The sequence below is a fragment of the Mycobacterium sp. PSTR-4-N genome (assembly GCF_022348085.1).
GTDB lineage: Bacteria > Actinomycetota > Actinomycetes > Mycobacteriales > Mycobacteriaceae > Mycobacterium.
Genome location: NZ_JAKRFN010000001.1, coordinates 224483 through 282153, shown reverse-complemented (window position 1 = coordinate 282153; position 57671 = coordinate 224483). Strand labels below are relative to the sequence as shown.

At 68.3% G+C, this 57671-nt stretch carries 42 protein-coding genes and 1 tRNA gene (2 of these 43 running past the window's edge); 22 read left to right on the top strand and 21 right to left on the bottom strand.

Features of this window, described 5'->3' with window-relative positions:
* Window positions 1-487 carry the 5' portion of a hypothetical protein gene (locus MHN84_RS01440; protein ID WP_241202853.1) on the bottom strand. Its footprint begins 380 nt before the window's first position, so the window shows 487 of its 867 coding nt (coding positions 1-487); its start codon is at window positions 485-487; the stop codon falls past the left edge of the window.
* A 227-nt stretch (window positions 488-714) separates the two neighbouring features.
* Between MHN84_RS01440 and MHN84_RS01435 the strand changes: the two genes are divergently transcribed.
* Window positions 715-975 (top strand): DUF3107 domain-containing protein, encoded by a 261-nt coding sequence (locus tag MHN84_RS01435; protein WP_221355681.1) that lies wholly within the window; start codon window positions 715-717, stop codon window positions 973-975.
* Between the two features lie 13 nt (window positions 976-988).
* Here MHN84_RS01435 and MHN84_RS01430 read toward each other — a convergent pair whose 3' ends face one another.
* Window positions 989-1669, bottom strand: a complete 681-nt coding sequence (locus tag MHN84_RS01430; protein ID WP_241202852.1) for a TetR/AcrR family transcriptional regulator — start codon at window positions 1667-1669, stop codon at window positions 989-991.
* 152 nt (window positions 1670-1821) lie between these two features.
* Between MHN84_RS01430 and MHN84_RS01425 the strand changes: the two genes are divergently transcribed.
* The 3 genes from MHN84_RS01425 to MHN84_RS01415 all read left to right on the top strand — a co-directional run bounded on the left by MHN84_RS01425 (window position 1822) and on the right by MHN84_RS01415 (window position 5084).
* Window positions 1822-2856 (top strand): DUF3152 domain-containing protein, encoded by a 1035-nt coding sequence (locus MHN84_RS01425; RefSeq protein ID WP_241202851.1) that lies wholly within the window; start codon window positions 1822-1824, stop codon window positions 2854-2856.
* Window positions 2857-3014: 158 nt separating this feature from the next.
* On the top strand, window positions 3015-4193 hold the full coding sequence (gene moeZ, locus MHN84_RS01420) for an adenylyltransferase/sulfurtransferase MoeZ (protein WP_241202850.1): 1179 nt from the start codon (window positions 3015-3017) through the stop codon (window positions 4191-4193).
* A gap of 36 nt (window positions 4194-4229) precedes the next feature.
* Window positions 4230-5084, top strand: a complete 855-nt coding sequence (locus tag MHN84_RS01415; protein ID WP_241202849.1) for a TIGR02569 family protein — start codon at window positions 4230-4232, stop codon at window positions 5082-5084.
* Between the two features lie 73 nt (window positions 5085-5157).
* On the opposite strand, the gene MHN84_RS01410 is transcribed toward MHN84_RS01415, so the two are convergent.
* The gene (locus tag MHN84_RS01410; RefSeq protein ID WP_241202848.1) at window positions 5158-5454 is read right to left on the bottom strand and encodes an MGMT family protein; all 297 of its coding nucleotides are present in this window, start codon (window positions 5452-5454) and stop codon (window positions 5158-5160) included.
* 1 nt (window position 5455) lies between these two features.
* On the bottom strand, window positions 5456-6238 hold the full coding sequence (locus tag MHN84_RS01405) for an alpha/beta fold hydrolase (RefSeq protein ID WP_241202847.1): 783 nt from the start codon (window positions 6236-6238) through the stop codon (window positions 5456-5458).
* 76 nt (window positions 6239-6314) lie between these two features.
* On the opposite strand from MHN84_RS01405, the gene MHN84_RS01400 reads away from it, so the two are divergent.
* Complete coding sequence (locus MHN84_RS01400; RefSeq protein WP_241202846.1) at window positions 6315-9455, top strand: ATP-dependent DNA helicase; 3141 nt, start codon at window positions 6315-6317, stop codon at window positions 9453-9455.
* Window positions 9452-12718 (top strand): ATP-dependent DNA helicase, encoded by a 3267-nt coding sequence (locus MHN84_RS01395; protein ID WP_241202845.1) that lies wholly within the window; start codon window positions 9452-9454, stop codon window positions 12716-12718. Before MHN84_RS01400 ends, MHN84_RS01395 begins: the two co-directional genes overlap by 4 nt.
* 2 nt (window positions 12719-12720) lie before the next feature.
* On the opposite strand, the gene MHN84_RS01390 is transcribed toward MHN84_RS01395, so the two are convergent.
* Window positions 12721-13125 carry a hypothetical protein gene (locus MHN84_RS01390; RefSeq protein WP_241202844.1) on the bottom strand — a complete coding sequence of 135 codons (405 nt, stop codon included), beginning with the start codon at window positions 13123-13125 and terminating at the stop codon, window positions 12721-12723.
* A 46-nt stretch (window positions 13126-13171) separates the two neighbouring features.
* Here MHN84_RS01390 and MHN84_RS01385 point away from each other — a divergent pair, with 46 nt between their 5' ends.
* Both MHN84_RS01385 and nudC read left to right on the top strand, forming a co-directional pair.
* Window positions 13172-14251: an NAD-binding protein gene (locus MHN84_RS01385; protein WP_241202843.1), complete on the top strand. Its 1080-nt coding sequence runs from the start codon at window positions 13172-13174 to the stop codon at window positions 14249-14251.
* Between the two features lie 82 nt (window positions 14252-14333).
* Window positions 14334-15260, top strand: coding sequence for an NAD(+) diphosphatase (gene nudC / locus MHN84_RS01380; RefSeq protein ID WP_241202842.1), 927 nt, complete (start codon window positions 14334-14336; stop codon window positions 15258-15260).
* A gap of 9 nt (window positions 15261-15269) precedes the next feature.
* Here the strand turns inward: nudC and mrx1 are convergent, their stop codons facing one another.
* Window positions 15270-15524 carry a mycoredoxin Mrx1 gene (mrx1, locus tag MHN84_RS01375; RefSeq protein ID WP_241202841.1) on the bottom strand — a complete coding sequence of 85 codons (255 nt, stop codon included), beginning with the start codon at window positions 15522-15524 and terminating at the stop codon, window positions 15270-15272.
* Between the two features lie 81 nt (window positions 15525-15605).
* On the opposite strand from mrx1, the gene MHN84_RS01370 reads away from it, so the two are divergent.
* Together MHN84_RS01370 and MHN84_RS01365 are read left to right on the top strand one after the other, a co-directional pair.
* Window positions 15606-17708 (top strand): ATP-dependent DNA helicase UvrD2, encoded by a 2103-nt coding sequence (locus MHN84_RS01370; RefSeq protein WP_241202840.1) that lies wholly within the window; start codon window positions 15606-15608, stop codon window positions 17706-17708.
* 408 nt (window positions 17709-18116) lie between these two features.
* Window positions 18117-18392, top strand: coding sequence for a WhiB family transcriptional regulator (locus MHN84_RS01365; protein WP_241202839.1), 276 nt, complete (start codon window positions 18117-18119; stop codon window positions 18390-18392).
* A gap of 15 nt (window positions 18393-18407) precedes the next feature.
* On the opposite strand, the gene MHN84_RS01360 is transcribed toward MHN84_RS01365, so the two are convergent.
* Genes MHN84_RS01360 through MHN84_RS01350 form a run of 3 tightly spaced genes read right to left on the bottom strand, consistent with a single transcriptional unit; the run spans window position 18408 to window position 22017 of the window.
* Window positions 18408-19745, bottom strand: a complete 1338-nt coding sequence (locus MHN84_RS01360) for an AarF/ABC1/UbiB kinase family protein (protein WP_241202838.1) — start codon at window positions 19743-19745, stop codon at window positions 18408-18410.
* A 46-nt stretch (window positions 19746-19791) separates the two neighbouring features.
* A complete protein-coding gene (locus MHN84_RS01355) occupies window positions 19792-20622 on the bottom strand; it encodes a cyclodehydratase (RefSeq protein ID WP_241202837.1) in 831 nt (276 codons plus the stop codon).
* A 51-nt stretch (window positions 20623-20673) separates the two neighbouring features.
* Window positions 20674-22017, bottom strand: a complete 1344-nt coding sequence (locus MHN84_RS01350) for a zinc-dependent metalloprotease (protein WP_241202836.1) — start codon at window positions 22015-22017, stop codon at window positions 20674-20676.
* Between the two features lie 89 nt (window positions 22018-22106).
* Between MHN84_RS01350 and MHN84_RS01345 the strand changes: the two genes are divergently transcribed.
* From MHN84_RS01345 to MHN84_RS01325, 5 genes are all read left to right on the top strand, one after another.
* Window positions 22107-23129, top strand: coding sequence for a PDZ domain-containing protein (locus MHN84_RS01345; RefSeq protein ID WP_241202835.1), 1023 nt, complete (start codon window positions 22107-22109; stop codon window positions 23127-23129).
* A 71-nt stretch (window positions 23130-23200) separates the two neighbouring features.
* The gene (locus MHN84_RS01340; RefSeq protein ID WP_241202834.1) at window positions 23201-26215 is read left to right on the top strand and encodes a UPF0182 family protein; all 3015 of its coding nucleotides are present in this window, start codon (window positions 23201-23203) and stop codon (window positions 26213-26215) included.
* A gap of 13 nt (window positions 26216-26228) precedes the next feature.
* Window positions 26229-29669: a BTAD domain-containing putative transcriptional regulator gene (locus MHN84_RS01335; protein WP_241202833.1), complete on the top strand. Its 3441-nt coding sequence runs from the start codon at window positions 26229-26231 to the stop codon at window positions 29667-29669.
* 201 nt (window positions 29670-29870) lie between these two features.
* Window positions 29871-31262 carry an FAD-binding oxidoreductase gene (locus tag MHN84_RS01330; protein ID WP_241202832.1) on the top strand — a complete coding sequence of 464 codons (1392 nt, stop codon included), beginning with the start codon at window positions 29871-29873 and terminating at the stop codon, window positions 31260-31262.
* Between the two features lie 143 nt (window positions 31263-31405).
* A tRNA-Met gene (locus tag MHN84_RS01325) sits at window positions 31406-31479 on the top strand.
* 43 nt (window positions 31480-31522) lie between these two features.
* Here the strand turns inward: MHN84_RS01325 and MHN84_RS01320 are convergent.
* The 5 genes from MHN84_RS01320 to glnT all read right to left on the bottom strand — a co-directional run bounded on the left by MHN84_RS01320 (window position 31523) and on the right by glnT (window position 37434).
* Window positions 31523-32608 (bottom strand): integrase core domain-containing protein, encoded by a 1086-nt coding sequence (locus MHN84_RS01320; RefSeq protein ID WP_241203187.1) that lies wholly within the window; start codon window positions 32606-32608, stop codon window positions 31523-31525.
* Window positions 32609-33196: 588 nt separating this feature from the next.
* Window positions 33197-34231, bottom strand: coding sequence for an NAD(P)-dependent alcohol dehydrogenase (locus MHN84_RS01315; protein ID WP_241202831.1), 1035 nt, complete (start codon window positions 34229-34231; stop codon window positions 33197-33199).
* Between the two features lie 323 nt (window positions 34232-34554).
* Window positions 34555-35292: a helix-turn-helix domain-containing protein gene (locus MHN84_RS01310; protein WP_308192898.1), complete on the bottom strand. Its 738-nt coding sequence runs from the start codon at window positions 35290-35292 to the stop codon at window positions 34555-34557.
* A 19-nt stretch (window positions 35293-35311) separates the two neighbouring features.
* Window positions 35312-36055 carry a creatininase family protein gene (locus tag MHN84_RS01305; RefSeq protein WP_241202829.1) on the bottom strand — a complete coding sequence of 248 codons (744 nt, stop codon included), beginning with the start codon at window positions 36053-36055 and terminating at the stop codon, window positions 35312-35314.
* Window positions 36052-37434 (bottom strand): type III glutamate--ammonia ligase, encoded by a 1383-nt coding sequence (gene glnT / locus MHN84_RS01300; protein ID WP_241202828.1) that lies wholly within the window; start codon window positions 37432-37434, stop codon window positions 36052-36054. Before glnT ends, MHN84_RS01305 begins: the two co-directional genes overlap by 4 nt.
* Window positions 37435-38023: 589 nt before the next feature.
* Between glnT and MHN84_RS01295 the strand changes: the two genes are divergently transcribed.
* The 3 genes from MHN84_RS01295 to MHN84_RS01285 are packed head-to-tail and all read left to right on the top strand — an operon-like array spanning window position 38024 to window position 40249.
* The gene (locus tag MHN84_RS01295; RefSeq protein WP_241202827.1) at window positions 38024-38914 is read left to right on the top strand and encodes a universal stress protein; all 891 of its coding nucleotides are present in this window, start codon (window positions 38024-38026) and stop codon (window positions 38912-38914) included.
* Between the two features lie 22 nt (window positions 38915-38936).
* Window positions 38937-39509 carry a hypothetical protein gene (locus MHN84_RS01290; RefSeq protein ID WP_241202826.1) on the top strand — a complete coding sequence of 191 codons (573 nt, stop codon included), beginning with the start codon at window positions 38937-38939 and terminating at the stop codon, window positions 39507-39509.
* Window positions 39506-40249, top strand: coding sequence for a universal stress protein (locus MHN84_RS01285; RefSeq protein WP_241202825.1), 744 nt, complete (start codon window positions 39506-39508; stop codon window positions 40247-40249). The genes MHN84_RS01290 and MHN84_RS01285 overlap by 4 nt, the downstream gene beginning before the upstream one ends.
* Here the strand turns inward: MHN84_RS01285 and MHN84_RS01280 are convergent.
* Window positions 40213-41094, bottom strand: a complete 882-nt coding sequence (locus MHN84_RS01280) for a universal stress protein (RefSeq protein WP_241202824.1) — start codon at window positions 41092-41094, stop codon at window positions 40213-40215. The genes MHN84_RS01285 and MHN84_RS01280 overlap by 37 nt on opposite strands.
* A gap of 6 nt (window positions 41095-41100) precedes the next feature.
* A complete protein-coding gene (locus tag MHN84_RS01275; RefSeq protein ID WP_241202823.1) occupies window positions 41101-42093 on the bottom strand; it encodes an NAD(P)H nitroreductase in 993 nt (330 codons plus the stop codon).
* A 129-nt stretch (window positions 42094-42222) separates the two neighbouring features.
* Here MHN84_RS01275 and MHN84_RS01270 point away from each other — a divergent pair, with 129 nt between their 5' ends.
* Window positions 42223-43755: an AAA family ATPase gene (locus MHN84_RS01270; RefSeq protein WP_241202822.1), complete on the top strand. Its 1533-nt coding sequence runs from the start codon at window positions 42223-42225 to the stop codon at window positions 43753-43755.
* Here MHN84_RS01270 and MHN84_RS01265 read toward each other — a convergent pair.
* The 4 genes from MHN84_RS01265 to ppsA are packed head-to-tail and all read right to left on the bottom strand — an operon-like array spanning window position 43697 to window position 51866.
* Window positions 43697-46030: a heavy metal translocating P-type ATPase gene (locus tag MHN84_RS01265; RefSeq protein ID WP_241202821.1), complete on the bottom strand. Its 2334-nt coding sequence runs from the start codon at window positions 46028-46030 to the stop codon at window positions 43697-43699. The two genes, MHN84_RS01270 and MHN84_RS01265, sit on opposite strands and share 59 nt — an antisense overlap.
* Window positions 46023-46925: a universal stress protein gene (locus tag MHN84_RS01260; protein WP_241202820.1), complete on the bottom strand. Its 903-nt coding sequence runs from the start codon at window positions 46923-46925 to the stop codon at window positions 46023-46025. Before MHN84_RS01260 ends, MHN84_RS01265 begins: the two co-directional genes overlap by 8 nt.
* 13 nt (window positions 46926-46938) lie before the next feature.
* Complete coding sequence (mgtA, locus tag MHN84_RS01255) at window positions 46939-49596, bottom strand: magnesium-translocating P-type ATPase (protein ID WP_241202819.1); 2658 nt, start codon at window positions 49594-49596, stop codon at window positions 46939-46941.
* Entirely contained in the window at window positions 49593-51866 is a 2274-nt protein-coding gene (ppsA, locus tag MHN84_RS01250) for a phosphoenolpyruvate synthase (RefSeq protein ID WP_241202818.1), read from the bottom strand. Before ppsA ends, mgtA begins: the two co-directional genes overlap by 4 nt.
* 180 nt (window positions 51867-52046) lie before the next feature.
* On the opposite strand from ppsA, the gene otsB reads away from it, so the two are divergent.
* Entirely contained in the window at window positions 52047-55721 is a 3675-nt protein-coding gene (gene otsB, locus MHN84_RS01245; RefSeq protein WP_241203186.1) for a trehalose-phosphatase, read from the top strand.
* Between the two features lie 192 nt (window positions 55722-55913).
* Window positions 55914-56900, top strand: coding sequence for a 1-phosphofructokinase family hexose kinase (locus MHN84_RS01240; protein ID WP_241202817.1), 987 nt, complete (start codon window positions 55914-55916; stop codon window positions 56898-56900).
* Here the strand turns inward: MHN84_RS01240 and MHN84_RS01235 are convergent.
* Window positions 56836-57237 (bottom strand): heme-binding protein, encoded by a 402-nt coding sequence (locus tag MHN84_RS01235; protein WP_241202816.1) that lies wholly within the window; start codon window positions 57235-57237, stop codon window positions 56836-56838. The genes MHN84_RS01240 and MHN84_RS01235 overlap by 65 nt on opposite strands.
* 118 nt (window positions 57238-57355) lie before the next feature.
* Between MHN84_RS01235 and MHN84_RS01230 the strand changes: the two genes are divergently transcribed.
* Window positions 57356-57671, top strand: the beginning of a protein-coding gene (locus MHN84_RS01230; RefSeq protein ID WP_241202815.1) for a SpoIIE family protein phosphatase. The gene runs 2183 nt beyond the window's last position; the window shows 316 of its 2499 coding nt (coding positions 1-316); it begins with the start codon at window positions 57356-57358; the stop codon falls past the right edge of the window.

The window sequence follows — 57671 nt, the reverse complement described above, 5'->3', positions numbered from 1 at the left end:
CGGCCGGTAGCGAGGGCTGCAGGGGTCGTGCCGGTGCAGCGATACGTGGCGTGGTCGACGGAGCGGGGGCCGACGTGGTGGCGGTGGTGTCCTGAGGGCTGTCCGACGCGACGGTCGCCGACACCGACCCGCTGTCTCCGCCGCCGAGGATCATGCTGGCCATGATCACGGCGATGAACAGGACTGCTCCGGCCGTACCGGCGATCCACATCCAGCGCCGGTCGATGTGCGCTTCGTCGAGGTAGTCCTCGTAATCGGCGTCGTAGTCCTGGTCGTAGTCGGCGTCGTAGTCCTGGCCGAAGTCACCGTCGCGGTGGTCGCGCGGATACACATCGGTGTCGAGGTCGGCGCCGTAGCCGGCATGGTCGCCGTGGTCGGCGCTGTAGCGGCCGTGGTCCCGGTCGTAGCGGCTGCGCGTGCGCGGGCTACGGGTGCGCTCGGTCGGCGTCAGGGCGTACGGCGATGGTGCGGTGTATGGCCTGTTCATCCCAGCTGTCCCAGTCGTTGCTTGCGTTGCGGGGCCGATGCTACGAAGGCACGAGTGACGGATGGGGCTGACGCGCCTGCTGTGGCGGTCACGGTCGGGACTCGGTTCGGTCGCTGCACCGTTGTAGAACGGCCGCGTTCGCTGACCGCGTAGGTCCCGGGCACGCACACCGAACGCGTCGTCCACTAGCCTCCTGGGGAGAGATTCGACGACAGAAGGGTTCCACTGTGGAGGTCAAGATCGGTGTCACCGACAGCCCGCGCGAGCTGATCGTCAACAGCGCGCAGACGCCGGCCGAGGTGGAGAAACTGGTCACCGACGCGCTGGAGTCGGGATCGGGCGTGCTGGCCCTCACCGACGAGAAGGGGCGGCGCTACCTGGTGCAGGCAGCGCGCATCGCCTACGTCGAGATCGGTGCCGCGGACGCGCGCCGGGTCGGATTCGGTGTGGGCGCGGTCGGCGCAGAGGTGACGCGGACCGCCGGCTGACGCCGGGCGGCGGTCAGGAGCGCGTCAAAGGGACGTGCGACAGGCCGCCCCAGATGAACGCGACGGTGCCTTCGACGGCATCGTCCTTCGCGATCGGACGCTCGTTGTTGAGCCAGTAGCGCGCCGAATCGACGCTGATGCTCACGAGGCCGACGGCGATCATCCGCGCGCGGTGCGGCTCGAGCCCGGAATCGTGGCTGATCAGGTCGAACACCGCGTCGGTGCACGCCTCGGTGGCCACCTTCACCTGAGCCGCGACCTGCGGCTCGGTGACATAGTCGTTCTCGAAGATCAGCCGGTATCCCTGGCTGTCGTGCTCGATGAAGTCGAAGAACGCCTCCACTGCCGCGCGCACCCGCTGCCGGTTGTCGGTCGTGGTGCGCAGCGCCTGCCGCACCCCGGAGACGAGATTGTCGACGTGTCGCTGCAGCACCGCGAGGTACAGCTCCACCTTCGACGTGAAGTGCTGGTAGAGCACGGGTTTGCTGACGCCGGCCCGCTCGGCGATCTCGTCCATGCCCGCCGCGTGGTAGCCACGGTCGACGAAGACTTCGCTCGCCGCGATCAGCAGCTGGCCGCGACGCTCGTCGCGGGGCAGGCGGTTGCCGCGCCTGGCTGTGCCGGCGCTGGGTGGCCCCGTACCGCTGGCCGGCTGCCCACCGCGCCGTTGCGCCGTTCGGGCGAGTTCGCTCATCAGATCCTCGAGTTCTCCTGCCGACGGTGATGCCGTCGTGAGTGCGGTTCCGACGAACATTACTACCGTTAGCTGCTCGCAGACGGGAGGACGTCGACCGGCAGCAGGCGCGCCGACGGCGCCCCCCGCGCAACCTGTGTCATCCTGTTTCGGTGACCTACGACCCGGGGAATCGCGGGAACGGTCGCGTTCCCGTGCTCCGCGACGAGTGGCGCGAACCGCTGCGCGCGCAGCGTGATCCGCTGGCAGAGGACTCCGGACGGGCCCGGTCCAATCGCGACGACCACCAGCGCTGGCGCAAGCAGACGTGGCTGGGACGGTTCGTCTCCACCTACGGGTGGCGTGCCTACGCGTTACCGCTGCTCATCGCGCTGACGGCCGTCGTCGTCTATCAGACCATCACCGGTGCCAGCGTGGCCCCGCCGGTGGCCGAGGACGACGGCCCGGTGCAGGGGCCGCCGACGATCGGCATGGCCAGCACCGCGATCGTGGGCGCCCCGCCCAAGGGGCTGACGCAGTTCGACGCCAATCTGCCGACCGGCATCCTGCCCCAAGGCGGCCCGTTCACCGAGGCCGGTGCGCGCACCTGGCATGTCGTGCCCGGCACCACTCCGCAGGTCGGCGAGGGTACGAGCAAGGTGTTCAGCTACACCGTCGAGGTCGAAGACGGCGTCGACACCACGTCCTTCGGCGGCGACGACGGCTTCGCCCGGATGGTCAGCGAAACGCTGGCCAACCCGAAGAGTTGGACCCACAACCCCCAGTTCGGGTTCGTTCGGGTCGACGACACCTCCGGTGTGCAGCCGGACTTCCGGGTGTCGCTGACCTCGCCGATGACCGTGCGGGAAGGCTGCGGCTACGACATCCAGCTCGAGGCGTCCTGCTACAACCCGGCCTACGAGGGCCAGCCGCGCGTCTTCATCAACGAGGCGCGCTGGGTGCGCGGTGCGGTGCCGTTCCAGGGCGACATCGGCTCCTACCGGCAGTACGTCATCAACCACGAGGTCGGTCACGCGATCGGCTACCCGCGCCACGAGCAGTGCGCGGTCAGTGGCGAACTCGCGCCGGTGATGATGCAGCAGACCTTCTCGACCAGCAACGACGATGCCGCGCGCTTCGACCCCGGTACCGTCACCCCCGACGGGAAGACCTGCCGGTTCAACCCGTGGCCCTATCCGATCGCCTAGGCACCGCGAGCGCGCGCGTCTGCACGCCGACGCGCCGGGAAACCCGTCCCTGGGCGCGCGCTCATCGGCGCTGACCGCGCGGGAAGCGTCGGGGCCTCGTTGCTGTTGCACCCTCTACCTGTTTCGATGGGTCTTGAAAGCCAACCAAGGAGAGTCCGGTGTCCTCACCGCTGCCACCGCTGGTCGAGCCAGCCGCTGAACTGACCCGCGACGAGGTCGCTCGCTACAGCCGCCACCTGATCATTCCCGACCTCGGCCTGGACGGTCAGAAGAGGCTGAAGAACGCGCGGGTGCTGGTCATCGGCGCCGGTGGACTCGGCTCGCCGACGCTGCTCTACCTCGCCGCCGCCGGGGTCGGCACGATCGGCATCGTCGAGTTCGACGTCGTCGACGAATCCAACCTGCAGCGCCAGATCATCCACGGCCAGTCCGACATCGGCCGGTCCAAGGCGGAGAGCGCCAAGGACTCGATCCTCGAGGTGAACCCCCTGGTCGAGGTGATCCTTCACGAGGTGCGCCTCGAATCGGAGAACGCGGTCGAGATCTTCAGCGACTACGACCTCATCCTCGACGGCACCGACAACTTCGCGACCCGCTACCTGGTCAACGACGCCGCCGTGCTCGCCGGCAAGCCGTACGTGTGGGGATCGATCTACCGCTTCGAAGGCCAGGTGTCGGTGTTCTGGGAGGATGCCCCCGACGGTCTGGGCCTCAACTACCGCGATCTCTACCCCGAGCCCCCGCCACCGGGGATGGTCCCGTCGTGTGCCGAGGGTGGGGTGCTGGGCATCCTGTGCGCCTCGATCGCCTCGGTCATGGGCACCGAAGCCATCAAGTTGATCACCGGGATCGGTGAACCCCTGCTGGGCCGGCTGATGGTCTACGACGCGCTGGACATGACCTATCGGACGATCAAGATCCGCAAGGATCCCGCGACGCCGAAGATCACCGAGCTGATCGACTACGAGGAGTTCTGCGGCGTGGTCTCCGATGCGGCCGCCGAGGCTGCTGCTGAGTCGACGATCACCCCGCGCGAACTGGCCGAGCTGCTCGACTCCGGGAAGCCGTTGGCGCTGATCGACGTTCGCGAACCCGTCGAGTGGGAGATCAACCACATCGACGGCGCGCAGCTGATCCCCAAGGGCGCCTTCGAATCCGGTGAGGCGCTGTCGAAGCTGACCGTCGACCGCACACCGGTGTTCTACTGCAAGACCGGGGTGCGCTCGGCGGAGGTCCTGGCGATCGTCAAGAAGGCCGGTTTCTCGGATGCGATGCACGTCCAGGGCGGAATCGTGGCGTGGGGCAAGCAACTCGAACCCGACATGGTGATGTACTAACGCGGGGTTGGCGGCCGCGGCAATTACGCTGATGCGGTGACCTTCGAGCGCCCACCCGAGCATGTCCTCACGGCCTTCGGGCTGTCCGGAGTGCAGCCGGTGCCGCTCGGGTCCAGCTGGGAAGGCGGCTGGCGCTGCGGCGAAGTGGTGCTGTCGATGGTGGCCGACCATGCCCGCGCCGCCTGGTCGGCGAAAGTACGGGAGACCTTGTTCGTCGACGGCATCCGGCTCGCCCGGCCGGTGCGCTCCACCGATGGGCGCTACGTCGTCGCCGGGTGGCGCGCCGACACCTACGTCGCGGGCACGCCGGAACCGCGCCACGACGAGGTCGTGTCGGCCGCGGTCCGGCTGCACGAGGCCACCGCGACGCTGGAGCGGCCGCGCTTCCTGACGCAGCCGCCCGTGGCGCCCTGGGCGGATGTGGATGTCTTCATCGCCGCCGACCGTGCGGCGTGGGAGGAACGCCCCCTGCACTCGCTGCCGCCCGGTGCCCGCGTGGCGCCCGGGACGGCGGACGGGCAGAAGTCCGTCGACCTGATCAACCAGCTCGCCTCGCTGCGTAGGCCGACGAAGAGCCCGAGCCAGCTGGTGCACGGAGATCTCTACGGCACAGTGCTTTTCGCCGGTACCGCAGCGCCCGGCATCACCGACATCACCCCCTACTGGCGGCCGCCCGCCTGGGCCGCGGGCGTCGTGGTCGTCGACGCGCTGTCGTGGGGTGAGGCCGACGACGCGTTGATCGAACGCTGGGAGGCGCTACCGGAGTGGCCGCAGATGTTGTTGCGGGCCTTGATGTTCCGCCTCGCCGTGCATGCGCTGCATCCGCGGTCGACGGCGGCTGCCTTCCCGGGCTTGGCGCGTACCGCTGCGCTGGTTCGCCTCGCGGTGTGATTCTTCGTCTCGAAAGTGCTCTGGCGGTAGCTCCAGCGCGAGGATCACTACCGTTATTGCACTCTCGAGTTCGCTAGAACGTGTGGCGATGGTTCGCCAGGGCGATGCGACCGTCGACGGCGAGCACCCCTTCGGCGCGCAGCCGGGCGAGTTGACGCGTAGCCAGGTGTGCCGCGGGGCGGCCGGAGGCGCGAATCACCCGGTGCCACGGCAGATCCGACGAGTCGGTGCGCATGATCCAGGCGACGATGCGTGGACTGGACAGATCGGCGGCCACGGCGAGGTCACCGTAGGTGGTCACCGATCCGGCGGGCACCGATGCCACGAGCGCGCGGACGGCCTCCACCTGCGCGTCGGTGATCGCCGCCATGTCAGCCCAGCAGGTCTGCGATCAGCGCCGCCGTCTCCGCCGGCATGGCCAACGGCACCATGTGGTCGCAATCCCATTCCAGCACAGTCAGATTGGGACCCAGTCCCGCGTCGAGCGTGGCGATCAGCTCGTCGGTGGCGTACGGCGGTTCGGTACGGAGCGCACGCACCAGCGTCGTGGGGGTGCCGTCGCGCGGGATCGGCACCGGCCGGGTGAGCTCACTCCAGTAGGACAGCATCGCGGGAATGCTGATGCGCCAGCCGACGCGGCCGTTCGGCAGGTCCACCAGGTGCTCGTCGAGTTCGCGATCGAGTTCGGCCTGATCGACCTCCCCCCACGAGCCGCCGGTCTTCTCGTCCCGGGCCTCGGCGCGGTCGGTGTAGTCGGGCGAGGCGAACATGTCGTCGGCCACCTCGCGCATCCATCGGCCGTCGAGAGCCACTGCGGGGTCGAGCAGGACCAGGCCGGTCACCAGGTCCGGCCGCGTCGCAGCCAGATTCAACGCCACCGCACCGCCGAACGAATGACCGGCCACCACCACCGGTTCGCCGCCCTCGGCGTCGAGAAGCGCTGCCAGTGCGCTGACGTTCGCCTCGATGGACCACGGCGCATCCCACGACGAGCGGCCATGGCCGAGGAGATCGGGTGCCAGCACTGGAACCTCGGGAAGATGCCGCTCGAACAGGGTCTCCCACCGCTTACCGTGCCCAGTGAGGCCGTGGATCGCCAGAACCCGGGGACGTGACCCCGGTCCGAATCGATACGTGCACAACAGTTCGCTCACCCCTCGATGCTGCCATCGATGCCGGTCGGCGCACCAGCGAGGGCCGTTTGTCAGACCCTCGTGATGTAGTGCGTCCATGTCTGCGCCGCACACCGAGTTGACCCGCGAGGCACTGACCCGTCCCGGGGTGCGGGGCACGGTTCGGCTGCTCGGCGGCCCCGGCACCGGAAAGACGACGGCGCTGGTCGAGACCGCGGCGGCCCACCTGGCGGCAGGCCGCGACGCCGAATCGGTCCTGTTGCTCACCGGCTCGTCGCGATTGAGCGCCAATGCGCGCGCCACCATCACCGCCAAGGTCCTCGCCGCGGGGGAGCAGACCGTCATCCGGGAACCCCTGGTGCGCACCGTGCACTCCTATGCGTTCGCTGTGCTGCGGCTCGCCGCTGCGCGTTCCGGCGGTGCCCCGCCGCGGTTGATCACCGGTGCCGAGCAGGACGGCATCATCCGTGAATTGCTCGCCGGTGATCTCGAGGACGGCGACGCGTCGCCGGTACGCTGGCCCGAGCGGCTGCGGCCGGCACTGGGGACGGTAGGTTTCGCCGTCGAGCTGCGGGACCTGATGGCCCGCTGCAACGAACGCGGCGTCGATCCTGTTGCGCTGCAACGCCTCGGACGGCGGGCCCAACGCCCGGAGTGGCAGGCGGCCGGTCGGTTCGCTCAGGCCTACGAGCAGATCATGCTGTTGCGTGCCGCCGTCGGCATGGCGGCTCCGCAGGCCACGGTGCCGGCACTGGGGGCTGCCGAACTCGTGGGTGCCGCCCTCGAGGCGCTCGCAGCTGACGCCGAACTGCTGGCCGCCGAACGGGCGCGGGTGCGGCTTCTCCTGGTCGATGACGCACAACACCTCGACCCGCAGGCGGCGCAGCTGGTGCAGGTGCTGGCCGCCGGCACCGAGCTCTGCGTGATCGCCGGCGATCCGAATCAGACGGTGTTCGGTTACCGCGGCGCCGATCCCGAGTTGTTGCGCACAGATACCCCCGCGATCACGCTCACGAGGTCACATCGGTGTTCGGCGTCGGTTGCGCGCGCTGTCGAGGTGCTGACCCGTCGGTTGCCGGGCGTCGGCAGCTCTGCGGCACTGGCCGGGACGGACGAGGCGGGGTCGGTGTCGGTGCGCATCGCGGCGTCCCCCCACGCCGAATGCGCGCTGATCGCCGATGCGTTGCGCCGTGCCCACCTGGTCGACGGGGTGCCGTGGTCGGACATGGCGGTGATCGTGCGGTCGGTACCCCGAACGGGTCCCGCGCTGGCCCGCGCCCTGACTGCAGCCGGGGTACCGGTGGACGGCCTGCAGGGTGATGCGCCGCTGGCCGCGGTGCCTGCCGTTCGGGCGCTGATGATCGTCTTGGAGGCGGCGGTCGACGGACTGACCGCCGAGCGGGCACAGGCCTTGGTGACGGGGCCGATCGGACGGGTCGACCCGGTGTCGCTGCGTCAATTGCGTCGAGCATTGCGGCGACGGGCGGCCGACCCCGCCGCTGACTTCGGCGACCTTCTGGTCGCGGCGCTGGTCGGCGATGGCGGTGCCCGGTCGCTCGACGGTGTACCCGACGAGCTCGGCCGCGCGCTGCGACGGGTGCGTTCCGTGCTGTCCGCTGCTCGCGAGAGCACCCGACGCAGCGGCGATCCACGACATGCGTTGTGGCAGGCCTGGAATCGCAGCGGCCTACAGCGGCGCTGGCTGGCAGCGAGCGAGCGGGGTGGTCCGGTGGCTGAACAGGCCGACCGCGATCTGGATGCGGTGACTGCTCTGTTCGATGTCGCCGAGCAGTATGTCGAGCGTACCGCCGGAGCGTCTCTGCGCGGGCTCGTCGATCACGTCGGGGCGTTGACGCTGCCGCCGACCCGCCCCGATTCCCGACCGCCGACCGACACGGTCGCGGTGCTCAGCGCCCACGCAGCGCTGGGCCGCGAATGGGATGTCGTGGTCGTCGCCGGTCTTCAGGAAGGCTTGTGGCCGAACGTGGCTGCACGCGGCGGGATTCTGGGAACCCAGCAGCTCGTCGACGTCCTCGACGGTGTCGCCGATCCCGCCGACCGCACGCTGTCCGGGCGGGCACCTCTGCTGGCCGAGGAGCGGCGTCTGCTCATCGCCGCGGTGGGCCGCGCGCGCCGTCGGCTTCTGGTCACGGCCGTCGACAGTGACGCCGGTGATGCCGCTCTACTGCCGTCGCCGTTCTGTCACGAACTCGCCGCGGTGGCCACCGACGAGGACGCCGAGACGGGGGTGCCGGTGCGCGCCCCGCGGGTACTGGCCACCAATGCAGTGGTGGGCCGCTTGCGAGCAGTGGTGTGCGCCTCACCGGAGGACACCGCAGAGAAGCACCGGGCCTGTGCTGCAACCCAATTGGCACGCCTCGCCGAGGCAGGCGTGCACGGGGCGGCCCCGGAGTCCTGGTACGGTCTGCGGGAGATCTCCACCCGCGCGCCGCTCTGGGACGGTACCGACGACGCCGTCACGCTGTCGCCGTCGACGGTGCAGATGCTGCTGGACTGTCCGCTGCGGTGGCTGGTCGAACGGCACGGCGGCGGCTCGGTGCGCGACGTGCGTTCGGCGTTGGGTTCGCTGGTGCACGCGCTGGTGGCCGATCCCGCCGTCGCCGAGGCTCATCTGCACACCGAGCTCCGACGGATCTGGGCGGCGCTTCCGTTCGATGCGCAATGGCACGCGGACAACGAGTTCGAGCGTCACCAGGAGATGCTGAGCACGTTCACCCGCTGGCGCGCCGACACCCGCAACCGCTTCACCGAGGTCGGCACCGAGATCGCCGTCGACGGTGAGGTGGCGCCCGCCGGCGACGAACAACCCGCGGTCCGCATCCGTGGTCGCCTGGACCGACTGGAACGCGACAGCGAGGGTCGGCTCGTCGTGGTCGACATCAAGACCGGCAAGAGTCCCGCCACCAAAGACGATGCGCAGGCTCACGCCCAGCTGGCGATGTACCAGCTGGCCGTCGCCGAAGGGCTGCTGGCCGAGAGCGCCGAGCCCGGTGGTGGGCGGCTGGTGTATCTCGGCAAGACCAGCGGTGGCAGTGCCACCGAGCGGGAACAGGATGCGCTGACACCGGAAGGCCACGCGCAGTGGCGCGCTGAGGTGAGTGACGCCGCGGCCGCGACACAGGGACCGCAGTTCATCGCCCGGATCAACGACGGATGCGCGCATTGCCCGGTCGCGGCGATGTGCCCGGCCCGACAGACGACGAGTGAGGATCGATGAAGCCGCGCTACAGCCCTGCCGAATTGGCTGATGCCCTCGGTCTTTTCGCACCGACGGAGGAGCAGGCTGCCGTCATCTGCGCTCCGCCCGGCCCACTGGTCGTGATCGCCGGCGCCGGGGCGGGAAAGACCGAGACCATGGCCGCGCGGGTGGTGTGGTTGGTGGCCAACGGATTCGCCACCCCCGGCGAGGTCCTGGGACTCACCTTCACGCGCAAAGCCGCCGGGCAGCTGCTGCGTCGCGTGCGTACGCGATTGGCGCGCCTCGCAGGCGCCGGGCTGGCGCTTCCGGATGCCGCCGGCCTCGCCGACGACCCGGTCACCGTGAGCACCTACCATGCTTTCGCCGGCACGTTGCTCCGTGAGCACGGGCTGCTGCTGCCTGTTGAACCCGATGTGCGGCTGCTGGGCGAAACAGAGCTGTGGCAGTTGGCTTTTCGCGTCGTGTGCGAGTACCCGGGCCCTCTGGACACCGAGAAGTCGCCGGCGTCGATCACGGCGATGGTGTTGCGCCTGGCCGGTCAGCTCTCCGAACACCTGGTGGACACCGCCTCGCTGCGCGACACCCACGTCGAGCTCGAGCAGTTGGTGCACACGCTGCCTGCCGGCCCCTACCAACGCGATCGGGGGCCCAGCCAGTGGTTGCTGCGGATGCTCGCGACCCAGACCGAACGCAGCGCGCTGGTGCCACTGATCGACGCGCTGCACCAGCGGATGCGCGAGGAACGGGTGGTGGACTTCGGTACCCAGATGAGTGCGGCGGCCCGGTTGGCCTCACAGTTCCCCCAGGTCGGTGAGCAGCTGCGGCAGCGGTATCGCGTCGTGCTGCTCGACGAGTACCAGGACACCGGCCATGCGCAGCGGGTGGCGCTGACATCGTTGTTCGGCAACGGTGTCGACGACGGCTTGGCGCTGACCGCCGTCGGCGATCCCATCCAGTCGATCTACGGTTGGCGCGGCGCCTCGGCCACCAACCTGCCGCGATTCACCACCGATTTCCCGTTCGCCGACGGCACGCCGGCCCCGACGTTGGAGTTGCGCACGAGCTGGCGCAACCCCCCCGAGGTGCTGCACCTCGCCAATGACGTCTCCACCGAGGCGCGGCGGCGGTCGGTGTCGGTGCGCCCGTTGCTGCCCCGGCCCGATGCCGTGCCCGGACAGGTGCGGTGCGCGCTGCTCTCCGACGTGGAGGCCGAACGGGAATGGGTCGCGGGTCAGGTCGCCGAGGCGTACCGGGCAGCGACCACCGCGACGGGCGCCGCACCGACAGCGGCAGTGTTGGTGCGGCGCAACGCCGACGCGGCGCCGATGGCCGATGCGCTGGCACGACGCGGCATCGCCGCGGAGGTGGTCGGAGTGGCAGGCTTGCTCGCGGTGCCCGAGGTCGCCGACGTCGTGGCGATGCTGCGGCTGGCCGCCGACCCGACCGCAGGAGCGGCGGCGGTGCGCGTGCTGACCGGTCCGCGGTGGCGCCTCGGTGCGGCCGACCTGGTCGCCCTGTGGCGGCGCGCAGTGACGCTCGACGATGCGCCTGCGGCCGAGCGCGGCAGCGTCGACCACGTCCTGTCCCAGCTCGGACCCGACGCGGATGCGGCGTGTCTGGCCGACGCCGTGTGCGACCCGGGGCCTGCGGCGGCCTACTCGACCGACGGCTACGCCCGCATCATGGAGCTGGGCCGCGAACTCGCGGCGCTGCGGGCTCATCTCGACGGGGCGCTCACCGACCTCGTGGCCGAAGTGCGCCGGATGCTGGGCGTGGACGCCGAAGCCAGAGCCGCCCGGCCGGTGTCGGCAGGATGGTCGGGCACCGAGCATCTCGACGCTTTCGCCGATGTCGTCGCGGACTTCTCCAGTCGTTGTGGTGCAACGGTTTCCGGATTCCTGTCCTACTTGGATGCGGCCGAACAGGTCGAGAACGGGCTGGCGCCCGCCGACGTCACGGTCGCTGCAGACCGTGTGCAGATCCTCACCGTGCATGCGGCCAAGGGGCTCGAGTGGCAGATCGTGGCGGTGCCGCATCTGTCCGGTCGGGTCTTCCCGTCGACGTCGTCGCCGCGGACCTGGCTCACCGACGCCGCCGATCTGCCGCCGCTGCTGCGCGGTGATTGCGCCGCGGTGTCCGAGCTCGGCGTTCCGGTTCTCGACACGTCTCGGGTCAACGATCGGAAGTCGTTGTCGGACACGATCTCCGATCACAAGCGCAGCCTGGACCAACGGCGTGCCGATGAGGAGCGGCGGCTGCTGTACGTGGCGCTCACCCGCGCCGAACACACTCTTCTGGTGTCGGGCCACCACTGGGGCGCCACCGAGTCGAAGCCGCGCGGACCGTCGACGTTCCTCACCGAACTCAAGGCCGCGATCGACGCGGCGGCGGAAGCCGGGACACCGTGCGGAGAGGTCGACGTCTGGGCTGATGCGCCGGCCGATGGTGATCCCAATCCGCTGCGTGGCCGCGTGATCGAAGCGTCGTGGCCAGCCGATCCACTCGCGGGGCGGCGTACCCGCGTGCATCAGGGTGCCGCGTTGGTGAGCGCGGCGATGGCGGGCGAGGTGCACACGACGGCAGCAGAAGACGCGCATGGCTGGATCGCGGATGTCGATGCCCTGCTGGCTGAGCGGGAACGAGCAGCGCAGCCCGGGGTTCCGTCGTTGCCCGCACAGGTGTCGGTCAGCGCGATGGTCGATCTTGGCCGTGACCCCGAGGCGGCGGCGCGGCGGCTGCACCGGCGTCTGCCGCGGCCGCCTGCCGCGCACGCGTTGCTGGGCACCGTTTTTCACGAGTGGGTGCAGCGGTTCTATCAAGCCGAGAAGCTCTTCGATCTCGACGATCTGCCCGGCGCCGTGGATGCCGGTCGGCACGACCGCGGTGAGCTCGAGGATCTGCAATCGGCGTTCGCGGTGTCGGAATGGGCGGCCCGCACCCCGATCGACGTCGAGGTCCCGTTCGACATGATGCTAGGCGGCCGGGTCGTCCGTGGCCGTATCGACGCGGTGTTCGCCGACGAGGACGGCGGGGTGACGGTGCTGGACTGGAAGACCGGAGATCCACCCGCGACACAGGAAGAATTGCAGCACAACGCTGTTCAGCTCGCCGTCTATCGGCTCGCGTGGTCTCGGCTGCAGGGCCGCCCGCTGTCATCGGTGCGTGCGGCGTTCCACTATGTCCGGTCAGGGCAGACGATCAGCCCGCAGACGTGGCCGGACGCCGACCAACTCGCCGCGCTGCTCGCCGACCCCGAACAGGCGGGGATCGACGCAGCCTGAGCTCAGCTCTCGCGGTAGACCTTGAGCGCCTGAGTGATCATCGGTATCTGCATCGGCAGCCGCGCGATCGAGATCAGCCGCATCGGCAGCGACTTGCTCGGGTCGGTGAACCACAACCGGCACATGTTGACATTGCCGGGGAGGACGGCGATGAACAGCGCGATGGCGCTCAGCGCGCCGAATCGGCGGGTCGAGGGTGTCACCAGCAGGGCGCCCACGCCGACCTCGGCCACCCCTGAGGCCAATGTGTAGAACCGCTGGCTGCCGGGCAGTTCCTTCGGAACGATCGAGTCGAACGGCTTGGGCGCCAGGAAGTGCAGAACACCCATGCCGATCAGCCAGATGCCCATCTTGGTACCGCGTGATGACGACGCGAGCTGCTGCACTGCAGCGGGGGAAGAGGTCATGATTACATTGTGCTGGTGCGACAGCCTCACATCGTGACTGGCCCCCGTGGCTGAGGGCGCGCTGCGTCGGCGCCTCCGCCGGTTCGATCAGTCGCTGGCCGATCAGCCGGTGCACGCGTTGACCGACCGGGTGCAGATCCCGACCACGCTGGTCAGCCCGTCGAGACGCATCACCGTCCGGGTCATCTACGCACTGACAGCGCTGTTCGCCGCCGTGTTCATCGTGTACCTGGACCGCGACGGCTATCGCGATTCACAAGAGAATCCGCTGTCGTTCCTCGACTGCCTGTACTACGCCACCGTCTCGCTGTCGACCACCGGCTACGGCGACATCACCCCGATCACACCGGCCGCCCGGCTCGTCAACGTCCTGGTGATCACCCCGCTGCGGGTGGCGTTCCTGATCGTGCTGATCGGCACGACCGTCGAGACCCTCACCACGCAGTCGCGCCAGGTCTACCAAATCCAGCGCTGGAGGAGCAGAGTGCGCAACCACATCATCATCGTCGGCTACGGCACCAAGGGCCGCACTGCCGCCGCGGCGATGGTCGGCGACGAGGTCGCGCCCGCCGACATCGTCGTCGTGGACGAGGACATCGCCGCGCTGGAACGGGCCAAGAGCGCCGGGCTGGTCACCGTGCGCGGCTCCGCGACCGATTCGGAGGTGCTGCGGCTGGCCAGCGCGCAACACGCGAAGTCGATCATCGTGGCCACCAATCGCGACGACACCGCGGTTCTCGTCACCCTCACCGCCCGCGAGTTGGCGCCCAACGCCAAGATCATCGCCGCCGTCCGCGAAGCCGAGAACCAGCATCTGCTCAAGCAGTCCGGGGCCGACTCGACCGTCGTCACCTCCGAGACCGCGGGCCGGCTGCTCGGCATCGCGGTGCAGACGCCCAGTGTCGTGGAGGTCATGGAGGACCTGTTGACCCCTGACGCCGGGTTCGCGATCGCCGAGCGGGAGGTGACGCCCAAAGAGGCGGGGGGTTCGCCGCGGCACCAGGCCGACATCGTGCTGGGCGTCGTGCGCGGCGGCACGCTGATCCGCGTCGACGATCCGGAGGTCGACGCGCTCGAACTCGGCGATCGGCTGCTCTACATCCGCTCCGCGGACGCCGAGCGATGACCCTCGCCCCCTTCCCGCCCAAACCGACGTTTGGGCGAGAAAGTTCCAGAAGATCACGCCATTACGTCGAATTCGAGGCCCGATGACGAGCTTCCGCTTGCGCAACGTCCCGCTGCTGTCACGGGTGGGCGCCGACCGCGCCGACGCGCTGCGCACCGACGTCGAGGCGGCGGTCGCGGGCTGGACCGATGCGCTGCTGCTGCGCGTGGACCGTCGAAACCAGGTGTTGATCGCCGACGGCAGGGCGGTGCTGCACCGCGCCACCGATGCCGGCGACGCCCCGCCCGCCGACGCCGTGTTCCTTGGCCGGCTCGACGACGGGCGCCACGTCTGGGCGGTGCGCTCGGACCTGCAGCCCCCCGACGACCCGAACGCCGACACCCATGTGCTCGACCTCCGTCGCACCGGAGACGTGTTCGACGATGTCAGCGCGCAGCTGGTGGCAACCGCGACCGCGCTGCTGAACTGGCATGACAGCGCCCGGTTCAGCCCCGTCGACGGCTCACCCACCACCGCCGTCAAGGCCGGCTGGTCCCGGGTCAACAGCGTCACCGGTCACGAAGAGTTCCCGCGCATCGATCCGGCCGTCATCTGCCTCGTGCACGACGGCCACGACCGCGCGGTCCTGGCGCGCCAGACGGTGTGGCCGCCCCGGCTGTTCTCGATCCTCGCCGGCTTCGTCGAAGCGGGCGAGTCGTTCGAGTCCTGTGTGGTGCGCGAGATCGCCGAGGAGATCGGCCTCACGGTGACGAACGTGGAGTACCTCGGCTCGCAGCCGTGGCCGTTTCCCCGCTCGCTGATGGTCGGGTTCCACGCCCGAGCAGACCCCGAGCAGCCGTTCGCGTTCAACGACGGCGAGATCGCCGAGGCGGAATGGTTCACCCGCGCCGAGATCCGCGAGGCGCTCGATCAGGGGGATTGGAGTTCGCAGAGCGGTTCGCGGCTGCTGCTGCCCGGCTCCATCTCGATCGCCCGCGAGATCATCGAATCCTGGGCGGCGCTGGACTGACCCCGGCGACTAACTGGCGAGCTTCGCCTTGACCTGCGCACCGCTGGGATTGGTCAGCGTCGAGCCGTCGGCGAACTTCAGCGTCGGCACCACGTGGTTACCGCCGTTGACCGATCCCACGAACTCCGCCGCGGTCGGGTCCTCTTCGATGTTGACCTCGGTGAACGAGATGCCTTCGTTCTTCAGCACCTTCTTCAGGCGCACGCAGTACCCGCACCACGACGTCGTGTACATGGTCACCGCAGCAGTATCGTCAGCGCTCATAAGGCCTTCAACGTAGCTGACCCCGCGAACATGCCCCGGTGCAGCCCGCGTTTGTCGGGCCACGCTGACATGATGGTCGCCATGTCCCCGACGGCTTCGCGCGACCAGCTGCTCGAGGATCTCGACGAGGAGCAGCGCGAGGCGGTGCTCGCGCCGCGCGGGCCGGTGTGCGTGCTCGCGGGCGCCGGCACCGGCAAGACCCGAACCATCACCCGGCGCATCGCACACCTGGTGACGGCCGGGCACGTCGCGCCAGGTCAGGTTCTCGCAGTGACGTTCACCCAGCGTGCGGCGGGGGAGATGCGGGCGCGGTTACGCACCCTCGACGACGGCACCGGCACCGGGGCGGTGCAGGCGCAGACCTTCCACGCCGCGGCGCGGCGCCAGCTCGCCTACTTCTGGCCCCGTGTCGTCGGCAGCACGGACTGGCAGCTGCTCGACTCGAAGTTCGCCGTCGTGGCTCAGGCGGCCAACCGCACCGGGCTGCCCACCGGCACCGACAACGTGCGTGACCTCGCGGGCGAGATCGAGTGGGCGAAGGCGTCGTTGATCAGTCCCGAGGACTACGCGGCGACGGTCGCCCGGTTGGGGCGTGACATTCCGTTCGACGCTGCGAAGGTCGCCGCCGCCTACGCCGGATACGAGGCGCTGAAGGCCCGCGGCAACGACCTGATGCTCCTCGATTTCGATGATCTGCTCCTGCACACCGCCGCCGCCATCGAGAACGACGCCGCGGTCGCGAGTGAGTTCCGGGATCGCTACCGCTGCTTCGTGGTCGACGAGTACCAGGATGTGACGCCGCTCCAGCAGCGGGTGCTCGACGCCTGGCTCGGCAACCGCGACGATCTGACCGTCGTCGGTGACGCCAACCAGACCATCTATTCGTTCACCGGCGCGTCACCCCGCTACCTGCTCGACTTCTCGCGGCGCTTCCCCGAGGCCGCCCTGGTGCGGTTGGAGCGCGACTACCGGTCCACGCCGCAGGTGGTGTCGCTGGCCAACCGGGTGATCGCGGCGGCCCGCGGCCGGATGGCGGGGAGCCGGCTGCATCTGGTCGGTCAGCGTCCGCCCGGTCCGAACCCGACGTTCACCGAGCACCCCGACGAGGTCGCCGAGGCCGCCGCGGTGGCGCGCAGCGTGAAACGGCTCGTCGAATCCGGCACCGCGCCGGCGGAGATCGCGGTGCTGTACCGCATCAACGCGCAGTCGGAGGTGTACGAGGAGGCGCTCACCGCAGCCGGTGTCCCGTTCCAGGTGCGCGGCGGTGAAGGTTTCTTCAGTCGCCAGGAGGTGCGCCAAGCGCTCGTGGCGTTGCAGCGCGCCGCCGAGCGGGGGGTCGACGGCCCGCTGCCCGAGCTCGTTCGCGGGACGCTCGAACCGCTCGGACTGACGGCTGAGCCGCCTGCCGGTACCCGCGCCCGGGATCGCTGGGAAGCGTTGTCCGCCTTGGCCGATCTCGTCGACGACGAGGTCGCGCAACGCCCGCAGCTCGACCTGCGCACACTGCTGACCGAGCTGCGGCAGCGTGCCGATTCCCGGCATCCCCCGGTGGTGCAGGGCGTCACGCTGGCGTCGTTGCACGCCGCGAAAGGCCTGGAGTGGGATGCGGTGTTCCTGGTCGGTCTGGCCGACGGCACCCTGCCGATCTCGCATGCACTGTCCCATGGCCCCGACAGTGAACCCGTCGAGGAGGAACGGCGTCTGTTCTACGTCGGAATCACCAGGGCGCGTGTGCATTTGGCGCTCAGCTGGGCGCTGGCCCGCACGCCGGGCGGGCGTCAGGGGCGCAAACCGTCACGCTTCCTCAACGGCATCGCCCCGCAGTCGCAGCGCGAGGACGGCCCCAGCCGGCCACGCAAACCACGCGGCCCCGCACCGCGGTGCCGGGTCTGCAACACCCCGCTGACCGCGTCGGCTGCGATCATGCTCCGCCGGTGCGAATCCTGCCCCTCCGACATCGACGAGCAGTTGCTCGCGCAACTCAAGGACTGGCGGCTGCGCATCTCGAAGGAGATGAACGTGCCGGCTTTCGTGGTGTTCACCGACAACACGCTGATCGCCATCGCCGAGGCGCTGCCGACCGACGACGCCGCCCTCGTCGCGATCCCCGGGATCGGCGCCCGCAAGCTGGAGCAGTACGGCGCCGACGTGCTCGCCTTGGTCAAAGAGCGCCAGAAAGCGTAAAGATCGCGCCAAAAGCGCTGGTCAAAAATGTGTTGAGAGTTTTTCCTGATACCGTCTAGCCTCAGAGCAACACACGTAAGGTCCGCGTGCGAAAGGAGGGTGCCGCCATCATGATCAGCAAGCACATGTTTGTCGCCGTAGCCGGCACCCCGTGGTTCCCGCATGCGTTTGTCGGGGTGCATTCCGCGCCCACCGCTGCCGTTGCCGCCGCCACGCGTAAGCGTCGCGCCATTGCCGGCACGGCTGCCGCGTCCGTGAGGGGCTTCCTCTAGAGAGAAGCCTCGACCGCCACCCCAAGGCCACGGACCCGACATCGGATCCGTGGCCTTCGTCTTGTGAAGACCTGGTCACCGATCCCTGACAGAACTCACCAAATGACAGAACGACCAGGAAGCGAAAGGACCGGACATGTCTTCCCTGACATGTGAGAGATCGAAGCTCGCGGTGCCGTGTCACGTCGAGGACCCTGACCTGTGGTTCGCCGAGGACCCGCGCGATCTCGAACGCGCCAAGGCGCTGTGCGGAGATTGCCCGTTCCGGCGCGAGTGCCTGACCGCAGCGCTGGAACGGCAGGAGCCGTGGGGTGTGTGGGGCGGCGAGATCCTCGAACGGGGCACGGTCATCGCTCGCAAACGGCCGCGGGGCCGTCCACGCAAAGACGCCAAAGATCCTGTGGCGGCGTGACCGTCGACCCCGGCGCTACACCGCGTCGGGGTCGACGAAGCCGGGCACCGTGCGTTCGGCGATGCTGCGGGTCGGCACGTGGGCGTCGAGCTGGCAGGAGATCGCGACGATCGACGCGATCACCCGCATCGGAATGGCCAGCTTCGGCGGGATGTCCATCTGCCGGGCGGCCTTGATCTGACCCGCTGCCTTGTCCAGTTCCAGAGTTGTCATGCGCTGCAACCACTTACGCGTGTAGTGGAACTCGGGCACCTCCAGCGGTTCGACGTATTGCTTGAGCATGTCGTCGATCTCGCGGGTGGAGACCTGCTGTCCCTTCTGGATGAAGCCGGCCCTCTCCATCGTGGGCAGCAGCTTGTCGTAGTTCTTGTCCAGCGCGTAGCGCATGATCTGACCCAGCTCGACCGGCCAGCCGCCCGGCATGGGTGCGACGGCGCCGAAGTCGATGACGCCCATCTTCTCGTCGGGCATCAGCATGAAATTGCCGGGGTGGGCGTCGCCGTGCACCATCTCCAGCCGCGTCGGCGCGTCGTTGCAGAACTCGAAGAGCCGCGTGGCCATCAGGTCCCGCTGTTCCTGCGTGCCCTCACGGATGATGTGCGACAGCGGAATTCCCTCGATCCACTCCTGGATCACCACCTTCGGGGCGCTGGCCACCACGTTGGGCACCACGAAGTGCGGATCGCCGGCGTAGGCCTTGGCGAAGGCGCGCTGGTTGTCGGCCTCGAGCCGGTAGTCCAGCTCCATCTCGGTGCGTTCGATCAGCTCGTCGACCACCCCTTGGACGTCGGCGCCGGGGCTGAGCTGCTTGAGCACGCCCACCATGCGCTGCATGGTCTTCAGGTCGGCGCGCAGCGCCTCGTCCGCCCCCGGGTACTGGATCTTGACGGCGACCTCGCGGCCGTCGCCCCACACCGCCTTGTGCACCTGGCCGATGCTGGCGGAGGCGACAGATTTGTCGTCGAACGACTGGAACCGGTCCCGCCACTTGGTGCCCAGCTGCTGGTCGAGCACGCGGTGGACCTTTGCTGCGGGCAGCGGCGGAGCTTCGCGCTGCAGCTTCGTCAGCGCCTCGCGGTAGGGCTTGCCGTACTGCTCGGGGATGGCGGCCTCCATGACCGACAGGGCCTGCCCGACCTTCATCGCGCCACCCTTGAGTTCGCCGAGGACCGTGAACAATTGCTGGGCGGCCTTGTCCATCAGCTCGGCGTTGACCTCGTCTTTGGACTTGCCGGTCAACCGTTTGCCGAAGCCCAGCGCTGCACGCCCGGCCATGCCCACCGGCAAGGAAGCCAGTTTGGCGTTGCGCGCGGCGCGCCCCCGCTTGATGTCGCTCACCAGTCCATCATCCACGACCCAGCTGAACTTCCAACCGCGGACCGTGAACCACAGATGATCTTCAGCACGAGCAGTCCGGGTGCGACGACCACCGACGCGCCGTCACGGCGCCGCTGTCCACGTCGAACTCGAGCGTGGTGTCGACGGTCGCCGGCGCCGGGGTGGCGGGCCCGGCGCCGGGGTGCACGACGCGCAAGATGCGCGTGATCTCGCGCAGCGCCAGACCCGCGGTGGCCAGCACGGTGGCGCGGTCGGCGGTGCCGACGGTGCGGGACAACTGCGTGGCGACCGCCGCCCAGGCGGGATCCTTGTCGCTGCGATGCAGGTCGGCGCACCGTAGGCAGCTGCTCGCGCCGGGGATGACCAGCGGTCCGATGAGGCCGGTGCCGTCGCGGACGCGGACCGCGAGGTGGGGGACGCCGGCCTCGTGAAGCTCGCGCGCCACCCGGGGGTCGGCCACCAGGTAGTCGGTCAGGACGGCAAGGTCAACTCCGGCGGGCGCGGCGTGCGCCCTGCTGCTGGAGCTGACGCGGACGCCGGACCCGGCCAGCGTGGAGGCGATCAGGTCCGACAGCGGTCCGTCCCCGTGCACCCGCACCGACGGCGACCGGGTGGGCGGAGGCGTCGCGGCGGTGAGGACGCCGGTGTCGACGAGGTGGGTGATCAGGTCGGTGACCACGGCGGCGTCGGCGCCGTGGCCGGCGGCCAGCAGCTGCAGTTCGGGCAGGGTCGCGGCGGCTTGCAGGGCGCGCAGCAGGTCAGCGAGGACCCCGGCGGCGAGCCCAGGCGGCGGATGGACGACGACGGCGCGACGCGGATCCCAGCCGACCTGCACGGTGCCGTCCGGGCGCGACAGCACAGGAGTGGCCGAGTCCAGGGCGTAGCGCGTCATGCGACGACACTGACACGCCGACCCCGCGTCGAGCCGAGTTATCCACAGGCCTCAGGCGTCGCGCGGTGGGTCCTCATCGCCTTCGGCGAGCGCGGCTTCGATCGCGCTGTCGAGATCGCTGGTGTCGCCGCCGATCACCCGGTCGATGAAGCTCGCCGGCTCGTCGAGGTCGGCAGAGCTCGGCAGCAGATCCGGGTGGGCCCACACGCCGTCGCGGGCGTCGGCACCGACGGCTTCGGTCAGCTTCTCCCACAGCGCCGCGGCTTCCCGCATCTTGCGGGGCCGAAGTTCCAGGCCGACGAGCGTCGCGAACGTCTGCTCGGCCGGCCCACCGCTGGCGCGGCGGCGTCGCAGCATCTCCGACAGCGCCACCGTGCCGGGGATGCGGTCACCCAGCGCCTGCGACACCACCGTCTGCACCCATCCCTCGATCAGGGCGAGCATGGTCTCGAGCCGTTCCAGCGCGGCGGACTGCTCCGGCGTCGCCTTGGGTTCGAAGATGCCCTGGTTGAGCAGCTGCTCCATCTGCGACGGGTCGGTCAGCGACGCCGGGTTGAAGTCGCGGGCGAACTCTTCGATGCCGCTCATGTCGATCTTGGTGCCCTTGGCGAAGGCTTCCACGGCGCCCAGCAGCTGCGCCGAGAGCCACGGCACGTGACTGAACAGCCGGTGGTGCGCGGCCTCCCGCGCGGCCAGGAACGTGACGACCTCGCTGCGCGGCTGCTCGAGCCCGGAGGCCAGCGCCTCGACGGCCTCGGGCATCAACGCCGCGACACCCTTGGGGCCCAGCGGCAGGCCGATGTCGGTCGAGGTCAGCACCTCTTTCGACAGCGTGCCCAGCGCCTGGCCCAGCTGGGAGCCGAACGCCATACCGCTCATCTGCGACATCATCGCCATCAGCGGACCGGCCATCGCCTGGGCTTCCTCGGGCAGCGCCTGCGCCCACACCGTCGAGAGCTGCTGGGCGACGGGGTCGCACAGCCGCTTCCACGTCGGGATCGTGTTGTCGATCCAGTCGGTGGGCGTCCAGGCCACGGTGCGGGTGGTGCCCGCCGGTAACGGCGTCACACCGTCGAGCCACGTCTCGGCCAGGCGCACCGCGTCGCCCAGTGCCGAGGTCGTCTGCTCGGAGACGGGGGCGACGAAGCCGATCGAGTTCGACGCGAGCTGGCGTGCGAGGTCGTAGTTCACCGGGCCGCTGCCAGACTTCGCGGTGCCGCTGAACATCTCACCGAGTTGGGAGAAGATCTGCCCGAGCTGCGACATGTCGAACTGGCCGCCGGGGAACGCGCCGCCGAACGGATCGCTGGGACCGGAGCCCGAACCGGACTCGTCCTTGCGTTTGTCGCGCTCAGGATCGTCCCCGGAAGAGAAGCCGAAAGGCAGGTCAGGCATGGCCTCAACGGTACTCATCGCCGCGCGTCGATGTGGGCGCGCGGGTCACGCTGAGAGTGAACCTGCCCGTGACCTCTACTGTGAACGGCGTGAACAGGCGGATTGCCACCCTGATCGTGGCGCTCGTGCCGATCATCGTGTTCGGCGTGCTCGCGACGACGGTGTCGGTGCCCTATGTCGCGCTCGGGCCCGGGCCGACGTTCAACACGCTCGGTGAGGTGGACGGCAAGGAAGTCGTCGACATCGAGGGCACCGACGTCAAGCCCACCAGTGGGCACCTCAACATGACCACGGTCTCGCAGATGGACGGGCTGACGCTGGGGCAGGCGTTGATCTTCTGGGCATCGGGGCGCGATCAGCTGATCCCTCGCGAGCTCGTCTACCCGCCCGACAAGTCGCGCGAAGAGATCGACGAGGCGAACACCACCGACTTCCGCAACTCCGAGGACAGCGCCGAGTACGCCGCCCTGTCCTACCTCAAGTACCCGACGGCGATCACCGTGCAGAGCATCGACGAAAAGGGGCCCTCTAAGGGCAAGCTGCAGGCCGGCGACGCGATCGACGCCGTGAACAACACCCCGGTCGCGAACCTCGAGGAGTTCAGCAAGATCATCGAGGGCACCACACCCGGCCAGAAGGTCGTCGTCGACTACCGGCGCAAGAACGAGCCCGCCGGCATCGCCGAAATCACGCTGGGGTCCCGGCCGGACCGTCCGCACGGCGTCATGGGGGTCAACGTGCTCGACGCGCCGTGGGCGCCGTTCTCCATCGATTTCCATCTCGCCAACATCGGCGGTCCGTCGGCGGGCCTGATGTTCAGCCTGGCGGTGGTCGACAAGCTGACCACCGGCGATCTCAACGACGGCAAGTTCGTGGCGGGCACCGGCACCATCACCCCGGACGGCGAGGTCGGCCCCATCGGCGGCATCACGCACAAGATCACCGCGGCCAAGGAGGCCGGCGCCTCGGTGTTCCTGGTACCTGCCGACAACTGCGACGAGGCGACGTCGGCCGACGAGAAGGACATCGAGTTGATCAAGGTGGACACCCTCACCCACGCCATCGATGGACTGCGGACGCTTTCCGCTGGTGGCGAACCTCCTCGCTGCTGAGGCGGGTCGACGATCTCGATCAGTAGAGTGACTGGACAACTGCTGGGAACATCCGAGAGTGGAGTAGTCGAGTGAGTATGCGGCCGGCGGCCAGAATGCCGAAGCTGACGCGGCGAAGCAGGATCTTGATCGCCATCTCGCTGGTGGTGGTCCTGCTGTTGCTGATCGGACCCCGGTTCGTCGACGCCTACGTCGACTGGCTCTGGTTCGGCGAGCTCGGCTACCGGTCGGTGTTCACCACGCAGATCGTCACCCGTCTCCTCATCTTCCTGGTGGTCGGGCTGGTGATCGGCGCCGTGGTGTTCGCCGCGCTGGCGTTGGCCTACCGCACCCGTCCGGTGTTCGTACCGACGGCAGGTCCCAACGATCCGATCGCGCGGTACCGCACCGCGGTGATGTCGCGTCTGCGCCTGATCGGCATCGGGGTGCCGGCGTTCATCGGTCTGCTGTCAGGCTTCGTCGCGCAGAGCTATTGGGAGCAGGTGCAGCTGTTCCTGCACGGTGGCCAATTCGGCATCTCTGACCCGCAGTTCGGCATCGACCTCGGCTTCTACGCCTTCGACCTGCCGTTCTACCGGCTGGTGCTGTCCTACCTGTTCGTCGCCACGTTCCTGGCGTTCATCGCAAATCTGCTGGGGCACTACCTGTTCGGCGGTATTCGTCTGTCGGGCCGCACCGGTGCACTGTCCCGGGCGGCGCGCATCCAGCTGATCACGCTGCTCGGCGTCCTGATGCTGCTCAAGGCGGTGGCCTACTGGTTCGATCGGTACGAGCTGCTCAGCCACACCCGCGGCGGTAAGCCCTTCACCGGCGCCGGCTACACCGACATCAACGCTGTGCTGCCCGCGAAACTGATCCTGATGGCCATCGCGGTGATCTGTGCGGCCGCGGTGTTCTCCGCGATCGTGCTGCGTGATCTGCGGATTCCGGCGATCGGCGTGGTGCTCTTGCTGCTGTCGTCGCTCGTCGTCGGTGCGGGCTGGCCGCTGGTGGTCGAGCAGATCAGCGTGCGCCCCAACGCGGCGCAGAAGGAAAGTGAGTACATCGGCCGCAGCATCGCCGCGACGCGGCAGGCGTATGGCCTGACCGAGGACGAAGTCACCTATCGCGATTACCCGGGCAACGCACCGGCGAGTGCGCAGCAGGTGGCTGCCGACCGGGCCACCACGTCGAACATCCGGGTGCTCGACCCGAACATCGTGAGCCCCGCCTTCACGCAGTTCCAGCAGGGCAAGAACTTCTACTACTTCCCCGATCAGCTGAACATGGACCGCTACCCCGATGCCGACGGCAACCTGCGGGATTACGTGGTGGCTGCGCGTGAACTCAACCCGGACCGGTTGATCGACAACCAGCGCGACTGGATCAACCGACACACCGTGTTCACCCACGGCAACGGCTTCATCGCGTCGCCGGCCAACACCGTGCGCGGGGTGGCCAACGACCCCAACCAGAACGGTGGATACCCGGAGTTCCTCGCCAGCGTCGTCGGCGCCAACGGTGAGGTGCTCTCACCCGGGCCTGCTCCGCTCGATCAGCCGCGGATCTACTTCGGTCCGGTCATCGCCAGCACCTCGGCCGACTACGCGATCGTCGGCAAGAACGGTGCCGATCGCGAGTACGACTACGAGACCAACACCGACACCCGCAACTACACCTACACCGGCGCCGGCGGTGTGCCGCTGGGTAACTGGTTCAACCGCAGCGTGTTCGCGGCCAAGTTCGCCGAGCGGAACTTCCTGTTCTCCAACGTCATCAACAGCAACAGCAAAATCCTGTTCAAGCGCGATCCGTCCGAGCGGGTCAAGGCCGTCGCGCCGTGGCTGACCACCGACACCGCCACCTATCCGGCGATCGTGAACAAGCGCATGGTGTGGATCGTCGACGGTTACACCACGCTGGACAACTACCCGTACTCGGAGTTGACGTCGCTGTCCTCGGTGACCACGGACTCCAACGAGGTCGCGATGAACCGGCTGCTGCCGGACAAGCAGGTGTCCTACATCCGCAACTCGGTGAAGGCCACCGTCGACGCCTACGACGGCACCGTGACGCTCTACGCCCAGGACGAGTCCGATCCGGTGCTGCAGGCGTGGATGAAGGTGTTCCCGGGCACGATCAAGCCGAAGAGCGAGATCAGCCCCGAGTTGCAGCAGCATCTGCGCTACCCCGAGGACCTGTTCAAGGTGCAGCGCGCGTTGCTGGCCAAGTACCACGTGGACGATCCGGTGACGTTCTTCTCGACGTCGGACTTCTGGGACGTGCCGCTGGATCCGAACCCGACTGCGAGCAGCTTCCAGCCGCCGTACTACATCGTCGCGAAAAACCTTGCCGAGAACAACAATTCGACGTCCTTCCAGCTGACCAGTGCGATGAACCGGTTCCGGCGGGACTTCCTGGCGGCCTACATCAGTGCCAGCTCGGATCCGGACACGTACGGCAAGATCACGGTGCTGACGATTCCGGGCCAGGTCAACGGTCCGAAGCTGGCGTTCAACGCGATCAGCACCGATACCGCGGTCAGCCAGGACCTGGGTGTCATCGGTCGCGACAACCAGAACCGGATCCGATGGGGCAACCTGTTGACGCTGCCGATGGGGCAGGGCGGATTGCTCTATGTGGCACCGGTGTACGCCTCGCCGGGGTCCAGCGATGCGGCGTCGTCGTATCCGCGTCTGATCCGTGTCGCGATGATGTACAACGACAAGATCGGTTACGGCCCCACGGTGCGTGACGCGCTGACCGATCTGTTCGGTCCCGGTGCCGACGCCACCGCGACAGGCCCGGCGCCCACCAATGCGCCTGCGGGGCAACCGCAGTCGAACACGCAGGGTGCCGACCAGCCGCCTGCCGCCGCGCCGCCGAATCAGCAGGGTCAGACTCCGCAGAACCGGCCGGAGGTGCCGGTGGCGGTGCCGCCTGCCGGCCCGACGCAGCTCTCCGCGGCCAAATCGGCTGCGCTGGAGCAGGTCAACACCGCGCTGGACGCCCTGCAAGAGGCGCAGCGTAGCGGTGATTTCGCGCGGTACGGCGAGGCGCTGCAACGCCTCGACGACGCGGTGAGCGAATACAAGTCGGCCCCGTAACACGCCTCCGCCGGTGCGGTATCGGTTGCTCGGCCCCCTGCAGGTGGTCGACGAGGAAACCCTGGTGGACATCGGTCCGCCCAAGCAGCGGGTGGTCCTAGCGATGCTGGCGCTGGCCGCCGGACGGGTGGTCTCGGTCGACCGCCTCGTCGACGCGGTGTGGGGGGAGGACATCCCGGCCAGTGCGACGGCGAGCCTGCAGGCCTATGTGTCGAACCTGCGGCGCGCCCTGCGCGGCGCGTCGGCCGAGACGCAGATGGCGTCCCCCATCGTGCGCCGTCCACCCGGTTACGTGCTCGACGTCGATCCCAACAGCATTGACCTGACGGTCTTCACCGGTGCATGTCAGCGTGCCGGGGCCGCGATCGAGGCGGAGGACTGGGAGGCGGCGGCCGTTGCCGCTGACTCCGCGCTGAGCTTGATCCGCGGCGGTCTGCTCGATGACATGGCCGACGCGCGGTGGCTGCGCGACGACGCGGCCCGGTTCACCGAGATGCGGATCGAATGTGTCGCGAACAAGGTGGTCGCGCTGCTGGCACTCGGCAAGGTCGCGGCCGCGGTGAGCGAGGCGGCAGCGCTGCGCACGCTCGATCCGTTCGCCGACCGGGGATGCCGGTTGCAGATGCTGGCGCTGTATCGGGCCGGACGGACAGCCGAGGCCCTGGAGGCCTATACCCGGCACGCGCAACGACTCGACGAGGAGCTGGCCCTGGAGCCCGGGCACGAGCTGCGGGAGCTGCAAACGGCGGTGCTGCGGCAGGCCCCCGAGCTGTCCGGGTGGCCGCGCGCGGCGGAATGGACGGGGGCAGCGACCATTCCGGTACCTGCTCCGGTCGGCCTCGACGCTGCGCCGGCGGCCGGGGTGCCGGCCAGGTCGCCGATGGTCGGTCGGCGGCGGGAACTGTCGCGGGTTCGGGAGCTGCTGGCCCGGGTGAACGCGGGCGCGACGCGATGGCTGGTGCTCTCGGGCCCGCCGGGGATCGGCAAGACCCGGCTGGCCGAGGAGGTCGGCGCGATGGCCGCGGCCGGCGGCGGTGACGTGGTGTGGGTCAACTGTCCCGACGAGCGGGCCATCCCACCGTGGTGGCCGATGCGCCAGCTGGTGCGTGCGCTGGGCGGCGACCCGGATGACGTGTTGCAGGTGCCTCCACATGCCGACCCTGATACCGCGCGATTCCTTGTTTACGAAAGGGTCCAGTCGCTCCTCGAGGCCCCACCCCGGATGCTGACGGTGGTGGTCGACGACGTGCAGTGGGCCGACACCGCGTCGGCGAGCTGCCTGGCCTACATCGCGAGTGCGTTGCGTGATCATCGAGTGCTGATGGTGCTGACGGTGCGCGATGGGGACCACGCCGCGGAGGTGGCGCGGCTGTTGAGCACGGTGGCACGCGGCGAGGACAACCGTCACATCGCGGTCCCCGCGCTGTCGTCGGAAGACGTTGCGGCGCTGGCCAATGTCGTGGCCGAGGATCCGGTGACGGCCGACGAGGCCGCGGAGCTGGCCGCGCGCACAGGAGGTAATCCCTTCTTCGTCTCTGAGTACGCGAGGTTGCCCCGAGACGAGCGCGCCGCCAACGAGATCCCCCGTGCGGTGCGGTCGGTGCTCGACCGCAGGCTCGCTGCGCTCGATCCCGCGGTGATGGCCGTCTTGCGTACGGCCGCGGTGATCGGTGATGTCATCGACGCCGCCGCAGTCCCGGTGCTGGCGGCGGCGACCGGGCTGGATCTGGACACGCTCGCCGACCACCTCGACGAGGCGGCCGACGAACGCATCGTCGTCGCGGCGCACGCCACCGACGGCTACGAATTCGCCCACGGCCTCTTGCGCGATCAACTGCTGGCCGGCATCCCCGCGCTGCGCCGACAACGCATGCACGCCAAGGTCGCTGATGTCCTGGCTGACTCTGTGGAACCCGATGCGCCGACTCGCCGAGCGCAACATCTGATCGCCGCGCAGCCGCTGGTGGAGCCGGCGGTCGTGGTGCTGGCCTGTCGGTTGGCGGCCGAACAGGCGACCGCACAGTGGAGTTCGGACATCGCGGCGCGATGGTGGCAGGCTGCACTAGACGCCTATGACCGGCTGCCTGCGCATGCGCGTGACGATGCCGAGCGTGACGCACTGACTGTCGAACTGCTGGAAGCACATTCGCGCGCCGGGCGGGGACAGTTGGTTCTCGACAGCGTCCAGCGATCTCTGAGCGAGGCGTTGCGGGCGGGGCGTGCCGCGACGGCGGGCCGGGTGGCCAGCGCGCTGCTGCGAGCCAGCGGGTGCTGGCCGTGGTTGGCCCCGGGGCGCGACCCGGGCGAGCTGTTGGGCCTGTTGTCGCAGGCGGCTGCACTGGTCGGCGACGATCCGGCCGCGGCGGCGCGAGTGCTGCCGGCGCTGGCCGTCGGACACTGCTATCACCCAGATCCGGCTATGGCGGCCGGTCTGCTGCAGCGCGCCGAGCAGGTGGCTGAGCAGACCGGAGACATCGACGTGCTGGCCGACGTGCTCATCGGCCGGCTCATCACCTACTCCGGGGTGAGCAGTGTGAGCGAGCAGATCCTGACCTGGGTCGAGCAGCTGGAAGGTCTGCGACACAGTCGTTCTCGAGAAGATGCGGTGATCGCCCACTCGGTGGCGACGATGGCGGCGATGTATCTGGGGGATGTGGCGGGCACCCGGGCGCATCTGCGGGCGGGTATCTCCGGCAGCGAGGAGTTGCAGCTACCGGTGCTGCGCGCCCAGCTGCGCTGGATGGAGGCAGTGCTGGCGATGTGGAGCGGTGACTTCGCCGAGGCGCGTCGCCATCACGCCACTGCGGCGCACGTGCACGAGCAGACCGAGCTCTATGAAGCGGGCAGCGGACTGCTGGCCGCGGCGTCACTGTTGCGGGAGACCGGAGAAGGGCTTGATCCCAGTTGGGCCGAGCTGCGGGCCAACACCGAGACCGGCGGACAGGGGATGGTCGGCGTGGTGCGCGCCGCGCTTCTGACGATGGCGCGGACCCCCGACGTGCGCGCCGAGGCGACGGCCATGCTGCGCGAGTGGCACGAGACCGTCGACCGGGGTCACATCTGGACGACGCTGGGGCATCAGACCCTTCTTGCGCACTTGGCGGCCGATCACGGTCTGTCCGAGTTCGCTGAACCCCTGCTCGGTCAGCTGACGCCGCATCGTGAGCGCATTGCGGTCATCGGGCAGGTCGGGCTCGCCGGTCCGGTGGCGCTGGCCACCGCCCGCCTGCACGCCGCGCTCGGTGATGTCGACCAGGCACGCGCCGATCTGGCCACGGCCCGGGCGCTGGCGGAGCGGACCGGGGGAGCGCCCACGCTGCTGCGCTGCCGGCTCCTGGAGTGCGAACTGGCGGACCCGTCGCCGCAGCGCGCAGAAGCGGCCGCCACGCTCGCCGCTGACGCCGAGCGGGCCGGCATGCACGGCGTCGCCGACTCGGCGAGACTCTTGTTCTGAGCGCCCTTGTTCGGCGAGCGCGCGTGTCTGCACACCGACACGCCGTGACATGCGTGCCGTGGCGCACGCTCACGGCCGGCGAACGCGCGGCCAAGGCCCGATACTGACGCTTGGATTTCACTTGGTGCGCCGCCCCAAGCCGTTGCCAAGCCCCGTCGGTGATGCTGAGCGCACCACCAGGGCTTGAACGAGAGGACTCCGATGACGATGACCACCGACGTGACGCGCGACGACGTGCTGCGCACACTGCGCGACCATGTCGCCACCCATGTGGCGCTGCCGGGGGAGCCCGGCTACGAGCGTTGTGTGCCGTGGAATGTGGCCGCAGCGGTGACGCCCGCGGCGGTGGTCCTGGCGACCTCCCCCGAGGACGTGGCCGGCACGGTGCGGTTTGCAGCGGCGCACGGGTTCACCGTCACGGTGCAGGCGACGGGACACGGCGCCGTCGGGGTGGGGCCGGAGACCATCCTGGTGTCGACCGCGGCGATGAAGCACTGCGCGGTGGACGCGCTGAACCGCACCGCCCGCGTGGGCGCAGGCGCGCGCTGGCAGGACGTGCTGGACGTCGCGACGCCGCACGGTCTGGCGCCTCTGTGCGGGTCCGCGCCCGGCGTCGGTGTGGTCGGCTTCCTGACCGGCGGGGGGATCGGGCCTCTTGTCCGCACCGTCGGATTGTCGTCGGATCATGTGCGGGCCTTCGACGTCGTGACTGGCGAGGGACGCGTGCTGCGCGCGACGCCGGAGGAGAATGCCGACCTGTTCTGGGGTCTGCGCGGAGGGAAGGCAACGCTGGGCATCGTCACGGCTGTGGAGATCGACCTGCTGCCGATCGCCGAGTTCTACGGCGGGGCACTGTTTTTCGACGGTACTGACGCCCGCCCGGTATTGCACGCATGGGCGGCCTGGTGTGCCGACCTGCCGGAGTCGGTGAACACCTCGTTGGCGATCCAGCAGCTGCCGCCGCTGCCCGGCGTGCCAGAAGCGTTGGCGGGCAGGATGACCGTGGCGGTGCGGTACACCGCGCTGTGTGACACGGCCGAGGCGGAGCAGCTGCTGGCGCCGATGCGCGCGGCCGCTACTCCGTTGATGGACACCGTCGGTGTTATGCCGTACGCGGCGATCGGTGCGGTGCACGGGGATCCGGTGGACCCGATGCCGGTCACGGAGAACCACGCGCTGCTCTCGGAGCTGACGCCGGAGGCCGTCGACGCGCTGCTGGCTGCCGCGGGCCCCGGGTCGGGTTCGCCGCAGGCGATCGTGGAACTGCGGATGCTGGGCGGCGCGTTGGCGCGTGAGCCGAGGCATCGCAGCGCGTTCTGCCACCGCGACGCGGCGTACTGCGTGGCGACGATCGGGTTGGCGGTGCCGGAGATCGTCGAGATGGTCGCACAGCACGCGGCGGCGGTGGTCGCAGCTGTCGAGCCGTGGTCGACGGGCGGGCAGATGCCGAACTTCGCGCCGTCGTACGACGCTGCTCGCGCGGCGCGGGTCTACAGCGAGGACACGCTGCACTGGCTGGCTGCGCTGGCCGACCGCTATGACCCCGCAGGGGTGCTCGCGACCGGCCAGGTCATCCGCACCCGCCGGGGGTGATTCCGCTCACGTGAGAGTGCGTGTCTGCGGCGAACAGCCCGTTGCAAACAGCGAGGTCGCGCACGCTCGCGTCAGCCGCGCAAGCGCTTGAGCAGGCGATTTGGAGCCTTGCCGACCGCCCCGGTAACCTAGCGTTCACCCGTCGCGGGGTGGAGCAGCTCGGTAGCTCGCTGGGCTCATAACCCAGAGGTCGCAGGTTCGAATCCTGTCCCCGCTACTAATGTGATGTCGCAGGACATCGGAATAGCCGCGGACCTACTTTAGGTCCGCGGTTTTTTCCGTTTGGGGCCTTTGGGGGCGCCGGTGGGTTGGTAGTCCCTGGTGGGGTCGAGTGTGAAGTCGCGTAGGACTTCTCCGGTGGCGGCGTTGATGACGGTGATGTGGTGGTCCTGGGCGAGGATCAGGACGCGGGTTCGGTAGTGGTGGCGGCCGATGCCGATGTGGTGCAGGCGTCCGTTGACGCGCAGAGTGATCGCTCCGGCTTGGTCGACGCGGTCGGTGCGGACACGGTTGTGGGTGTCGATGCGCGTTGCTGGGTCGGCTTTGGGGCGGCTGGTGTAGATCACTGCTGGGGTGGCTCTGTGGGGCAAGGAGCGGTGGGGGCGGCGGTGGTTGTATTCGTCGACGAAGGTGTCGAGTTGGGTTTGGAGTTCGGCGATGGTGGTGGCGCGGGGTTGGCCGGTGAGCCATTTTTTGAGGGTTTGGTGGAAGCGTTCGACTTTCCCGCAGGTGGTGGGGTGGTGCGGGGTGGAGTTGATGTGGTGGACGCCGAGGCGGTGGAGTTCGGCTTCGAAGGCGTTGCGTCCGCCTTTGCCGCCGGCGAGGCGGGTGGTGAAGACCATGCCGTTGTCGGTGAGTGTGGAGTAGGGGATGCCATGGCGGGCAGTGGCTTTGGTGAATTCGGTGACGACGATGGCGCCGGTGATGCGGCGGTGGGCGGTGACGGAGATGGCCAGGCGTGAGCAGTCGTCAAGCCAGCACAGGATTTCGGTGTCGGCTCCGTGTGTGAGGCGCCAGTGGGTGAAGTCGGCTTGCCAGCGTTCATTCGGTTGGGCGGCGGCGAAACGGATGTAGGAGCTTTTGGGGCGTTTCTGCGGGGTGGGTTCGACGAGGCCGGCGCGGGTGAGGTGGCGGCTGATCGTCGCGGCTGATACACGCAGGTGGTGGTGGTGTTCGAGGTGCCAGGCGATGGTGTGGGGGCCGGCGTCGAGGCCTTTGCCGGTCAGGGTGCGGCGCAGGTCGATGATGAGGTCGATGGTGGATTGTGGGAGCCGGCCTGGGCTGGTGTGGGGGCGCCGGGAGCGGGGTTCGAACGCGGCGTCGCCGTCGAGGGTGTAGCGCTTGATCAGCCTCGAGATCCAGCTTTAGGAGACGCCGTAATCGCGGGCGACCTGCGATTGTGAGCGGCCCTCGACAAGGACTGCGGTGATGACCAGACGAGCCTTCGACACCAGCCGAAACTGGCTGAATTACCTATGCCGATGTCGTGAGACACCCTATTCCGATGTCCTGAAACACCACACTGTCCCCGCTACTCAGTGAAACGGCCCTCGGAGGAAACTCCGGGGGCCGTTTTCATGTCTTTTGTGAACCCAGCCATGCGCATTACTTGGTGACGAGTGGAGGGTCGGGTCCGAGAAGGAACGAGGCGGCCTGCTCGTTGGCTCCTGGTCGTCCTTCTTCACCACGTGTGCGCAGGTTTCCAGGAAGAACCCGACGTGGGCATGTCGGCTCCGGTCATTGACCATTTTTGGGCTACATACCCGCCTCCAACGCCGCTGTGGCGTATGAGCGCCGGAGGTGCTGAACATGGATGCGCGCGGGCCCTGCGCGCAGGTAGGCGGTCGAATCGCCGGATGGTGTCCGGGCGTGGGGTGGGCGCCCGTCTTGGTAGGTGATGACGTTCACCTCTCGAACTCGACGTGAGCATGCCATCACCACGCGGCAGTACTGATTTCGACAACCACCTTGCCGAACGGACCCCGGTCCAGATGATCCAGTGCGGCGGCAAGGTCTTCAAAGTCGTACTTTCGATCGATCACGGGTCGTAGGTGCGCGTCGTCGACGAAGCCGACGAGATCTTCTAGTGCCCGCCGATGCCCGGTTCCGATTCCGTGAATCGTGATGTCCTTGAACAGCAGTGGCTCGACCGCGGTTTCGACGGTCCAGCCGCCGACCGCGCCGATCAGGTAAATGCGCGCACCCACGCTTGCGACTTGTGCTGCCGCATTCAGGTGAGCGCCGCCTACCACCTCGAGGACGTGGTCGACTCCGCGATCGGCAGTGATGCGCCACAGCTCCTCGGCCCAGTCGTCGCGTGTCCGGTCGATGACGTGGTCGGCTCCGAGTTCTTCAGCCCTCGCACGGTTTTCGACGCGGCCTGAGACGATCACCGTGGCTCCGTGCGCTTTGGCGATCTGCAGCCCGAATAGCGCGACGCCACCCGTACCCTCGACGAGCACGGTATCCCCGGAGCGCACACCACCGCGCTCGACAAGTCCGAACCACGCGGTGAGGCCGGCGGTCACGAGGGTGGTTGCTTCACCGGCGTCCAGTGTCGTCGGCGCACGCACCACCCACTCTTCGGGCAGTACCACGTACTCGGCCAGGACACCGGGGTAGAACCCGCCCAGCGTCCGGTACCAGAGGTGGCGAGCGTCGCCCGGGCGGGGGCCATCGATCCAGTCGGGAGTGATCGTGGACAGCACGCGGTCACCCGTGCGGACCCGGGTTACAGTTTCGCCGACCGTCACCACCGTTCCTGCCATGTCCGACCCGGGGGTGAACGGGAGCTCCAAGGGGAGACCGCGGCCGCTGTCGATCACCATCTTGTCGCGGTGGTTCAACGCCACCGCCGCGACGCGGACCAGCACCTCATGTGCCGCCGGAGGCGGGATCGACACATCTCTCAACCGAAGGTGCTCCCGACCCACACCGTCCATCTCCCAGCGCCTCATCGTCACCGCCATGAATCTCTCCTTCACCGAATCACGCCCGCGGCGACCGCTCAGCCAGCGCCCACCCCATCACGCCGCAACATCGAAGTCCGCAACGTTGTTCCGACGCCGCGCGGAAGCCAGTCGGGATCGACTACTGGACCGAGCAGGAGGGCAGCCGCGGACCCGACTTCGCCGCAAACTCCTCGGCCGTCTGCGACCAAATGCGTTCGGCGACTCCCTGAGCTGACACCTACCGGGCGCGACGTTTCGTTTGATCCTGCATTCCCACCGCAACGCCTGTGGTTGCTGATTCCTGGACCAAAAGCGCTGTCGGACTTCGTGTTTCGGACTCCTCAGTCCGCCGCCGTTCCGGCAGCGCGCAGCGCGATGGCCGCATCGTCGAACTGAGCCGCCTGCGCTTGAATCCGGGCGATCTCACTGGGCCGCTTGAGCAGACCGCGCACGGCGATGATGGCGACCTGCTCGCCGACGCGCACCGCTTCCTCCGCACGGTCGTCGTGGTCGGTGTGCAGCCGGGTGCGCTTCTGTGCTCCCTCGTCGAAGTTGAGGAGCAGGCCGGCGGTTTCCTCGCGGTCGCACTCGATGAACTTGCCCTCGTTGATCGCGGCACCGATGAGGTCGACCACCCAGTTCTTGAGTCGTTCGTAGTCGGCCCAGAACTGGTGGAAGTCGGCACGCTGCGCGTGAGCAATGCGCTGGATCTCATTGAAGTCGATCGGCGAGAGCGCCAGCTGCATGGTGTCGAACCGCAACAGCCGATAGAGCTTCACTGCCGGTGACCCGGAGCCGGCGCCGACCTCGGCGATGAACCTCAGCGGTGCGCGGTTGACCACCAGCGTCTCACCCAGCAGTTGCTCTTTGTTGCGGAACCAGTAGTACAGCGACGACTGCTGCAGACCCGCCGCGCGGGCGATGTCACTCATTGTCGTTTGCGCGTAACCCTTTTCGCTGAACAGCCGAGTCGCGGCGTTGACGATGCCCGCGCGGGGCGATCCCGCGGGTGCTGATTCGGCGTCACGGCGGGGCCGTCCGATTGTGCGGACCTGCGCGCGCCGCTCGGATGGTGGCACGGGTGTCACTGTACGACGGTCAGCTCACCGGCGGCTGTTCGACGTGGGCACGGACGACGACGTCGCGCGCCGCGGACACCACATCGCGCCACAGTTCGAGCCCGAAGCTTTCAGATGCGCGCGACGGATGACCGGTCACTCCGTTCGTCGACACCGACCCCACGGGGTAGCGGAAGACGAGTCCTTCGGTCCGGTCCGGGTCGTCTGCGTGCGCCATGGCCTCGACGTCCACCAATTCTGGCCGTACCGCCAGCATCAACGAGGTCTCCGCGGCGTTGGCGTGCCAGTCGATCGCGTCGGCGGTGGCGCGCCGGGCGATGTCGGCCGTGAGATCCCACCACTGCATGACCCCGATGCGCGCCTGCGGCAGGTCGCGCCTGAAGTGATCGCAGGCGATCCATAGAGCGGCGGCGTTTCCGACGTGGCCGTTGACGAACAGCACGCGTCGCACACCGGAGTCGACGCAAGCACGCGCGACGCGGTAGGCGGTCGCCGCCGTCTCCTCACCACTGAACGCCACCGTTCCGGCCAATGCCGACCCGTGGAACAGGCTGGAGCCATAGGCAATCGGAGGTAGTACGAGTGCGATGTCACCGGCGGCGGCATCGGCGACCGCGGCAGCCAGGATGGTGTCGGTGCCGACGGGTAGGTGCGGGCCGTGCTGCTCGGTCGCCCCCACCGGGATGAGTGCGACGCAGTCCGGGTCGGCGGCCGGGCGGTGCGTGAGCTGCGTCGAGGTGAGTTCTTCCCAGCGGTGGCTCACCAGAACCTCAGATAGCGGTCGGTCTCCCACGACGACACGTGAGCGGTGAACGAGTTCCACTCGGCCCGCTTCTCGGCGATGTAGGAGTCGAACATCGCGTCGCCGAAGACGTTGCGAACCAGAGGATCCGCCTCGAGCGCGTCGATCGCCTCGCCCAGCGATCGAGGCAGCCAACCGATCTGACGGGCGGCCAACTCCTCCTCGGACAGGCTGTAGAGGTTGTCGCGGTTGGGCTCTCCGGGGTCCAGGCCTTCGCGGATGCCCTCGAGGCCGGCGGCCAGCATCAGTGCGGCGCCGAGGTAGGGGTTGTTCGCGCTGTCGGCGGCGCGGCATTCGACGCGTCCACCGCCCCTGGGTATCCGCATCATGTTGGTGCGGTTGTTGTCGCCGTAGCAGGCGAAGATCGGCGCCCAGGTCAACCCGGACATGCTGCCCTGCTTCACCAGCCGTTTGTAGCTGTTCACGGTCGGGGCGATCACCGCGCAGATCGCCGACGCGTGGCGCAGTATCCCGGCGGTGAAGTGGTACCCCAGCTCGGACAGTCCGCATCCCCGCCTGTCGTCGCCGTCGGCGAACAGGTTTCGGCCGTCGGTGTCGGCCAGCGACATGTTGTAGTGGGCTCCGCTGCCGGTACGGTCGGCGAACGGTTTGGGCATCCAGGATGCGAACAGACCGTGCTTTCGGGCGATCTCGCCGACCATCATGCGGAAGAACACCAGCCGGTCGGACATGGTGACCGCGTCGGTGTAGGTGAAGTCGGTCTCGAACTGCCCGTTGCCGTCCTCGTGGTCGAACGAGTAGACGTCCCACCCCAGGTCGTTCATGGCCGACACGATCTCGTCGACCACCGCATAGTTGTGCAGCAGCCCGCGCAGGTCGTAGCAGGGCTTGTCGAGGTTGTCGTCGGCACTGGCCGGAGCCGGTGTGCCGCTGGCATCGCTGAGCAGAAAGAACTCGGTCTCGATACCCAGGTTGAACGTGTACCCCAGCTCGGCGGCTTCGGCGGTGACCCGCTTGAGAATGCCTCTGCTGCAGGCTTCGAACGGGGTGTCACCGATGTAGAGGTCACCGGGAAACCACGCCACCTCGCGATTGAACGGCGCGATGATGGCCGCGCCCAGATCAGGGTGCGGGGCAACCTCGTCGTCGTTGACGTCCTGCGGCACCCCGTCCAGCGCGGCGCCGGTGAACATCTCGGAGCCGCGTGCCGCCTGTCCCAGGTGCCCGAGCGGCACCATCTTGGCCTTCGGTTTGCCATGCATGTCCACGAAGCTGATCGCGGCGTACTTGACTCCCGCCGCGGTCAACCGCTCGGCAATCTCGGCGACATCGGATGGGGCCTGAGTGTGCGCCGACTGTCCGTTCAGTGTCTCTGTCACGGTGTGCTCCTGTCTGGCCGATACGGGATCTGTTGACGAGTTCGAACCCACGACCGAGGCCCCTGCAGAACTTCGGCAAATACCGCGAGAGACGATGTCGGAGGGAACGTCCGTCAGGGACGCCATGGCCAGAGACGTTAAGCGTGCTGTGTTTCTGATCTGTTTCCCGGTGGTAAATGAGTTATTGAAATTATCCGGGCGCAGTGCACTGGAAACAACCCATGTGAACTGGTGGTCAAATACCGCAGACGTCGATGAGTCATCGAAATTCGGCTTGTAGGGTGTTGCCTGACGCGGTGGATCACTCCGTCGACTCCGCATCACTCGCGTTCACGGCTTATGTCGCATGCGTGAGGTAGGTCGACATGCCACTGGTCGAGAGCGTCGCCATGCCGCCAACCACCGTGTGGCCGTGAATGCGCGACACCGGTCACTGGCATCGGTGCGGCGGCAAGGCCCGGTTTTCTCGGACAGCAGCCAGTGCCCCGCAGCCAGCAGAGGTCCTCGTTCCTCGTCGAAGTGACCAAGGGCCCGAGACATCACTGCGCCACCGGTTCTAGCGTCGGGAGAGCAGACGAAAGGTGGCGTCATGACCGCACAACACATGCCGAAACCCCGCGGAATCGTTGCCGCAGTGGACGGCTCACCGGAATCCGACACGGCAGTGGCGTGGGCCGCACGTGACGCATCCCTGCGTGACGTTCCGCTCACCGTGGTGCACGTCGCGCCCTCAGATGAAGTCGGCCCGTGGCTCGACCTGCCCATCGCCGAGGAGTACCTCGCCGAAAGAGACCGCGAATCCCAGGAGATCGTCTCGCGGTCGGTCGATCTCGCTGAAGCGGCCTTGACGGGTCGGCGATCCGTTCCCGTTGAGAAGGCCATGGTGCGAGGACCACTGATGCCGGCCCTGCTCGATCTGTCCAAGGACGCGGACATGATGGTGGTCGGATGCCGAGGGCTGGGACCCCTGGAGGGCCTGCTGCTGGGCTCGACGAGTTCGGCCCTCGTGCACCACGCGCACTGCCCGGTTGCCGTCGTCCACGAGCAATCGGGCGCGGCGACGGCGGTCACCGCGCCGATCGTGGTCGGTGTCGACGCCTCGCCCTCATCCGAGCTGGCGATCGCGATCGCCTACGACGAGGCGTCGCGGCGCGGCGTCGAGTTGGTCGCCGTCCACACCTGGATGAACAGCGCGGACTTCTACGTCGATGTGACCGCCGCGGACATGGCCCAGCAGGCGGATGAGGAACTCGCGCAACGGCTTGCGGGATGGGGGGAGCGCTATCCCGATGTCGCGGTCCGTCGCGTCGTCGGTCAGGACAGCGCTGCCCACCGGCTCATCGAGGAGTCCGCCTCCGCCCAGCTGCTGGTGGTCGGAAGCCATGGTCGCGGCGGGTTCGCCGGTCTTCTGCTGGGTTCTGTGAGCTGGGCTGTGGTGCAATCGGCGAAGATCCCGGTGATCGTCGCCCGTCAGTCCTGACGCGGACATCATCGACACGGCGATGGGCGCACTGGGTGTGTGGTTCCGGCGTTTGGCGGGCGTCAATCCACTGATACGAACCACCGACCGCTGGGAGGCGGCGCTGCTCTCTGCGGTCGTTGCCGTTGCCATCGCGACGATTCCCGTCGCCGGTGCGGTGGGCACGGCCACCTACGACCGTCTGTCTCGCACCTACACGGCGGAAAGAGCGGTGCGTCAAGAGATCACGGCGACCGCCCGCGCCGACAGCCGAGAGGTGCCCCAGGCCTACGGAAGTGCCCACGTCACCAGCGTGGCGTGGAGTCACGACGGCGTCGCCCACACCGACGACATCGACACGCCTCGCCTGCGTGCCGGCGATGAGGTCCCCCTCTGGGTCGACGGCGACGGCAACCGTAGCGCACGGGTGCCGAGTGACACCGATGCTGCCGTGCAGGCGGTCGTCACCGCCCTGGGGTTGTGGATCGCTCTCGCCGGCGTCGCCGCGGCCGCATACTCGGCAGCGCGGATGACGTTCAACAGCATGCGTTTCGCGGCGTGGGACCGGGAGCTCGACGATCTCGCGGACAACGGCGGCAGGACGAACATCCCATGAACGCGACCGGTGGGCAACGCTGTGTCGTCGTCGGGGTCGACGGCTCCCTCGCATCATTGAACGCCGTCCGTTGGGCTGCTGCGGAAGCCGTCGCGCAAGATGCGGTTCTGCGCCTTGTTCACGTCACGCAACGGCCGGTCGACAAGGTGGACGGGGACCTGGCATTGATCCGGGCGGAACGGACCGCGGTAGACGCCGCGCCGTCGGTGCGGGTCGAGGTCGCCTCAGCGGTCGGCGTTCCCGGCACGGTCCTCCTGCGCGAGTCCGAACGCGCGGTGATGGTGTGCATCGGAGCCAAACACCGTCCGCATCAGAGCGAGTCGGTCTCGATCGGCCCGACCGGTCGCGCGCTCGCGGAGGGATCTCACTGTCCGGTGGCGATCATCCGAACGCGCCGGGACGGAACGCCGCAGACCGACGGTGTCATCTCGGTCGTGTTGTGTGACGAGGACGGCAACGACGACGTCGTGCATCTCGCCATGCACGAGGGGCGACTTCGCCACGCGACGGTGCGCCAGATCGACCGGCGGGCGGTGAGCTGGATCCGACGCTATCCGGATGTCCACGTCGAGACGGTCGCGGCGGGAACGGGGTACCACTACGACCGCCACGATGACGACGAGGTGGGCCTGGCCGTCGTCGGGATGGGGGACGCGCGCCGACTCGCTTCGGTCGCGACGCCGAACTGCCATCCGATCCTGGGCTATCCGGACTGCTCGCTGCTGCTCGTCAGGACGTGACGCGCGCGTTCAGGCGGCCCGGCGGGCTCACAGATCATGACGTTGAAGCTGAGATCCGGTTCGGAGGCGGGCGGTGTGGTCGAGACCAGCTCGGTGATTCCGGCGCCGCGGTCATGCGGCACGACCGCGAGTGCGATCTCGTCGCGGTGCCGGGCGAGGTAGTTCAGGATGTTGCCGGGGACGGCCACGGGGCGCATGTCGAGCCCGGGATGCTGTTCGCGCCACGCGGCGAGCCGCCTCTGCAGCCGCGTGCGGACCATGCGCGACACCGCACCGGCCGAACCGTCCTGAATGTCGGGATAGCGGGCCGGCCATGCGGTCACGACGCGCAGTGGGAGCCCTCGCAGAAGCGCTTCGTCGATGCCGCGCCGCAACGCCAGATCACCGGCGGGGGAGTCGTCGACCTCGGCCACCACGCAGCTCGCAGAAGATGCCGCAGTAGGTGAATGGATCACCGCCAGAGGGCAGTCCACCGGGGGTACGACAGCCAGCACGGTGGCCCATCTGTGCCCCATTCCCGCATGCTCTCGCCCTGATGAGCCGATGCAGAGCATGGCAGCATGACGGGCCTGCTCGCGCAGAACGTCTGTGACATCGCCTGCGGCCAGCTGAGTTTCGACCTTGACCTGTTTTCCCGTGGCCTCGATCGCTGCGGTGACGGTGTCGACGATGTCGGACGCGCGGTCGATGTCGTGGGCCGTTGTCGGTCGGTCGCGGCGCGGCACGACCTGCAGCAGTCGTACGGGAATGTCCCGACTCACCGCCTCGTCGACCGCCCACAGCGCAGCGGCTGTCGCCGAGCGGGAGCCGTCCACCCCGACGAGTACGGCCGGCGATTGATGCATGGTGCCTCACTCCCTGATCCGCAAGACCTCGGACACGGGCCGTCGCGGTGTCTTCGGGGTGAGATCGTCGTGACCGCACGATGACCCGATGCGGACCAGCACCTGCGGAATACTCGACGATCCGGTCAGCGCCGCCACGATGCGACGACTTGCGGGCACCTCGGTCAGGTGGGACAGGGTGCAGGTCGCCAGCCCGGCCATCGTCGCGTCGAGCAGGATCGATGACAACATCTCGCCGCACCGCAGGAGACTGTCCCGGGTGCTGTCCTCGGTGGACAGCACGATGACTCTGCTCTCGTCGGTGGCGATGTCGGGCAGACGATCTCCGGTCCCCGGGGTGGGGAACTCACGGCCGAACGCCACGCGTTCGCTTTCCGAGGGCGACGCCAGCGTGCCGGCGGGTATGCCCTCGCTGATCGCCAGAGGGGTTGTCCAGCCGAAGAGTTCAGCATGGTAGGCGGAGTCGTATCTGCGTGCCGTCCGGGCCATCTCCGACGCCCTGATCAGGTCCGCTCGGGATTCACCGGGCAACACCGCCATCGACACACCCGGCCAGTCATGGGCGACCGGCAGCTGCTCGAGGAACTCTGCGAAGGCGTCCCAGTGCGGAGGGGCGGCGAAGGGGAGTCTGTCGGTGTGCCGGCGCCGTATCGCCTCGGCTCGCTGACGGTAGGCCTCCGCGACGAACCCGGCGGGTCTGAACTCGATGTCGCACAGGTGATTCGGATTGTTGGGGTTCGGGAACCGATCGGTTGTGGCCTGGTAGCCCACGGCCGCCATGGCCACCCGAAAGTGATCGAGCACAGCGCCGCAGCTGATGATGAGTTCCCTGCCCGAAGTGTCGGTGTGGCGCGGCGCCGAGTCGGGGTCGAGGAACAAGGACACGACGTCGCCGGTGCTGATGAATCGCCAGGGCTGGCTGTTGTGCAGAGACGGGGCGCGGCACGCGAGCGCCACTGCGTCGCTGAGGACGTCGAGGTCGACTGTCACGCTGTTCATCGTCAGCTCTCCTCCCGGGTATCGACCCAACGATCCGCTGGGTGCGCCCGGGCGGCCAGAGTCGATGGTCACCAGTTGTCTGATACGGAGGCCCTGGTCCAGGGTCCGGGGCGCGCGCACAGTCAGAGGATGACGGCAGGGGACGGAACCGTGGCACCGTGGGACACGCCGGGCAACCTGGCGGCCGAGGTGCACGAGACCCACACGGGGCTCGTCGTGTTGGTCGGCGATCGGGCGTTCAAGGCCAAGAAGCCGGTGCGGACCGACTTCCTCGACTTTCGTACCACCGAACAGCGCCAGCGCGTGTGTTGCCGCGAGATCGAATTGAACCGCCGGCTGGCCCCGGCGAGCTACCTGGGATTGGGATTCTTCCGGCAACCCGACGGTACCGAGGAGCCCGTGGTGGTCATGCGCAGGTATCCGGAATCAGAACGGCTCGCCCACGTCATCCGCACCGGGGCTCCGGCCGACACGTGGTTGATGATGATCGCGAGCGACCTTGCGCGGTTCCATGCCGGTGCCGAACGCGGCTGCGCCATCGACGTCGAGGCCACCGCGGAGGTGTTGACCGCTCGTTGGCAGGAAAATCTCACGGAATTGCGGCGATTCGTCGGCCCGGTGATCGCGGCTGATGAGCTCGATCGGGTGGAGCGGCTGGCGATGCAATTCTTCGCCGGCCGCCAACCTCTGTACGCGAGTCGTATCGCGGATCGCCGTATCGTCGACGGGCACGGAGACCTGCTCAGCCAAGACATCTTCTGCACGCCGCAGGGGCCGGTCCTTCTCGACTGCCTCGAATTCGACGATCGACTGCGATACGTCGACGGCGTCGACGACGCTGCCTTCCTCGCCATGGACGTGGAGTTCCTGGGTGGCCGCGACCTCGCTGAGCGGTTCCTCGCCGAGTACTGCCGGCAGGCCGGCGACGATGCACCGGCCTCCCTGCGGCACGTGTGCATCGCGTATCGCGCCGTCGTCCGCGCCAAGGTCGACGGCGTGCGCGTCGACCAGGGTCATCCAGAGGCCGCGCAGGACGCACGTGCGCATCTGGCCTTGGCATCGGCACACCTGGTCCAGGGTTGCGTTCGTCTTGTCATGGTGGGAGGTGGCCCGGGGACGGGGAAGACCACCCTGGCGCATGCCGTGGCGGACACCATCGACGCTCGGGTCATCTCCACCGACGAGGTGCGGCGCGAGCTGCAGTCGAGGGGCCACATCGCCGGCTCGGTGGGCAATCTCGACCAGGGGCTCTACTCCCCGGCGAATGTCTCTGCGGTCTACGACGAGGTGCTCAGGAGAGCGCGGAATTGGCTCACGACAGGTCATTCGGTGATCCTCGACGGCACCTGGCGCGATGAGGCGCAGCGCCGTCGGGCCCGCGCTGTGGCTGCCCAAACCTGCTGCCCGCTGGTCGAACTGGTGTGTATCTCTGAAGTCGGTGCTGCTGCAGGCAGGATCGAGCGCAGAGGCCCGACGGCATCGGATGCGACACCGGCGATGGCTGCTGAGCTGAGCGGTTGGACGGCGGAGTGGACCGCCGCAGTGCGGATCGACACCACGCGTCCGCTGACGCGATGTGTGGCTGATGCACACGATGCGTGTGTCAGCGCGGTCGAACTGGCTGCGAGCTGTCCACCGGCCGGTCGTGATCGGACAGAGTGAAGTAATTCTCCTCTTCCTGCACGAAATGCAGGCGCAGCAGGGCGTGGAGGCCGTAGAGGCTTGCGAGAACGTCGTCGCGCTGTTCTGGTCGAATGCCGCCGGCGGCCTGAGCGGATCGGAGGTGTTCGCCGATCCGGTCGGAGAGCCGCTGGATCTCTGCGTGCGTCCGACTCATGGTGGCGGTGGCTTCGCTGCTGTGCAGCGGCGCGGCCAGTGCGGGATAAAGGGACGCCTCCTCGGCTCGCTCGTGGGGCAGGATCCGGTCGGTCAGCAGCGCGTAGGCGCGCGACAGCGATTGAAGCGCTTCGGCATCGGCGCCGTCGACGATGCGATCCGCTGCGGCCCGGATCTGGCCCAGACTGTCCCGGAGCTCGTCGTGTTCAGCCGAGAAGAGGTGCACCATCTGTTCGGTGTCCGGGGTCAGCTTGTCCTGGCCACGCCGATCACCCTGTAATGCGCGCAGAGCGTTGAGGATGACGGCGACATCGATGGCTTCCTGCAGCAGCGCGCCCGGAGCCGGCGGAAGCCACCCCAGCGCGGCGACGGCCATCGCCAGCAGCGACAGCGCCATGCCCGCCCCGGCGCTCTGCACGGCGATGCGACGGGACCGTCGCGCAATGTCCATCGCGTCGGCCAGCCGGTCGAGCCGGTCGGTCGTCAGCACGATGTCCGCCGCCTCCGAGGACGCGGTCGCGCCCCGTGCCCCCATCGCGACGCCCACGGTTGCCGCCGCGAGCGCCGGAGCGTCGTTGATGCCGTCACCCACCATCACGGTGACCGCCCGCTGCTTCTCGGCGCGAACCGCGGCGACCTTGTCCGCCGGTGACTGGTGGGCGTACACCTCGTCCAGACCCAGGACGGTCGCGACTTCCCGGGCGGGTTCGAGACGATCGCCGGTGAGCATGACGAGCCTGTCGAAGCCCGCCCCGCGCAGTCGCCGCATGGTTCGGGGGGCCTGCCGGCGCAACGGGTCGTGAAGCAGAATCGCGCCTTTCGGCTCCCCGTCGACGGACACCCACGCGATCGCCGCATTGTCGAGGCGGGCCTGATTCAGCACGGCCTGCGCCCACACAGCGGTCACCGCGTCGTCGGTGAGCTTGCCCACCGCGACCCGTCGGCCATCGAGCATCGCGCTGACTCCGCAACCGGGTTCCTCGGCGGCCGCTGTGGGCATCGACAGTGTCACACCGCGCGCCAGTGCCTCGGTGACGATGGCCTGGGCCAGGACGTGCGGTGACACCTGATCGACGGACGCGGCGACGCACAGGATCTCACGCGCGTCGGCGCCGGGCGCGGTGATCACGTCAGTGATCGCAGGGCGCCCCATCGTGAGCGTACCGGTCTTGTCCATCACCAATGTCGTTGCATGACCAAGGTTTTCCAACGCCCCGCCGTTGCGGACCACGACACCGGCGCGCGAGGCCCGGGACAGTCCGGACACGATCGCGACGGGTGCGGCGAGCAGCAGGGGACACGGTGTCGCAACAACCAACACGGCGACGGCTCGTACCGCCGACCCGCCGGCCAGCCAGGCGCCGCCCGCGACGATCAGTGTGAGGGGTAGAAAATACGCGGCGTACCGGTCGGCGAGGCGAACCACCGGCGAGGTCTCCGCGCCTGCCTGTTCTGCCAGTCTCACGATGCCGGCGTAGGTGCTCTGCTCGGCGGTCGCGCCGGCCCGCAGTTCGAAGACGCCGCCCGCGTTGACCACTCCGCTGCGCACACTGTCACCGGCGCCGCGTTCCACGTGCACCGATTCGCCGGTCAACGCGGACTCGTCGAGCACGGCCGGGGTGTCGACGACTCGACCGTCGACTGGCACCACGTCGCCCGGACTGATGACGAGGACCTCGTCGACGCGGACATCGGCCAGGTCGACGATGTCTACCTGGTCGCCGGTGCGGCGACGCGCGAAACGAGGCGCGCGCTCGAGAAGTGCCCGCAGATCGTGTGACGCGCGGCGGGTGGCCGCGGCGTCGAGTGCGCGTCCGCCGGTGAGCATCACCGCGATGAGCGCCCCGGCGAGGTACTCACCGACGAGCAGCGTTCCGCCCAGCGAGAGGACGGCGATCAGGTCGACCCCCAACCGCCCGTGACGCAACGCCGCCAGGACCCACACCACGGCGGGCACGATCGCGATGTAGGTGCCCGTCGCCCAGCAGATCTCGGCTGTGCCGCGTGCGCCGAGCAGCCACGCGATCCCACCGACGGCGAGCGCGGCGACGGTCGCGGCGACAAGTGCCGGCTCGAGGTAGGCCCGGTATCGATCAGGCACGGCGTAGTCCGCCGCGTACGACTGCGACCGGTGTCGTCGCGCGCTCCGCGACCGCGGAACTGACCGAGCCCAGAAGCATGGCCGGAATCCCCCCTCTGCCACGACTTCCCACGACCACGAGTTGTGCGTACTTGGCCTCGTCGATGAGCCAGCGGGCAGCCTTGTCGCAGACGATCCGGCGACTGACATGCACGTCGGGATATGACTCGTGCCATCCTGCGAGCCGTTCGCCGAGGATCTCGTGGCCCTCGTCTTGTCGCTCGTGCCAGTTCATTCCGAGGATCGGGAAGACCGCGACGTCGCTCCACGCGTGCAAGGCGATCAGATCGACGCCGCGCCGAGATGCCTCGTCGAAGGCGAATGCTGTCGCCGCCTCGGACGCCGGTGACCCATCGATGCCCAGGAGCACGGGAAGCTCGCGGTCGGTACCGCGCACCGCGCCTTCCTTGACGATGACGACCGGGCACTCCGCGTGCTGCAGCATGGTGCGACTCACCGAACCGAGCGCGACGCCGCCGACCGGTCCGAGACCGCGGCTGCCGAGCACCAGCATGTCGGCTTGGCGGGCCGCGTCAGCCAACTCGGTCACGACGCCGTCGCGGCGCAACGAGATCTGCACGTCGATCTCCGCGTCCCCGATCGACTCGATAGTCTCCTGGCTGCGCCGGAGGACGTCGGCGGCGTTGTCTTCCTGCCACTGGTAGAAGTCGGTGACGACTGATTCGATCGGCCAGGTGACGACGATCGGCGCCACGACGTGCATCAGCGTGACCGGTCGGCGGCGCAGAGCGGCTTCCTGGGCGGCGAATCGCAGTGCCGCGTGCGATTCCGGAGAACCGTCCACACCGACGAGGATCCCGACTTCCGGGACCGACGGCGCGAGGTGTTCTTTCATCGTGTTCTCCGTTCTACGAACAGGTCAGGGCGGCTGTACCCGGGTTGGTCAGGGCAGGTGGACACTGCTGCAGGGGGAGGCGGCGGGGGAGCTTGTCCGCCTGGCTGAACCGGGAGGCACGTCGATGCACCCGATGGGTGCGCCCGCGGGTGCGGTGCGACCCAGCCGCCGACCGGGACGGCTCGGCGTAGAACATCGTCTTCGTGACATCCACCAGCACCAGGTAGGCCGCGGTCAACGCCGTCAGTGCGGCGAAAAACTGCCAGGGAAGCGGTGTGAAACCCAGGCTGGTGGCAACGGGCGACAGGGTGAGGAGAACACCCGTGGCGATCGCCGCGCTCGTGGTGGCGATCAGCACCGCTGCCGGCCTACTCCGAAGGAATGGCACCCTTCTCGTGCGGATCGCAACGATGATCAGCGTCTGCGTGGCCAGCGACTCCACGAACCATCCGGTGCGGAACTCGACGGGTCCGGCGTGCAGGACGCCGAGCAGCAGCCCGAAGGTGAGGAAGTCGAACAGTGAACTGACGGGACCGAAGGTCAGCATGAAGCGACGGATGAACGCGATGTTCCAATGCGAGGGTGCGCGCAACTGCTCGTCGTCCACCCGGTCGGCGGGGATGGCGAGCTGCGATGCGTCGTAGAGCAGATTGTTGAGCAGGATCTGGCTGGGCAGCATCGGCAGGAACGGCAGCACCGCGGACGCGGCTGCCGCGCTGAACATGTTGCCGAAATTGCTGGAGGTGCCCATCAGCACGTACTTGATCGTGTTGGCGAAGATCCGCCGTCCTTCGGCCACCCCCGCGGCCAGGACGCCCAGGTCTTTCTCGAGGAGCACCACGTCGGCGGCGTCCTTGGCGACATCGGTGGCGGTGTCCACCGAGATGCCGACGTCCGCAGAATGCAGTGCGAGCGCGTCGTTGACACCGTCACCCATGAAGCCCACCGAGCGCCCGGAGCTCCTCAGCGACGACACGATGCGAGCCTTCTGTGTCGGTGAGACACGTGCGAAGATCGTGTGCTCGCGCACCGCGGCGGCCAATTCGGCATCGGTCATGTGCGCGAGGTCGGCTCCGAGCAGCGTGCCCTTCGACGCCAATGAGAGTTCCTCGCAGACCTTTTCGGCGACCCGCGGGTTGTCGCCGGTGGCGACCTTGACCTCGATGCCGAGCGCGGCCAATCGGTCCAGCGATTCGCGCGCCGCCGCCTTCGGGTCGTCGGCGAAGACGACGAAACCGTCCAGCGTGAGCCTGACGTCGTCATTGGCTCTGATTCCGGTGCCTTCCGCTGCGGGCCTCGAGGCCACCGCGACGACGCGCCTCCCGTCGTCGAACAGCGCGGCGAGTGTCTGACGGGCGTATGCACCGACGCCGTCGCAACGCGCGATCACCTGTTCCGGTGCTCCTTTGACCACCAGCATGCGTTCACCCTTCGCCTGGACGAGTGCGGACGCGGCCCGGCTGGTGTGATCGAACGGCAGGTATGCCAACCTGGTGACATCCGGCAGGGGAGGCCGACCCGACCACAATGCCGCATCGAGGTCGTTGGCGCTGACACCACCGATCGACGGATCGAGATCAGTTGCCACCAAAGCGAGTTCGACGACTCTGTCCGAGTGCGTGCCCGAAGGGGCGACGGCGTCGACGAAGTCCACCCGTCCCTCGGTGAGGGTCCCGGTCTTGTCGGTGACGAGGATGTCGATGTCGCCCAGGTCTTCGATGCAGACCAGCCTCTTGACCAACACATTCGCCGCCGCCAGCCGGCGCGAGCCGGTGGCCAGGCTGGTACTCACGATGGCGGGCAGCAACTGCGGGGTGATCCCGACGGCGATCGCGAGCCCGAACAGGGCCGAATCGATCACGGGACGGCCCAGCAGGAGATTGGTGATCACGATGACGACGGTGAGTGTGAGGGCGACGCGCAGAAGCAGGTAGGAGAATCGGCGCAGACCGACCTGGAAGGCGGTTTCCGGCTGACGCTCACCCAATCCGACTGCTATCCGCCCGAATTCGGCCTCTGAGCCCGTCGCGAACACCACAGCGGTGGCCTCTCCGGCGCTGACGACCGTGCCCATGAACGCCAGGTTGCCCGGACTCTGTTCACCCGTGGCCTCGGCCGTCTTCTCGACCGGGGTGGACTCGCCTGTCAGAATGCTCTCGTTGCACTCGAAGCCAGTGACGTCGATGAGGCGCGCGTCGGCGGGGACCAACTCGCCGAGCTCGAGACGGATGACATCCCCGGGCACCAACTCTGCGACGTCGATGCGCACGTCGTGGCCGTCTCTCACCGCCACGGTGGAGTGCCGCATGGCGGAATGCAGCGCTGCTGAGGCTTTTTCGGCGCGGTACTCGTTGACGAAGCCCAACCCGACGCTGAGCGCGAGTATCGCGCCGATGATGGTGGCCTGTGCGGCGTCGCCGAGAAAGTAGGAGAGCGCAGCGGTCGCAGCCAGCAAACCGAGCACCGCATTCGCGAACTGGCGGCGCAGGACGGCGAGCGCGCTCACGTGATGGGTGCGCACCACGTTGGGCCCGGTCCGAGCGCGGCGTTCTCGGGCCTCCGATGTCGACAACCCGCGCACCGAGGTGCCCAGCAGGTTGAGTGCCTCGGTCGGCGTCGCCCCGGCGATGGTGTCCCGAGTCCGTGCCGGTGCCGAGGGGGGAGCCGTCATCGCGCGGCGTCGAGGAGCACGCGCCGCTCGGCGGCGGCGACGACGCGCCGCGTCGCCTCCACGGAATCCGGATTCACCGACACCGACGTGATGCCGTAGCGGACGAGATGTTCGGCGAAGGCGGGATTGGCGGACGGAGCTTGCCCGCACAGCGAGGAGGTGATGCCGAACTTGTTGGCGATGGCGATGATTCGGCGGATGGCGTGCAGCACCGCGGGATCGGTCTCGTCGAACAGCTCGGCGCAGGTGTCGGAGTCCCGATCGACACCCAGGAGCAACTGTGTCAGATCGTTGCTTCCGATCGAGACGCCGTCGATGCCCATACCGATGTACTCGGGTAGCCAGTGAACCACCGAGGGCACCTCGGCCATCACCCAGCGGTGCAGGCCGCGCTGCTTACCCAGCGGGCTCGCGTCCACCAGCTCCAGGCATTCCTCGAGTTCCCACCGGGTACGGACGAACGGGATCATCAACGCCACGTTCGGCGTCTGCTCCCGCACGCGGGCCAGTGCCTCGAGTTCGAGAGCGAACAGGTCGGGTTCCTTGACATATCGGTAGCAGCCGCGGTACCCGATCATCGGATTGTGCTCGACGGGCTCGTAGGCGGATCCACCGGTGAGGCTGCGGAACTCGTTGGTGCGGAAGTCCGTCGCACGGTAGACGACGGGCCGGGGAGCGAACGCCCGCGCGATCCGCCCGACCGACGACACCATGTGCGTGACCAAGCTCTGTTGCTCGCCGCGGGCGATCAGATCGCGCGGGTGGCGGCCACCCAGCGCATCGGTCAGCATGAACTCCGCCCGCAACAGGCCGACTCCGTCCACCGACTGGGCCGCCACCGTGTCCGCGGAATCGGGCATCGCGAGATTGACGTAGATGCGGGTCGCGGTGACGTCCGGCGCGGCCGCTAGGTCGGCGATAGGACGCGGGCGAGCGACGACGGTGGCGGCGCGTCCGGAGAGCACCTCGCCGCGGGCGCCGTCGACGGTCACGGCCTCGCCGTCGCGCAGGACACTCGTCGCGCTGCGCGCGCCGACGATGCAGGGGACGCCCAACTCCCGGGCCACGATGGCGGCGTGGCAGGTCATCCCCCCGGAATCGGTGACGAGGGCGACGGCCCGGCGGATCGTGGGCAACCAGTCCGGATTGGTCATCGGGGCGACGAGGACCTCGCCTGGCTCGAGCTGATCGCCGTCCTCGGGCGAGGTCAACACCCGCACCTTTCCGGACGCGACACCGGGGGCGGCGCCGAGGCCCCGTAGGAGCACGGAACCGTGGGCCTCGACCGGCCGTGCCGTGAGCCCGAGCGTCGTGATGGGCCGAGCCTGAACCAGATACGTCGTGCCGCCGCTGATCGCCCATTCCGTGTCTTGGGGGCAGCCGCTGTGATCTTCCATCGCGATCGCCATGCGCGCTATCGTGCGGATCTCGTCGTCCGTGAGGACGCGGGCGTCGGCCTGTGCCTCGTCGAGATCGACGGTGGCGTCTGTGCCGTCGGGGCCGCGAACGATCTGGAAGTTCTGGTGGCCGAGCCGAATGTCGAGTGGCGCGAGTGTTTCCTTGCTGACGACGTAGGTGTCCGGCTCGACCTCCCCGGACACCACGACTTCGCCGAGCCCGAAGGCGGCCTCGATCACCACGCGGTCCCGTGCGCCGGTGCTGGGGTCTGCGGTGAACGCCACCCCCGCCTTCTCGGAATCCACCATCTGCTGCACGACGACGGCCATGGCGGGATCGCCGGTGAAGCCGCGGCTTGCCCGGTAGGAGACGACCCGCGGGCTGAACAGCGAGGCCCAACAGCGGGTCACGGCGTCGAGCAGCTCCACATCGCCGGCGACATTGGTGATCGTCGCGTTCATGCCGGCGAAGGAGGCGTCGGCACCGTCCTCACCCGTCGCCGAGGACCGCACCGCAACCCGTGCCTGCGAACCGAGCCCGTGATAGGCCGCCACCACTTCATCGCGCAGGATGGCGTCGACCCCGGCCTTGTGCACGAGCGCCTGCATCCGCTCGCACAGGTCGTCCAGGCGCGCGCTGTCGGCGACGGCGGCCAGCGCCTCACGATGAAGCGCGGCGAGCTCGGTGTCGACGCCACCACCGCGCATCGAATCGCGGTAGCAGCTGCGCAGCAGCACGAAGCCCGGCGGTACCGGCAGCGCCGCCGCGATCATCTCTCCCAGATTGGCCCCCTTGCCGCCGGCCTCCTCGGCGTCGCGGATCGACAGCCTGCCGAGGTCACGAATGCGGGCACCATCGCTTGCATCGGTCATGGCACGAGCCTGCGCCCTGGCAGTGCGCCGCCCTAGCGGCTGACGGCAGCTTGCGACGCGACCAAAGTCCCTCATCGGCAGGGCCGTTGGGCACCACCTCACGCAGGAAGGGACTTCGGCCTCTTTCTCCATTCGACGCCGGTTGCTGGCATGAGCCGCACGACGAAACGGGGACTGGCGATGACCTTGTCGACGACCTTCTCGGTGACACGGCCGATCTTCGTCGATCCGCGGGATCACGACGCGGTGCTGATCGAGCTCGACAGCCTGCTCTCGGCCCCGGGCAGCAGTCACATGTACCGCCGAGTGAGCCGATTCGTGCGCGAGCTGCAATCAGCCGGGGTGAGTGCCGCGCTGTACTGCACCGCCGGTGGCGGTGCACAGAAGCTCACCTCGACCGGGTTGAGCGATCTCTTCGCTGCGGTGTGTGAGGGTCCGGCGTTCGATGCGGCACGGGATCTCGGGCTGTCCCCGAACCGGTGCGTCGTCGTGGACCCGACACCGGCGGGTGTCGCCGCCGCGCACGAGGCCGGTTTCGGGCTCGTGATCGCCGTGGACAGCGCCGGGGATGCCGGCCATCGCCTGACCGTCGACGCCGATGCGGTGGTACCCGACATCACCGTCATCAACATCAGGGGCGGTTTCGGTTCCGTCGCCACAATGCCCGATGCCCTCGCGTCTTTCGATCACATCGCCTCCCTGGTGGCGTTGCGACGACCCGTGGTGCTCCTGGATTTCGACGGCACGGTGTCCGAGATCGTCGGTGATCCGGCTGCGGCGGTTCTGCTCCCGCGCGCAGCCGAGGCCGTCACCGCCCTGGCATCGCGCTGCCCCGTCGCCTTCCTGAGTGGCCGCCGCCTCGACGATCTGCGCCGGCGGGTGGACCTGAAGGGTGTGTGGTTCGGCGGCAACCACGGTGTCGAGCTGGCGTCCGCCGACGGTGTCTCTCACACCAACCCGAGTGCGACCGAGGCGCTGCGCTCGCTGACGTCCGTCGTCCCCGAGCTGACGGCACGACTCGGTGGCGTGCAGGGCGTGTCTATCGAGAACAAGGGCTTCGCGCTCGCTGTGCACTACCGCCACGTCCCGGACGGGTGCGTGAACTCCGTGATCGCCGCGGTTCGCGACATCGGGCGTGCGTGCGGTTTGAGAATCTCGCAGGGCCGCAAAGTGATCGAGCTCCGTCTCGACATCGACTGGGACAAGGGGCGGGCGGTCGACTGGCTCCTCGACCAGATCGACGGACCGGACCTGATCCTGCCCATCTACATCGGCGACGACAGCACCGACGAGGACGCTTTCGATACGCTGCGACACAAGGGAATCGGCATCGCCGTCCGGCAGGGTGCCGATGACACGCGACGGTCGTCGGCCAGGTTCTGTCTCGCCGACCCGGACGCCGTCTGCACCTTTCTGTCCCGCCTGGCCGATCGACTGACCGACGACGAAGCGAGTGCCGGTGACTCCTGGAGCCTGGTGTTCGACGGTTACCGGCCGGCCGAGGAACGATTGCGAGAGGCGTTGTGTACGACGGGCAACGGGTACGTCGGCGTGCGCGGCGCCGCACCTGAGGCCGACGCTGGGCCCTTTCACTACCCCGGGCACTACGTCGCCGGCCTGTTCAACCGTCTCGCGGACACGGTAGACGGCGCCCCCGTGACCAACGAGAGTGTGGTCAACCTCCCCAGTTGGCTTCCGGTCACCTATCGCATCGACGGCGCAGCGTGGCTGGACCTCGACCGCTGCCCGCCCGCGTCCTATCGCGTGACGTTCGATCTGCGCAGAGCCACGCTGGTGCGCGAATTCACTGTATGCGACGACGCGGGACGGACGACAGAGATCACACAACGTCGCTTCGTTTCCATGGAACAGCCGCATGTGGCCGCCATGCAGACCGTCATCCGTCCCGTGGACTGGTCCGGCCTGCTCGAAGTCCGGTCGACCGTGGACGGGGGTGTGGCCAACACCGGGGTGGAGCGTTATCGCCAACTGTCGTCACGCCACATCACCGTCACCGACATGCGGGAGCTGTCCGACGACACGGTGCTGCTGACTGCGGAGACGACGCAGTCGCGCATTCGCGTTGCGATCTCCGTCCGTGATGTGGCGCGGTGCGTCGGACGGTTGCCCGGGGAGCGCGAAGTCCGGCGGATGCCGATCGTCGGCGGCGACCGCGTCGGCCATCACCTGTCGGTGGAGGTGGCCGCGGGGGAGGAGACGGTCCTGGAGAAGACCGCCTGTGTGTTCACCGGCCGCGACCACGGGGTCTCGGAGCCCGTGGAGGCGGCCGTCCGCGAGATCCAGCGGGCCGGCAGCTTCGCCGACCTCCACCACCGGCATCAACTGGCCTGGGCCCAGCTGTGGGAGTACTGCAACATCGAGGTCAGCGGTGACGTCGACATGCTGCGGACCGCGCGCCTGCATCAGCTCCATGTGTTGCAGACGTTGTCCAGCCATACCGCGGACCTCGACGTCGGTGTGCCGGCGCGCGGCCTACACGGTGAGGCATACCGTGGTCATGTCTTCTGGGACGAGTTGTTCGTCTTCCCCGTCACGAATGTGCGCATGCCCGAGGTCACGCGTTCCCTGTTGATGTATCGGTATCGGCGACTGCCCGAGGCGCGACTGGCCGCGCGCGAACGCGGATACACCGGCGCCATGTACCCCTGGCAGTCGGGTAGCAGCGGGTGCGAGGAAAGCCCGCGCGTCCATCTCAACCCGCGTTCGGGTCGGTGGAATCCGGATGCCAGTAGTCGCGCACATCATGTCGGCATCGCTGTCGCCTACAACATCTGGCAGTACTACCAGGTGACCGGTGACTCAGGATTTCTGATCGATTACGGCGCGGAGATGCTCGCCGAGATCGCCCGGTTCTGGGTCAGCCTGGCCAGGTTCGACAGCACCCGCGGCCGCTACGTCGTCACCGGCGTCATCGGCCCCGACGAGTTCCATTCCGGTTATCCGGGAGCGGATTACGACGGGATCGACAACAACGCCTACACCAATGTCATGGCCGTCTGGGTGATCCTGCGAGCGCTCGAGACACTGGACCGGTTGCCGTTGTCCTATCGGCTGACGTTGTTGGAGACGTTGGACATCGGAGATGACGAACTCGTGCGATGGGAAGACGTCAGCCGCCGGATGTTCGTCCCGTTCCATGACGGTGTCATCAGTCAGTTCGAAGGGTACGAGACGCTGCGCGAATTCGATTGGGACGCCTATCGGGCCCGGTACGGGAATCTGCAGCGACTGGATCGGATCCTCGATGCCGAGAACGACAGCGTCAACAACTACCGGGCGGCCAAGCAAGCGGACACGTTGATGCTGTTCTATCTCCTGTCGGCCGACGAACTGTACGAGTTGTTCGAGCGGCTCGGCTACTCCTTCACCCCCGATCAGATTCCGGCGACGATCGACTACTACCGGGCGCGCACGTCGCACGGTTCGACGCTGAGCGCTGTCGTGCACTCATGGGTGACCGCCCGCGGTGATCGCGCCGAGGCGATGACGTACTTCAGGCAAGTGCTGGACTCCGACGTCGTCGACATCCAGGGTGGCACCACAGCCGAGGGGATCCACCTCGCCGCCATGGCGGGCACCATCGATCTGCTGCAACGGTGCTTTACCGGTCTGGAACTGCGCCGAGACCGCGTCGTGGTCGGACCGCTGTGGCCGGAATCGCTGGGTGACTTGGCTTTTCCGTTCCGATATCGCGGACACCGCCTTCGGTTGAGCGTGCGCGGACGCAGCGCCACACTCAGCGCCGAACCGGGCGACGTCTCACCCGTGGTGGTCGAATGTCGCGGCGCCGAGCAGACCCTCGTCGCCGGTGGGACCGTCCACTTCAGCCGCTGACGCCCGTGCCCAACGGGCCGGGAAAGTGAGGACTTTCGTCCGCAGATCACCGGGGACCGCGCTGTCTAGATTCGGTGGATGACCGCTACCCGCGAGGCGCACAGGGAACAACCGCACCACGTCTTCCGGAGCCGCTGAGATGACCAGTGTGTGGGTCGCCGGCGAGACACCCGAGACCCACCCGTCCGGGCTATGAGCGGTTCGCGCGTCGTCACACTGACGATGAACTCTGCGCTCGATGTGGCCGTCGATGCCGACACCGTGCGTCCCACTGACAAAGTCCGTTGCCGCGCAGCCCGTTACGATGCCGGCGGCGGCGGCATCAACGTGGCGCGCTTCGCTCACGTGCTCGGTGCCGACGTCGCGGCGATCTTCACCGCCGGCGGGTTCACCGGTGCTCGGATCGTCGACATCGTCGAGGCCACGGGAGTGGCGGCGACCCCTGTCCCCATTCTCGGTGCGACTCGGGAGAGCTTCACCGTCAACGAGGGCGCGACCGGCGCACAGTATCGATTCGTCCTACCGGGTCCGTTCCTGACCCCCGATGAGCAGATTCTGTGCCTGAACGCGGTACGGGACGCCGCGACCTCAGCGGACTACGTGGTGGCATCGGGAAGCCTGCCGCCGGGCGTGGCACCGGACTTCTACCAACGGGTCTCCGACATCTGCGCGGAAACCGATGCTGCACTGATCCTCGACACCTCGGGGGGCGGACTCGCCCATGTCAGCTCCGGGGTCCATCTGCTCAAACCCAGCCTGCGGGAGCTCCGTGAGTGCGTCGGACGTTCTCTGGACACCGAGGCGGAGCAGCGGGCAGCCGCCCGCGAACTCGTCGACCGAGGACTCGCCGACGCGGTGGTGGTGTCACTCGGGGCCGAGGGCGCTCTGCTGGTCACGCCCCACCTGACCGAGAGGTTTCCCGCCGTCGAGGTACTCAGTGTCAGCGGCGTCGGCGCAGGCGACGCGATGGTCGCCGGCATCGTGGTGGGGCTGGCACGATGCTGGGATCTACCCGCGGCGGTTCGGTTCGGGATCGCAGCTGCCGCAGCGAAACTGCAGACGCCGGGGACGTCGGAGTTCAGTGCCGACGAGGTGGAGAAGATCTACTCACTGGTCACGGCAGGCAGGTCAGGGCAGCCTGCGCGCACGCATCGTCCTGTGCCGCAGTCGCACCGCTGACGCCGACGCCACCCACCACGACTCCGTCGACGGTGACCGGAACCCCGCCGCCGAAGATGACGAAGCGGCCACCGGCTGCGGCATGGATTCCGAACAGTTCGCCCCCCGGCGCGGCGAGCCTCGCGAGTTCGGAGGTGGAGATGCGGTTGGCCACGGCGGTGAACGCCTTGTCCACCGCCAGCGTGGGCCCGGCTATTTCGGCACCGTCCATGCGGCCGAAGGCGATGAGGTGCCCGCCGGCGTCCACCACCGCGGCCGAGACGAGAACGGCGTGCCGTTCGGCTTCGGCGTGGGCAGCGGCGACCATGCGCAGCGCGGTGGCCAACTCGATCGACATGGGAGTGAACATACTGCGCAGGGGGCCTTGCGGCGATGAGCCGTGTCCTGCGGGTTTCCCCCCGCGTCCACTGGGTACGGTTGGCCCGATGACGTCGCAGTTCAGGGAGCGGTGACCGGTGAGCACCAGGCGAGAACTCGTCGCCGCGCGCGACGATGCCACGCAACTGGTGCGCGTGATCGTCGGGATCGGTTCTGATCTGAACCTCGGCGTCACGCTCCGCCGCATCGTCGATGCAGCCCTCGAGCTCAGTGGCGCGCGCTACGGGGTGCTCGGTATTCGCGACGGGGACGGCAGCACGCCGACGTTCGTCTGCGCGGGAATCGACGAGGGCGCTCATCAGGATGTGCTTCGACGCCTCGCCCTGCTGTCCGTCGGCGACGGACTGCGGCTCGACGACCTCACCCGGCGGAACCGCTATCTCGATCTGCGCA

Coding starts and splice junctions, on each gene's coding strand:
- ppsA (WP_241202818.1), bottom strand. CDS start 51,866: ATGACCGATGCAAGCGATGGTGCCCGCATTCGTGACCTCGGCAGGCTG.
- MHN84_RS01260 (WP_241202820.1), bottom strand. CDS start 46,925: ATGAAAGAACACCTCGCGCCGTCGGTCCCGGAAGTCGGGATCCTCGTC.
- MHN84_RS01295 (WP_241202827.1), top strand. CDS start 38,024: ATGACCGCACAACACATGCCGAAACCCCGCGGAATCGTTGCCGCAGTG.
- mgtA (WP_241202819.1), bottom strand. CDS start 49,596: ATGACGGCTCCCCCCTCGGCACCGGCACGGACTCGGGACACCATCGCC.
- MHN84_RS01280 (WP_241202824.1), bottom strand. CDS start 41,094: ATGCATCAATCGCCGGCCGTACTCGTCGGGGTGGACGGCTCCCGCTCG.
- MHN84_RS01370 (WP_241202840.1), top strand. CDS start 15,606: ATGTCCCCGACGGCTTCGCGCGACCAGCTGCTCGAGGATCTCGACGAG.
- MHN84_RS01235 (WP_241202816.1), bottom strand. CDS start 57,237: ATGTCGATCGAGTTGGCCACCGCGCTGCGCATGGTCGCCGCTGCCCAC.
- MHN84_RS01240 (WP_241202817.1), top strand. CDS start 55,914: ATGAGCGGTTCGCGCGTCGTCACACTGACGATGAACTCTGCGCTCGAT.
- mrx1 (WP_241202841.1), bottom strand. CDS start 15,524: ATGAGCGCTGACGATACTGCTGCGGTGACCATGTACACGACGTCGTGG.
- MHN84_RS01355 (WP_241202837.1), bottom strand. CDS start 20,622: ATGACGCGCTACGCCCTGGACTCGGCCACTCCTGTGCTGTCGCGCCCG.
- MHN84_RS01350 (WP_241202836.1), bottom strand. CDS start 22,017: ATGCCTGACCTGCCTTTCGGCTTCTCTTCCGGGGACGATCCTGAGCGC.
- MHN84_RS01275 (WP_241202823.1), bottom strand. CDS start 42,093: ATGAACAGCGTGACAGTCGACCTCGACGTCCTCAGCGACGCAGTGGCG.
- MHN84_RS01270 (WP_241202822.1), top strand. CDS start 42,223: ATGACGGCAGGGGACGGAACCGTGGCACCGTGGGACACGCCGGGCAAC.
- nudC (WP_241202842.1), top strand. CDS start 14,334: ATGACGAGCTTCCGCTTGCGCAACGTCCCGCTGCTGTCACGGGTGGGC.
- MHN84_RS01390 (WP_241202844.1), bottom strand. CDS start 13,125: ATGACCTCTTCCCCCGCTGCAGTGCAGCAGCTCGCGTCGTCATCACGC.
- MHN84_RS01315 (WP_241202831.1), bottom strand. CDS start 34,231: ATGGCGGTGACGATGAGGCGCTGGGAGATGGACGGTGTGGGTCGGGAG.
- MHN84_RS01410 (WP_241202848.1), bottom strand. CDS start 5,454: ATGGCGGCGATCACCGACGCGCAGGTGGAGGCCGTCCGCGCGCTCGTG.
- MHN84_RS01330 (WP_241202832.1), top strand. CDS start 29,871: ATGACGATGACCACCGACGTGACGCGCGACGACGTGCTGCGCACACTG.
- MHN84_RS01400 (WP_241202846.1), top strand. CDS start 6,315: ATGTCTGCGCCGCACACCGAGTTGACCCGCGAGGCACTGACCCGTCCC.
- MHN84_RS01365 (WP_241202839.1), top strand. CDS start 18,117: ATGTCTTCCCTGACATGTGAGAGATCGAAGCTCGCGGTGCCGTGTCAC.
- MHN84_RS01285 (WP_241202825.1), top strand. CDS start 39,506: ATGAACGCGACCGGTGGGCAACGCTGTGTCGTCGTCGGGGTCGACGGC.
- MHN84_RS01430 (WP_241202852.1), bottom strand. CDS start 1,669: ATGAGCGAACTCGCCCGAACGGCGCAACGGCGCGGTGGGCAGCCGGCC.
- MHN84_RS01290 (WP_241202826.1), top strand. CDS start 38,937: ATGGGCGCACTGGGTGTGTGGTTCCGGCGTTTGGCGGGCGTCAATCCA.
- otsB (WP_241203186.1), top strand. CDS start 52,047: ATGACCTTGTCGACGACCTTCTCGGTGACACGGCCGATCTTCGTCGAT.
- MHN84_RS01395 (WP_241202845.1), top strand. CDS start 9,452: ATGAAGCCGCGCTACAGCCCTGCCGAATTGGCTGATGCCCTCGGTCTT.